This window comes from Pseudomonas sp. NPDC078416 (assembly GCF_050268485.1).
In the GTDB taxonomy this organism is placed as follows: domain Bacteria; phylum Pseudomonadota; class Gammaproteobacteria; order Pseudomonadales; family Pseudomonadaceae; genus Aquipseudomonas.
The window spans coordinates 171,699-229,369 of record NZ_JBNNGV010000004.1 but is presented as its reverse complement, the minus strand read 5'-3'; the positions used below and the strand labels follow the sequence as shown (position 1 = coordinate 229,369).

Sequence of the window (57,671 nt, the reverse complement as noted above, 5' to 3'; positions counted from 1 at the left end):
CGCGGACGTCTTCAAGACCATCAACGGCAAGATGGCTTTCTCGGGTCAGGCCTTCGGCAAACAGGGTGTGCAGCAGGCCAAACAGAAACGCCGCGTCGCCGCCCGGACGGATGAAGAGGTGCTGATCGGCTATAGCAGCGGTTTCACTGCGGCGCGGATCGACCACAACGACTTTGCCGCCACGGGCCTGGATCGCTTTCAGACGCTTCTCGACGTCGGGCACGGTCATGATGCTGCCGTTGGACGCCAGCGGATTACCGCCGAGGATGAGCATGAAATCGGTGTGTTCAATGTCGGCAATGGGCAGCAGCAGGCCGTGGCCGTACATCAAATGACTGGTCAGGTGATGAGGCAACTGGTCCACGGAGGTTGCGGAATAGCGGTTACGGGTTTTCAGCAGCCCGAGAAAATAGTTGCTGTGGGTCATCAGCCCATAGTTGTGCACGCTGGGGTTGCCCTGGTACACCGCCACTGCGTTCTGACCATGACGCTCCTGAATCCCGGCAAGGCGCTCGGCAATCAGCTCAAACGCGGCCTGCCACTCGATCGGCTGCCAGTCATTGCCAATGCGCTGCATGGGCTGCCGGAGGCGATCGGGGTCATTCTGGATGTCCTGCAGCGCGACGGCTTTGGGGCAGATGTGCCCGCGACTGAACGTGTCCTGCGCATCACCCTTGATCGAGGTGATGAGGGTGGTAGCGTCCTCCTGCAGGGTGGTTTCGAGGGTGAGGCCGCAGATCGCCTCGCACAGGTGGCAGGCACGGTGGTGGAGAGTCTTGGTCATCGCCAGTCTCGAGTTTTTATAGGGCGATCAGGCCGATCGCGGATACAAAACTATGGGACCTGTAAGGGCGATGCGCCAGAAATGTCAGCGCCGTGAATCGGGCAGCATCAGGCGAGCCGATAGCTCACCCGATGAAGAAACGTCACTCAGGAAGCGGCACCACCGATGGGCGTAACCACCTTGCGCTGCATCTGCACCTCATGAACGGTTTCGATTTGCTCCTGAGACACCTGGATGCCGGTGAGTTCGCCGATCAGCCGCCAGTGCTCGTCAAGTCCGGCACTAATGGTCGCCATGCGATCGATCATCCGGCGTCCCGCAGAACGTGTGACCTCGTCTTCGCTGCGCATCAGTTCGAACGACATCGACGTCATGGACGCCGTGAGGTGCGTAAGGGTTCGAGCCGTCAGCCCGAGCAGTTCCGTCAGTTGTTGCTCTTTTGAATCCATTCCCCACCTCTTTTGGAGGACATAAGCGGCCTTTATAACCCACGCCGATGGTTTAGGAAACGTCCGGGTTTCCGCGGCGTGAAGCATGTCGCATAAGGCTGCACAGTGGTTTGCGACTGTTACGAATCGGGCAGTAATCGCGGCGACGCCAAAGAGAGTTACAAGCGACCTGTCCGATCAGGACTACTGCGGTGGCGAATGGCCTGCGCAGAATCGTGACTGTAGCACTTCGTTACATGAAAAGCGTCCTGCGAACGGCGCTTTCAGGCTACCGAACGTCCGACGACGATTTTCCGTCACGGCGGGCCTTGGCATCAGGCGACATTTTCTTATACCCTCGCGCCTTCCCTATTCGTCGCCCCGTGCGGCTTTCGCCGCAGGTCTCGCCCGTTTTTCCGAAAAAACCCGGCTTTGAGGATCTGCGGTCTGTTGCAGACAAGGTAGTTAATGATGAGCGCAAGGCACTTTCTCTCGATGATGGACTACACCCCCGCTGAGCTGGTCGGGGTGATTCGTCGCGGCGTTGAGCTGAAGGACCTGCGAAATCGAGGTGTACTCTTCGAGCCATTGAAGGGCCGCATCCTGGCGATGATCTTCGAAAAATCATCCACCCGGACGCGAGTTTCGTTCGAGGCCGGGATGATCCAGCTGGGCGGGCAGGCCATCTTCCTGTCCCCTCGAGACACTCAACTCGGGCGTGGCGAGCCGATTGCCGACGGCGCGCGGGTCATGTCGCGGATGGTCGATGCCGTGATGATCCGGACCTTCGCCCACAGCAACCTCACCGAATTCGCTGCCCATTCCCGCGTGCCGGTGATCAACGGCCTGTCCGATGACCTTCATCCGTGCCAGTTGCTGGCCGACATGCAGACGTTCCTCGAACACCGTGGCTCCATTCAGGGCAAGACCGTGGCGTGGATCGGCGATGGCAACAACATGTGCAACAGCTATATAGAAGCAGCGATTCAGTTCGACTTTCAGCTGCGTGTCGCCTGTCCGGAAGGCTACGAACCCAGCGCGCACTACCTGGCCATGGCGGGCGATCGCGTGACCCTGATCCGTGATCCCCACGAAGCGGTAAAAGGCGCACACCTGGTCTCCACCGATGTGTGGACGTCCATGGGCCAGGAAGAAGAAGCCGCCAAGCGTCTGGCCCTGTTCAAGCCTTTCCAGGTCACCCGTGCAATGCTGGACCGCGCGGCTGACGACGTGATTTTCATGCACTGCCTGCCGGCGCACCGTGGTGAAGAGATCAGCGAAGACCTGCTGGATGACCCGCGTTCGGTGGCGTGGGATCAGGCGGAGAACCGGCTGCACGCGCAGAAAGCCCTGCTCGAATTTCTCGTGGCCCCGGCCTTCACCGCACCATGAGTCAGCCTTTGTTGCTGACCCTGCATAACCTCGCCTGCGGTTATCAGGACCAACGGGTGGTGCAGAACCTCAATCTGCACTTGAATGCCGGTGACATCGGGTGCCTGCTGGGTTCGTCCGGCTGCGGCAAGACCACCACCCTGCGCGCCATCGCCGGTTTCGAGCCGGTCCATGAAGGCGAGATCAGGCTGGCGGGCGAGGTCATTTCCCGGGCCGGGTTTACCCTGGCACCGGAGAAGCGCCGGATCGGCATGGTGTTTCAGGACTACGCCCTGTTTCCGCATCTCACCGTCGCCGACAACATCGCCTTCGGCATCCGCAATCACCCGCGCCAGAAGCAGGTGGTTCAGGAAATGCTGGAGCTGGTCAATCTCGGCGCGCTGGGCACGCGTCATCCCCATGAGCTTTCCGGTGGGCAGCAGCAACGGGTGGCGCTGGCCCGCGCGCTCGCGCCGGAGCCGCAGTTGTTGCTGCTGGATGAGCCGTTTTCAAATCTGGATGGCGAGTTGCGTCGGCGCCTGAGCCACGAGGTGCGCGACATTCTCAAAGCCCGTGGGACCAGCGCGATTCTGGTGACCCACGACCAGGAAGAAGCCTTTGCCGTGAGCGATCACGTCGGCGTGTTCAAGGACGGTCGGCTGGAGCAGTGGGACACGCCCTACAACCTCTATCACGAGCCGGCGACGCCTTATGTCGCCAGTTTCGTCGGTCAGGGTTATTTCATTCGCGGGACAATGATCGATGCCGAATCGGTGCAGACCGAATTGGGTGTGCTGCGAGGTAACCGTGGCTACGCCGGCGCGCGCGGCACCCCGATGGATGTGCTGCTGCGCCCTGACGACATCGTTTATGCGCCCGACAGCCCGATCAAGGCCCGCGTTGCGGGGCTGACGTTCCAGGGCGCGGCTACGTTGTATCGTTTGCAGCTACCGACCGGCACGCACCTCGAAGCGTTATTCCCCAGCCATGTGGATCTACGCGCCGGGGATCAGGTCGGCTTCAACGTGTCAGCCGAGCATCTGGTGCTCTTTCCAGCCTCGGGCAGTGTGCCGGTGCATCGGAGCGTTCCGGTGCATCGGGACGTGACGGTCTGAAGGCCTGTCATTCTCGATCAGGCACTTTCAGCCTCGTATCAACTAGCCGAGTATCAACGCGCCGCTGGCAACCAGCGTCGCGTGGCCGCCAATCTTCACGCGTTCACCCTCCAGCCGGCAGAACAGCTCCCCTCCCCGCGCCGACGCCTGATAACCGGTCAGGCTGAATTTGTTCAGACGGGCCGACCAGTAGGGAATCAGGCTGCAGTGCGTCGAGCCCGTGACCGGGTCTTCATTGATGCCGATGCCCGGCGCGAAGTAGCGCGAGACAAAATCGTAGCGCTCGCCGTCCCCCTTGGCGGTGACGATCACCCCAGGCCACGGCAACCGCGCGATGGCGGCAAAGTCGGGTTTGCAATCGCGAACAGCCTGCTCGGACTCCAGCACCACGAGCAATTCCGCCGCACTCAGCACGTCGACGACGGCAGTCCCGAGAGCACGCTCGATTTCCACCGTCACACCCTGCTCGGCGGGGGGCATCGACGGAAAGTCCAGAACCAGCCGATTGCTCTCACGGCTCACACTCAACGGCCCGGATTTGCCGATGAAGTGAATGACCTCGGCCTTCTCGCCGTACTTCTCGAACAGCACAAAGGCGCTGGCGAGGGTCGCATGACCGCACAACGGCACTTCATGGGTCGGGGTGAACCAGCGTATGTGCCAGCCCGGGGCCTCACGGACCAGAAAGGCGGTCTCCGACAAATTGTGCTCCGAAGCAATTTGCTGCATCAATTGATCGGAAAGCCAGGCGTCAAGGCGGTAGACCATGGCCGGGTTGCCTGAGAACGGGCGGTCGGTGAAGGCATCGACCTGGTGGAATTCAAGCTGCATGGAAGGCATCCCCGAGTGAATGGACGCGGCAACCCGGTTCGGGCGCTGCGGGTCTGCGGCCAGTTTCACCGCTTGAAAGGGTCAGGCATTTCTGACGAACCCGGCGAATCATTCCCGGCCGATCCGGGCAAAGGTCGCACCGGTGTGTTGTGCAAGTACAGCGGCGGGCAGCTCGACTTCAAGCCCGCGCCGACCTGCGCTGACAAAAATCGTCGCGAACGGTTGAGCGGACTCATCGATGAAGGTGCGCAGCCTTTTCTTCTGCCCAAGCGGGCTGATCCCGCCCAGTAAATAGCCGGTGGCACGTTGGGCGGCACCCGGATCAGCCATTTCGGCCTTCTTCGCGCCTGCGGCATGGGCCAGGGCTTTCAGGTCCAGCGAGCCGACGACGGGGACAACGGCCACCAGCAGCTCGCCTTTCTCGGTGCTGGCGAGCAGCGTCTTGAACACCTGGGCGGGGGCCAGATCGAGCTTCTCTGCCGCTTCCAGGCCATACGAAGCGGCTTTGGGATCGTGCTCATAACTGTGGACGCGATGTTCGGCGCGAACCTTTTTCAGTAAATCCAATGCAGGGGTCATGCAGCACTCCAGACAGCCAGATACTTTCTCTTTTGCTGACGATACTTTAGGCCATCGGTTATCGAAATGCCTGCATTCGAGAAGGACTTATCCACTAATATCGGCGTCTTGGAACATTCATCGGTAACGTTCGCTTTCGACCTTTGACAAGGTTCGTTTACGTCTATATTTTTTCGAATACGAATATCCCGCTTGCTTCCTTGACGCCATCCCGGTATTCAGTGCGCAAAGGCACCTCGCACAGGCAAAAAAACGGACGGCCGTTTCCGGAAACTCGCTACATCACCAGGCATTCACCATGACCGACACCGAAAATAAGAATTACATCATCGCTCTGGATCAAGGCACCACCAGCTCCCGCGCCATCATTTTTGACCGCGACGCCAACGTGGTCAGCAGCGCCCAGAGTGAGTTCGTTCAGCACTATCCCCAGCCTGGCTGGGTCGAGCACGATCCGATGGAGATCTTCGCGACCCAGACCGCGTGCATGACCAAGGTGCTCGCCCAAGCCAACCTGCATCACAACCAGATCGCGGCGATCGGTATCACCAACCAGCGTGAAACCACAGTGGTCTGGGAAAAGGACACCGGCCGGCCGATCTACAACGCTGTGGTCTGGCAGTGCCGCCGCAGCACCGAGATCTGCCAGCAACTCAAGCGTGACGGTCTGGAAGACTACATCCGGGACACCACCGGTCTGGTCATCGACCCGTACTTTTCCGGCAGCAAACTGAAGTGGATTCTTGACCACGTTGAAGGCAGCCGCGAGCGCGCCCGCCGTGGCGAGCTGCTGTTCGGCACCGTCGATAGCTGGCTGATCTGGAAATTTACCGGCGGCAAGGTGCACGTCACCGACTACACCAACGCCTCGCGCACGATGATGTTCAACGTCCATACGCTGGAATGGGATCAGCGCATGCTCGATGTACTCGACGTGCCCCGGGAAATGTTGCCGGAGGTCAAGTCGTCGTCCGAAGTCTATGGCCACAGCAAAAGCGGCATTCCCATTGCCGGGATCGCCGGCGATCAGCAATCGGCGTTGTTCGGCCAGATGTGCGTCGAGCCGGGTCAGGCGAAGAACACCTACGGCACGGGTTGCTTCCTGTTGATGAACACGGGCAAGAAGGCCGTCAAATCCAGCCACGGCATGCTCACCACTATTGGCTGCGGTCCACGGGGCGAAGTGGCCTATGCGCTGGAGGGCGCGGTGTTCAACGGCGGTTCCACCGTGCAGTGGCTGCGCGACGAGCTGAAAATCGTCAACGACTCCATGGACACCGAATACTTCGCCACCAAGGTGAAAAACAGCAATGGCGTCTATCTGGTGCCTGCGTTCACCGGTCTGGGCGCGCCCTATTGGGACCCTTATGCACGGGGCGCGCTGTTCGGCCTGACCCGTGGCGTGAAGGTCGACCACATCATCCGTGCGGCGCTGGAGTCCATCGCCTACCAGACCCGCGACGTGCTCGACGCCATGCAACAGGACGCCGGCGAGCCGCTCAAGGCCCTTCGCGTTGACGGCGGCGCAGTGGCCAACAACTTCCTCATGCAGTTCCAGGCCGACATTCTTGGCACGCCGGTGGAGCGCCCGAAAATGCGCGAAACCACCGCACTGGGCGCAGCGTATCTGGCCGGTCTGGCGATCGGTTTCTGGAGCGGGCTGGACGAGCTGAAGGGCAAAGCGGTCATCGAGCGCAAGTTCGAGCCGCAATGCGATGACGCGGAGAAGGAAAAACTCTACGCCGGCTGGCGCAAGGCGGTGGACCGTACGCGCGACTGGGAACCCCACGAAGAGGTCGAATAAGCACGGTTCTGAAAGGAGCGGCAGAGGCATTTTTTCCGGCTGACAGGCCATGGCTGCCTGCGGCATCATGGGCGCCCGTGCCCGAAGGATAAAAAATGAATCTGCCACCCCGTCAACAGCAGATCCTCGAGCTGGTCCGTGAGCGCGGCTACGTCAGCATCGAGGAAATGGCGCAGCTGTTCGTCGTGACCCCGCAAACCATCCGCCGTGACATCAATCAGCTCGCGGAAATGAACCTCCTGCGTCGCTACCACGGTGGCGCGGCCTACGACTCCAGCATTGAAAACACGGCCTACGCCATGCGTGCCGATCAGATGCGCGATGAGAAGCAACGCATCGCCGAGGCCATTGCCGCGCAGATCCCCGATCATGCGTCGCTGTTCATCAACATCGGCACTACCACCGAATCCATCGCCCGCGCGCTGCTCAACCACAACCACTTGAAGATCATTACCAACAACCTGCATGTCGCGTCGATTCTCAGCGGCAAGGACGACTTCGAAGTGCTGCTGGCGGGCGGCAATGTGCGTCGGGACGGTGGCGTGGTCGGTCAGGCGAGCGTGGATTTCATCACGCAGTTCAAGGTCGATTTCGCCCTGGTCGGCATCAGTGGTATCGACGAGGACGGCAGCCTGCTGGATTTCGATTATCAGGAAGTGCGCGTTTCCCAGGCGATCATCGCCAACGCGCGTCAGGTGATCCTGGCCGCGGACTCCAGCAAGTTCGGCCGAAACGCGATGGTTCGACTGGGACCGATCACCCTGATCGATTGCCTGGTGACGGACCAGACGCCGGTGCCCGCGCTGGCGCAACTGCTGACGCAGAACAAGATTCGGCTGGAAGTGGTGTAACCCCCGATCCAGGGGCGAGCGCGATTCCAGCGCTCGCTTCACTTCCGATGTTCGCTTTTGTTCCTTTCCCCTCTCTCCCATCAGTATTTTCAATGAATACTGAGTGGCTGTGTTCGCCTTATTGCGCTACTATTTTCGGAAATGAACATAAATGTTCGAATTCGCCCGCTCTGTGGCGCAACATTCGAACGCGATCGAACACTCAGGAGGCCCCGATGGCCCAGTCCAGTTTGCCCACCCCACCCCTTTCCGAGGTCTATGACGTTGCCGTGATCGGTGGTGGCATCAATGGTGTTGGCATCGCGGCAGACGCATCGGGCCGGGGCCTTTCGGTCTTTCTCTGCGAGAAGGACGACCTCGCCAGCCACACCTCGTCAGCCAGCAGCAAGCTGATTCACGGTGGCCTGCGTTATCTGGAGCACTACGAATTCCGTCTGGTGCGCGAAGCCCTGGCCGAACGCGAAGTGCTGCTGGAAAAAGCGCCGCATATCGTCAAGCCGATGCGTTTCGTGTTGCCTCACCGCCCGCACCTGCGCCCCGCATGGATGATCCGTGCTGGGCTGTTCCTGTATGACCACCTTGGCAAGCGCGAGAAGCTGGCAGCGTCGAAGACCATTCGCTTCGGCGCCAACAGCCCGCTGAACAGTTCGATCACCAAGGGCTTTGAATACTCCGATTGCTGGGTTGACGATGCACGCCTGGTCGTCCTGAACGCCATGGCCGCCCGTGAAAAAGGCGCGCACATTCACACGCAGACCCGCTGCCTGGGCGCCCGTCGCAGCGGCGGTGTGTGGCACATGAACATGGAGCGCGCGGACGGCAGCCTGTTTTCCATTCGCGCCAAAGCGCTGGTTAACGCGGCCGGTCCATGGGTCGCCAAGTTCATTCGTGAGGACTTGAAGCTCGAATCGCAGTACGGCATTCGCCTGATTCAGGGCAGCCACTTGATCGTGCCAAAACTGTACGAAGGCGAAAACGCGTTCATTCTTCAGAACGAAGATCAGCGCATCGTGTTTGCCATTCCGTACCTGGAACGCTTCACCATCATCGGTACCACCGACCGCGAATATTCTGACGACCCGGGCAAGGTCGCGATCACCGAAGGCGAGACCGATTACCTGCTGAAGATCGTCAACGATCACTTCAAGAAGCAACTCAGCCGCGCCGACATTCTGAGCACGTGGTCAGGCGTGCGTCCGCTGTGCAACGACGAGTCGGACAACCCGTCGGCGATCACCCGTGACTACACCCTGTCGCTGTCGGGCAGTGCCCAAGAGGCGCCGATCCTTTCCGTGTTCGGCGGCAAGCTGACGACCTACCGCAAATTGGCGGAATCGGCCATGCAGCAACTTGCGCCGTTTTTCCCGCAGATGAAGCCAAGCTGGACCGCAAAAGCCAGCCTGCCAGGCGGTGAAAGCATGACCACTCCCGATGCATTGGCCGCCGAACTGCAACAGCGTTGCACTTGGCTGCCGGCAGCAATCGCCAAGCGTTGGGCCATTACGTATGGCTCACGCAGCTGGCGCATCGTCGAGGGCGTCCAGGTTCTGAACGAAATGGGCGAGCACTTGGGCGGTGGCCTGTACAGCCGCGAGGTGGATTACCTGTGCAGCGAGGAATGGGCGACCAAGGCCGACGATATCCTGTGGCGCCGGACCAAGCTTGGCTTGTTCACCACTCAGGAAGAGCAACTGAAGGTCCAGGCGTACCTGGATAAAGTGGCGGGCAGCATTAACCCCATCGACCTGATGGTCGTCACCGCGCCCCTCACAGCCTGATTGGGGTGCACTGACCTCCTGTAGGAGCGCGCTTGCCCGCGATGGCATTGGGTCAGTTGATGGAGACGTTGACTGGCACGACGCCTTCGCGGGCAAGCGCGCTCCTACAGGTGACTCAAGCCGCAATATCATTCGGATTCCCGAACACCCTCCCCCTCCCGATTCGGAATCCCGGACGGCCGAACCGCTCCTCGCTCATCCCTCCTCTTTAAATACCCAGCACTTTCATATGCTTAGCGTCGATCACATCTCTGGCATGACTCATGCTCTACACTCTTGCACGATTGCTTCGATGTAGCGTGTCGCCTGACTGGGCCGCCGTTGAAGCGCTCTGAAACGATAGGGCCGTCCAACACCGGCCCAATAAAAAAAACAATGTCGAGGAAAACCAGATGCGCATCGTTCCCCACATCCTGGGCGCAGCCATTGCTGCCGCTTTGATCACCACACCTGTTTTCGCCGCCGAACTCAACGGCACTCTGAAGAAAATCAAAGAGTCGGGCACCATCACACTCGGTCACCGCGACTCCTCCATTCCTTTTTCCTACATCGCTGACGCTTCCGGCGTGCCAGTGGGCTACTCCGCTGACATCCAGCTGAAGATCGTTGAAGCGATCAAGAAAGACCTGGACATGCCCGACCTGAAGGTCAAGTACAACCTGGTCACTTCCCAGACCCGTATCCCGCTGGTGCAGAACGGCACCGTCGACGTTGAATGCGGTTCGACGACCAACAATGCCGAGCGCGCGCAGCAAGTCGACTTCTCCGTCGGCATCTTCGAAATCGGCACCCGTCTGCTGAGCAAGGCTGATTCGTCCTACAAAGACTTTGACGACCTCAAAGGCAAGAACGTCGTGACCACGGCGGGCACCACCTCCGAGCGCATCCTCAAGGCGATGAACGCCGACAAGCAGATGGGCATGAACGTGATTTCGGCCAAGGACCACGGCGAGTCGTTCCAGATGCTGGAATCGGGCCGCGCCGTTGCCTTCATGATGGACGACGCCCTGCTCGCAGGCGAAATGGCCAAGGCCAAGAAGCCGACCGACTGGGCCGTTACCGGCACGCCACAGTCCTACGAAATCTACGGTTGCATGGTTCGCAAGGAAGACCCTGCGTTCAAGAAAGCCGTCGATGACGCCATCGTTGCGACCTACAAATCGGGCGAGATCAACAAGATCTACGACAAGTGGTTCACCCAGCCGATTCCACCAAAAGGCCTGAACCTGATGTTCCCGATGAGCGAACAGCTCAAAGCGCTGATCGCCAACCCGAACGACAAGCCGGCGCCGGACAAGAAGGCCTGAGTCCTTCGCTCCGCCATTCTGAAAACGTGAAAAGCCTGACTTCCGGAGACGCCCTGCGTGTCCGGAAGCCGCTACCTGGCGCGTGCGTGCATAACGATCGATAAGAGGGGAGACCCTGATGAACTACAACTGGGACTGGGGCGTGTTCTTCAAGTCCACGGGCGTCGGCAGCGAGACCTATCTGGACTGGTACATCACCGGGCTGGGCTGGACCATCGCCATTGCCGTCGTTGCCTGGATCATTGCGTTGCTGCTGGGCTCGGTGCTCGGTGTCATGCGCACGGTGCCAAACCGCATCGTTTCTTCAATTGCCGCGATTTACGTGGAAATTTTCCGTAATGTGCCACTGCTGGTGCAGCTGTTCATCTGGTACTTCCTGGTGCCGGATCTGCTGCCCGAGAATCTGCAGGAGTGGTACAAGCAAGACCTTAATCCGACCACCTCGGCGTTCCTGAGCGTTGTCGTGTGCCTGGGCCTGTTCACCGCCGCGCGTGTCTGCGAACAGGTGCGCACCGGGATTCAGGCGTTGCCGGTGGGGCAGGAATCTGCCGCCCGCGCCATGGGTTTCAAACTGCCGCAGATCTACTGGAACGTGCTGTTGCCCCAGGCGTACCGGATCATCATTCCCCCGCTCACCTCCGAATTCCTCAACGTGTTCAAGAACTCGTCCGTGGCGTCGCTGATCGGTCTGATGGAGTTGCTTGCGCAGACCAAACAGACCGCCGAGTTTTCCGCGAACCTGTTCGAAGCCTTCACCCTGGCGACGCTGATCTACTTCACCCTGAACATGAGCCTGATGCTGCTCATGCGTCTGATCGAGAAGAAAGTCGCGGTGCCGGGCCTGATCTCCGTGGGAGGTAAGTAATGGACTTCTCTGGAGTGATTCCCGCCATCCCGGGCATGTGGAACGGCATGCTCATGACCTTGCAGTTGATGGCCATGGGCATTGTGGGCGGCATCATCATCGGCACGATTCTGGCGCTGATGCGATTGTCGTCGAACAAGCTGGCGTCACGGGTTGCCGGCGCCTACGTCAACTACTTCCGCTCGATCCCGCTGCTGCTGGTCATCACCTGGTTCTACCTGGCGGTACCGTTCGTGCTGCGCTGGATCACCGGCGAAGACACACCGATCGGCGCGTTCACCTCCTGCGTCGTGGCGTTCATGATGTTCGAGGCAGCCTACTTCTGTGAAATCGTGCGGGCCGGCGTGCAGTCGATTTCCCGCGGCCAGATGGGCGCGGCTCAAGCGCTGGGCATGACCTACGGCCAGATGATGCGCCTGATCATCCTGCCCCAGGCGTTCCGCAAGATGACCCCGCTGCTGTTGCAGCAGAGCATCATCCTGTTTCAGGACACCTCGCTGGTCTACACGGTCGGTCTGGTCGACTTCCTCAACTCGGCACGCTCCAGCGGCGACATCATCGGGCGCTCCAACGAGTTCCTGATTGTCGCCGGTCTGGTGTACTTCACGATCAGCTTCGCCGCGTCGCGCCTGGTCAAGTTCATGCAAAAAAGGTTAGCCGTATGATTTCCATCAAAAATATCAACAAGTGGTATGGGGACTTCCAGGTGCTGACCGATTGCAGCACTGAGGTCAAAAAAGGCGAAGTGATTGTGGTCTGCGGCCCGTCGGGCTCGGGCAAGTCCACGCTGATCAAGTGCGTCAACGCGCTGGAGCCGTTTCAGAAAGGCGACATCGTGGTCGATGGCACGTCGATCGCTGACCCGAAAACCAATCTGCCGAAACTGCGCTCGCGCGTCGGCATGGTGTTCCAGCATTTCGAGTTGTTCCCGCACCTGACCATCACCGAAAACCTGACCATCGCGCAGATCAAGGTGTTGGGACGCAGCAAGGAAGAAGCCACGAAAAAAGGCCTGCAACTGCTCGAACGTGTCGGCCTCTCGGCCCATGCCCACAAGCACCCGGGGCAACTCTCAGGCGGTCAGCAACAGCGTGTGGCGATTGCCCGCGCATTGGCCATGGACCCGGTGGTGATGCTGTTCGACGAACCGACCTCCGCGCTCGACCCGGAAATGGTCAACGAAGTGCTCGACGTGATGGTGCAGCTGGCCCACGAAGGCATGACCATGATGTGCGTGACCCACGAAATGGGCTTCGCCCGCAAAGTGGCCGATCGCGTGATCTTCATGGACAAGGGCCAGATCGTCGAAGACTGCGAGAAGGAAGAGTTCTTCGGCGACGTCAACGCGCGCTCCGAGCGGGCTCAGCAATTCCTCAACAAAATCCTGCAGCACTAAAAGCATTAGCCCTTCGAGGGCGTAAAACCACCGGCCGCTCGTTCATCAACATGATGAAACGGGCGGCTGGCCGGTCCAGGACGACTGTGATGAAATGCGACCCCCCTCTCTACCGCGCCGCGCCGCCATCACTCGCCGTGAAACCCCGACTGATTCGCCATCTGTTCGTGCCGCCGCTGATCATCCTGCTGATGATTGCGCTGGGTTACGTCACGTATTTGTACAGCGAGAAGAACGCCATCAAGGCGCTGGGTGAAAACGGTCAGCGTCAGCTCGAGCTGCACGCGCGCACCGTCGAGAGCGAGATCAACAAGTACAACTACCTGCCCAGCGTGCTGGAGCTGGAATCCAATGTTTCCGACCTGCTCAACCATCCGTCTGCGGAGTTGCGCGCCAAGGTCAACGATTACCTCGAAGGCCTGAACCGGCGCAGCCGCAGTCGGGCCATCTATGTGCTGGACACCACCGGCCGGGTGCTGGCCACCAGCAACTGGCGCGATGCCGACAGTTACCTCGGTGAAGACCTGTCCTTCCGCGCTTATTACCAGGACGCGATTCGCGGTCTGCCGGGCCGCTTTTACGGCATCGGCAGCACCACAGGCGAGCCGGGTTATTACCTGGCCCACGGGCTGGAAGAGAAAGGCAAGATCATCGGCGTCGCGGTGATCAAGGTCCGGCTTGAAGCCCTGGAAGAACGCTGGCAGCGCGCGCGCCTGGAGGCATTTGTCAGCGACGAGAACGGCATCATCATCCTCTCCAGCGACCCGGCGCGACGGCTGAAATCAGTCCGCCCGCTGACCGCCGAGATCAAGGAGCGGCTGGCCCGCAGCCTGCAATATTACTGGTGGCCGCTCAACGAACTGGTGCCGCTGGAACGTGAATCGATCGCCGACGGCGTGGAGAAGCTGACCTTTCCGGCCAACACCAGCGTTGATCATGAGCACACGGTGGTGAGTTACCTGGCGCAGACCCGCGAACTGGCCGACACGCCCTGGCACCTGACTTTGCTGACGCCGCTGGAAGACCTGCGCCGGGAAGCCGCCAATCAGGGAATGCTGGTCGCCGTCGCCTGTGCGCTGGTGGCGTTTCTGCTGATCGCCTGGAACGAGCGGCGTAAGGTGATTTCCACCCGCCTCGCCGCCCGTGAAGCGCTGGAGCAGGCGAACAACGAACTGGAACGGCGCATCACCGACCGCACCGCCGACCTGCGCGCCAGCAACGAACGCCTGAAGGGCCAGATTCGTGAACGTCGCCAGGCCGAAGAAACCCTGCGCCAGGCCCAGGATGAATTGATTCAGGCCGGCAAACTCGCGGCCATCGGCCAGATGTCCACCAGCATCGCCCATGAACTGAATCAGCCACTGGCGGCGCTGCGCACGTTGTCGGGCAACACCGTTCGGTTTCTCGAACGGGGCGCGCTGGACACGGCGAGTGCGAACCTGCGCACCATCAATGATCTGGTGGATCGCATGGGCCGCATCACCGCCAGCCTGCGCGCCTTCGCCCGGCGCGGAGAAGACAAAGGTCAGGCGTCGCTGAGCAAGGCAGTCGACGCTGCACTGCAGTTGCTCGCGGCCCGCCTGGACAATGCCTCGCTGGAGTTGCATCAGCGCATCGACGACGTTGAGTTGGCGATTGACCAGACCCGGCTTGAGCAGATTCTGGTCAACCTGATCGGCAACGCGCTGGACGCCATGCAAGCGCAGCCGCTGCCGATTCTGTGGCTGGAAGGTGAGGTGTTCGAGGGCCGTTACCGGCTGCGCGTGCGGGACAACGGCCACGGCATCGACGCCGAAGCGCGCAAGCACCTGTTCGAGCCGTTCTTCACCACCAAGCCTGGTGAACAGGGCCTCGGGCTCGGCCTGACGCTGTCCGCCAGCCTCGCCGCAGCGGCAGGCGGCACACTCAACGCTGAAGACCCGGCCGAGGGCGGCACAATGTTTGTGCTGGTGTTGCCTCTGGTTGATCGCGGAGCGGCGGGTGTATGAGAGATCAAACCATTCCCGGTCTCTGGGGGAGCGAGCTTGCTCGCGAAAGCAGAGGGGCAGTCACCTTGTTCACACCTGACACATCGCTTTCGCGGGCAAGCGCGCTCCTACACGATTGCGCACTTCGGCCACGGGAACCCCTCGCGATGAACGCAACGCTGTCGTACTGGAATACACCATGAACACTGATCTGACGGTCCTCATCGTCGAAGACGACCCGCATGTCCTGCTCGGCTGCCAACAGGCGCTGGCGCTGGAAGACATTCACAGCCAGGGCGTGGGCAGCGCCGAGGAAGCGCTGGCCTTGGTGAATGAGAACTTCGCCGGCATCGTCATCAGTGACATTCGCCTGCCGGGCATGGACGGGCTTGAGCTGCTCAAGCGCCTCAAAGAACGCGATCGGACCCTCCCCGTGGTGCTGATCACCGGTCACGGCGACGTGTCGATGGCGGTCGGCGCGATGCGCGATGGCGCCTACGATTTCATGGAAAAGCCCTTCTCTCCCGAGCGGCTGGTCGACGCCGCTCGCCGCGCGCTGGAGCAACGCGGGCTGGCCCGTGAAGTCTGGTCACTGCGTCGGCAACTGGCCGAGCGCGACTCCCTGGAGGGCAAGATCATTGGTCGCTCCCAGGCGATGCAAACCCTGCGCGCGCTGATCGCCAATGTCGCGGACACCTCGGCCAACGTATTGATCGAAGGTGAAACCGGCACCGGTAAAGAACTCGTCGCCCGCTGCCTGCATGACTTCAGCCGCCGCCATGACCATCAGTTCGTTGCGCTGAACTGCGGCGGTCTGCCGGAAAGCCTGTTCGAGAGCGAGATATTCGGTCACGAGGCCAACGCCTTCACTGGCGCCGGCAAACGCCGCATCGGCAAGATCGAACACGCCCACAACGGCACGCTGTTCCTCGACGAAGTGGAAAGCATGCCGATCAACCTGCAGATCAAACTGCTGCGGGTATTGCAGGAGCGCACGCTGGAGCGACTGGGTTCAAACCAAAGTGTCGCGGTGGATTGCCGGGTGATCGCCGCGACCAAGTCGGAGCTCAATGCGCTGAGCAAAGCGGGCCAGTTCCGCAGCGACCTGTATTACCGGTTGAACGTGGTGACCCTCGAACTGCCGCCCTTGCGCGAGCGGCGCGAAGACATCCTGCAGTTGTTCGAACACTTTCTGCAGCAGTCTTCGCTACGCTTCGACCGTGAGGCGCCACAGCTGGATGCACAGACCCGCTCGGCGCTGCTGGCCCACGACTGGCCAGGCAATGTGCGCGAGCTTCGCAACGTTGCCGAGCGCTACGCATTGGGCCTGCCGGCGTTCAAGACCGCCGGTGCGGAAGTCGCCACTCAACGCCTGGATTTCGCCGAAGCCGTGGAAGCGTTCGAGAAGAACCTGCTCGGCGAAGCGTTGCAACGCAGCGGCGGGAATCTCAGCCAGGCCAGCCAGGAACTGGGCATGGCCAAGACCACGTTGTTCGACAAGGTGAAGAAATACGGGTTGGGGTGAGCAAGTTCGCTGTTTGATTCTGGCCGCAGGCCGCAGGAGCGTGGCTTGTCCCGCGATCGGCTGCGCAGCAGTCGTAAAACCGGACGACTCGGTCCTTCCTGAGGAACCGCAGTCAGCGGATTGGCTGCCGCTTCGCGCCAGATCGCGGGACAAGCCACGCTCCTACAGGTCTTGTGATGGCGGAGATTATCAGTGTGTCGCAGGAAATTCGCTGCTGCCGACCAGCTCATCCACTTCTGCCGCCGTCGGCGCAGTCGCCGGGCCCCAGCGGGTGACGGCGATGGCTGCGGCCGCATTGGCGCGCAATGCCGCTTCTGCAGCCGACAGCCCTGACGCCAGCCCGGCCAGCAACACGCCCGCATGGGCATCGCCGGCGCCGTTGGTGTCGATGGCCGTGACCGGGAAGCCACGCACGTGTCGGGGCTCGGAACCCTGACGAATCCAGCAGCCGTCCGGTCCATCACGCACCACCAATAACGCGTCGTCGCGCAGCCAGTGCGCCAGCCTTTCGAGGGCCCCATCGATCGCCTCGCACCCGGTGAAGCGCAGCGCCTCTTCCGCATTGCTCGTCCACAGCGTGATCAATGGCAACACCGCCTGCATGTCGGACGCCTCCGGCGAATCGATCAGCGGCCCCGGATCAAACACCACGCCCGCCCCTGCCGGCAACTGCGCGAGCCAGTCCAGCAGCGTCGAAACCTTATTCTCGTGCAGCAAGCTGTAGCCGCTGACGAACACGTAATCCTCAGGCTGCACATCGACGCCACTTAGATCGTCAGCCGACAAACCGCCCTCGGCACCGACATAGGAAATGAACGAGCGCTCGGCCGAAGGCTCGATGAGCGCCACCGACAGGCCCGTGTCCTGACCCGTCGACGCCGCCGCCGCAATGTCGATGCCTTCTGCCGCCATGGCCTGTCGCGCCAGATCGCCAAAACGCCCCGCGCCGTGGCGACCGAGATACAGCGTTGGCATGCCACTGCGTCGTGCGGCGGCCATCACGTTGAATCCTCCGCCCGTTTCAAAGGCCGCCGAGCGGGCGAGCACATCGCCGCCCGAACGAGGCAAAGCGTCCAGGGCCATGACCAGATCGACCACGACCTGGCCGGTGTAGAGCAATCTAGCGGGCATGAACAACCTCTTCGGCAACAACGCGACGGTCACGGGCGCCGCCAAGCAGAGCATATACACCGCCCGCCACCAGGAAGGTGACGATCCAGCCCAGCCCGTTATGGCCGAACCATGAGTCCGACAGCAAACCTTTGAATATCACGTTCTCCGGCGTGGTCGCGACGGTGGTGAAACTGTACCCAAGCACGATGGCCAGCGCCCATGCACCCAGCGCACGCCACTCGATGCCGCCGCGATACCAATAGGCGCTGCGCGGCGAGACGTCCATCAAGTCAGCCGGTGAGTAGTAGTGGCGATGCATCAGGTCGACGATGAAGATCCCCACCCACGCGGTGATCGGCACGGCGAGCATCGAAATGAAGGTAATGAACGGGCCGTAAAAGCTGTCGGCGATCAGCATGAAGTAAATCGAGCCGGCGAAGATCGCCACGATGTCGACGATCACCGCGTGCACGCGCTTGATCTTCAGGCCCAGCGTCAGCGTGGTCAGCCCCGCCGAGTACACCGACAGATTATTGGAGAGCAGCAGCCCGCCGAACGCCGTGATCAGGTACGGCACGGCCATCCAGGTCGGCAGCAGTTCGCGAATCGCGATGATCGGATCGGTGGCCGACGCCAGGTGGTCATTGCCCACCGACAGCAGCCCGCCCAGAGTGATCAGCAACACCAACGGGATGCCGGCGCCGAAAGCGGCCGACGCCACCAGCCGCGTGGCCTTGACGCTGCGATGCTGATAGCGCGACATGTCGGCCCCCGCATTGGCCCAGCCGATGCCGGTGCCCGCCGCCATGGTACCGATGCCGATGATCATTGCGCTCACCGGTGCAGGCGCCGCATTAAACACGGCGGCCCAGTCGATGTGCGCGATCAGAAACCCGCCGACGATGACGTTCAACGCGCCAAAGATGTATGTCGCCCATTTCTGAATGACCAGCAAGGTGGCGTGGCCGAGGCCGGAAACGGTCAGCGTCATCAGCACGAAAATGGCGATGAACACGAGGGTCAGGCCCGGCGCACTCTTGGCCTCCACCGGCGTAGCGAAGAGGATCGAGCACAGCGACAGCAGTACGAATGCGGCGGTCGTGGTGTTCACGGTTTCCCAACCCAGACGCGACATCAGCGAGACGATGGTCGGACCGATATTCCCGCGCATGCCGAAAATCGCCCGCGACAGCGTCAGACTCGGCGCCCTGCCCCGCCGGCCGGCAATTGAAATGACCCCGACTACGGCAAACGAACCGGCCGCGCCGAGGATGGCGACGATGATCGCCTGCCCGATCGACAACCCGCGAAAGGCCACCAGCGTCGCTCCCAGCGGCAGACCGAGGATGCTGATATTGGCCGCGAACCACACCCAGAAAAGCTGCAACGGATGGCCGTTGCACTCGTTTTCCGGAACCGGTTCGATACCGCGTGTTTCAAGCTGACCTGCGCCTTGAGCGGCGTTGGATGACGTCATGTGAATGCTCCTGTGCCATTTGTTCTGGTTGTGGGCAGTGCGCAAAGCAAACGACGTCCATGTCAGCGTGGGCTTTTGCAGGCTGCAAAAACCCTGACTCGCCGCTGCATAGAGCCGCGAGGTAGGTCTTGTTCTTTATACGGGCTGGCGTCGGTCGGGTCAGACCGCGCGCAGGGACAGCAACTGCTCGACCACGGGGTGAAGGTCGAGCGCATTGACGCTCTGGATCTGTTTGATCAGCGGCCCGGGCCAGGCGCCCATGCCTTCGCAGGCACCGAGCATTGCCCCGAGCATGGCAGCGATGGTATCGGTGTCGCCGCCCAGGCTGGCGGCCATGCACAGCGCATCGATTGCCGATAACCGCCCGCGAGCCACTTGATGCGCCATGGCGAATGCAGCGACCACCGATTCCTGGGAGGCGACCGACGTGCCGATCACGTCATAAATCAATTCGGGCAGTTGTTCGTTACTGCATTCTGCGCACAGCTGTTTAGCCCAAAGGATCCGGGCGGCAATTCGGCCGCCGGCTATCCAGTATCCGTGGCGCTCCGCCTCATGGGCCACGCGCGCGCCGACATCGAGGGCTTCGGCGAGACTGGCACCGCTGATGCCCGCCGAGACAACCGCCGCAACCGCTGCTGCGCTGGAGATGCCGAGATTGGTGTTGTGTGTAACCTGGCAGGCCTGCTTGACCGCCTCGCTGAAGGGCGCCTCTTCGCGTACATCGAAGGCAATGCCGACCGGTGTAATGCGCATGGCGGCGCCATTGGTGGTGCCAAACCGCCCGGATTCTTCAGGACTGTGCCCGGCCAGAATCATCTCGATGGCGCGCTTGGTCGAGGGACCCAGCAGGTCCTGCGAACCCTTGGCCTGCATCACCGCTTCCCAGTCGATCAGGCTCTGGGCCAGATCCGAGGGTTCGATGCGCCCGCCTCCGGCCACCAGCAATTCGGCCACCAGCACCGCCTGCTCGGTGTCATCGGTGATCGACCCGGCGGCCATGTTCGGCGCAATCGGCTGATCGGCACCAGCGGCTTGTAAGGTGGTAATGCGGTCGAATCGCTGCCTGATCTGCTCGCGACTGAGGGACTGCGTGGGCATCCCCAATGCATCGCCCAGCGCCAGTCCGTAGAAAGCGCCGAGGCCTCGGTCGCGCATGTCGATCAGTGCAGTCATGTGGGTGATCCAAAAGCCAGATGCAGACGAAAATGCACGGGGTCCAGAAGGCTTTCCACGTGCTCCATGAAACGTTCGCGGCGATCAAAGGTGGTGCGCGTCGCCTTGAGAAACACCGAGCCCGGCTGGCGCAACATCAGCGCCGCGTCATCGTTGCTCAGAGGCTCGGCTCCGATCCACTGATCGCCGCGATCGCCGACATAACCGTGGGCGGCCAGTGTGACGGTCAGCGAATCTTCGATCAGCCCGTCGCGGGGCAGATTTTCCAGGCCATCACAGGCCGGAATCAGCACACGCTCCAGGGAAACCACGCTGCCATCGCCTGCCGTTCGACGGCGATCCAACGCGATGAACTCGGCCGTGCCAAACCGGCCCGCCAGATCAGGCCGTTGCACCGCCACCAGACGCAGAATCTCGGTGCTGACCTTGGCGCCTGTATCGGCCAGGGCCTGGGCCCAACCGGCGCGCTGATCCAGCGAGATGCCGTCGTAGGTCACAATCGAACCCACGCCGGTTTGCGTCGCGATGTAATTTCGTCGCTTGAGCTCGGACAATGCCTCGCGCAGCGTGCCACGGCTGACATTGAATTCCTGTGCGAGCAGATTCTCGCCGGGTAACAATTCGCCCGAGCCCATCTGACCGGTCTCGATACGTCGAGCCAGCTCATCCACCACACGTTTTTTCTTGTCGAATCGAACCTGTCTAATCATGTACAAATTGATATCCGAAAGTGGCTGGGAGTAGCAAGTGTTTTTTGAAATGCAACGAACGACGCGTCACAGCGGATGACGGGTAGCATCGGAAGCGATCGGGGCCTCCCAAAGGTGGAGAGGCCCGGATACTCAACTGCGCTCTACCCGTCAGGGTCGATTACAGGTTTCAGTCGACCGGGTTAACCACACTCGATTCTTCGCCCACGATCTGACGAATGGCGCTGACGAACACGTCGACGGGCTGCCCACCGGAAACGGCGTACTGGTCATTGAAGACGATCGTCGGCACCGAACTCACGCCCCGCGACACCCACAACTGTTCCAGTTCGCGAACGTCGCTGGCGTACTGGTCGCTGCCCAACAAGGCCTCGGCGCGCACTCGGTCCAGACCCACTTTTAGCGCAACATCGGCCAGCACCTGGTGGCTGGAAACGTTAGCGTGCTGGCTGAAATAGGCGGTGAACAGCGCCTCTTTCAGCGCGTGTTGCTTGCCTTCCAGTCCGGCCCAGTGCAGCAGTCGATGGGCGTCGAAGGTGTTGAAGATGCGTCGATCGCCCGGCTTGAAGACGAACCCTAGCTCAGCGCCGCGCTCGCGGATGTTTTCGGCATTGGCCTGGAATTGCTCGCGGGTCGAGCCGTACTTCTCGGCGATGTGCTCAAAGATGTCCTGGCCTTCCGGCGGCATCTGCGGGTTGAGTTCGAAGGGCTGGAAGTGGATGTCGGCTTGGACTTCATCGCCCAGATGTTCGAGCGCCTGGTCCAGCGCGCGCAGGCCGACGATGCACCAGGGGCAGGACACGTCGGAGATGAAGTCGATTTTCAGCGGAGTGCTCATGGCAGCCTCGTGCAAGAGAGGAAAAGCACCACGATACGCCGATCACGGTGGCGCTCAAACCCTACACCGGCACGCCCGTCCTCAAAGGGCGGGTCAACCCCGCCGTCTCATTAGAGCTGCGCGACGTGGGATGCGTCTTCACGATGCTCTCGCAAATAAGGCAACACGGCCGCCAGCAATGGGGCCTTGAAGGCTTCCTGGAAACGGTGGGCCAGGCCGGGAATCAGCTTCAACTGGCTGCCCTGAATATGCGCCGCCACATGAATTCCGTGCATGACCGGCAACAGCGGATCGGCCGTGCCGTGAACGACCAGCGTCGGCACGCGCAGACGATTCAACAGCTCCACTCGGCTAGGTTCTGACAGGATCGCCAGAATCTGCCTTTTCACGCCTTCAGGATTGAACGCTCGGTCATAGGAAACCGCCGCCTGATGCAGCAGCATCTGCCGATCATCCTTGACCTCCGGACTGCCCAGCGCAGCCAGCAAATCAGCCTGTTGCTCAAGGGCGGTCTGCCGGTCCGGCGCGCCGCGACGGGCCAGCAATTGCAGCAATGCAGGGCTGGGCATCGGCAGGCCGGGGGCGCCGGAGCTGGTCATGATCAGCGTGAGGCTCTCCACGCGCTTGGGCGCCATGTCCGCCAGATGCTGGGCAATCATGCCGCCCATGCTCGCCCCCAGCACATGGAATTGCTGAACGTGCAGCGCGTCCATCAAGCCCAGCGCATCCTGAGCCATGTCAGTCAGCGAATACGGCGCCGACACCGGCAGGCCGATTTTGTAGCGCAGCACTTCGTAAGTGAGGTTGGGGCTCGGCGGCGCCTGGACCCAGGTCGACAAGCCGACATCCCGGTTGTCGTAGCGAATGACGCGAAAGCCCTGCTGACACAGCGCGACGACCACTTCGTCCGGCCAGTGGATCAACTGCCCGCCGAGGCCCATGACCAACAGCAGCGCAGGATCGGAATCACGGCCGATGCTCTGATACGCCAGGTGCACGTCATCGAGCTCGGCCACCTGCGTGGGAACGTCAACATCGCATCGAGAGGCCGCAAAAGACGGCAGGCTGCACAAGAGCGCAGCCAGAAAAAGTAAAACCCGCATGGAAAAACACCGACACACAGAACCCCAGTAGGCCGCGAGTCTGATGAAGTTTGCTCAAGCGCGCTGCCACAGTTGCGTGACAGTTTGATGAAGAGGGCTGAGCGGTAGCAAAACGGTCATCTGGGGCTGTGTTTACGCTGCTGCTGTTGTCGGTGTGCTGATCGAATCGGAGACCCATAGGTTGTCGGCGAAGCGCAGTTGAGCTTCCTTCACAACTTCCAGCGCGGCTTCACCGTCAGCGCAAGCGGGATCAAGCTCGCCAGCTACACCCAGTGAAAGCACCTTGTAGATGGGCAGGCGGTCCAGCACCAGAGGCATTTGCTCCGGCGCACTGAGCACATCGACATGCAGGCCTTGCACTGGCAAACACACCGCAAGGCCAAGGTTGCTGCCCAGTCCAAGCCCCCCGCAGGAGACCGCCAGCAATTTTTTCAGCGGCGAATACTGCAGGGCGTGGTAGGCGCGCTCGAAAGCGTTCTTCCAGTCCTGCGGCAGGTCGAGGGTCAGAATCGGCTCGTCGATCTGTACCCACTCGACGCCCTTGCCCGCCAGCCGACCGAGGATCTCGCCATAAACCGGCAGCAGACGGTCCAGCAGGTCGAGCCTGTCGAAGCCCTCGCCTTCAGCTTGCCCCAGCCACAGGTACGTCAGCGGGCCGATGATTTCGGGCCGGATGGTGTTGCCCAAAGCGCGGGCCTGGTCGACCTCATCGAACAGCGGCGCCCAGCTCAGGTTGAAGCGCTGGTCCGGGGTGAACGTCGGCACCGAATCCACATCAATGCCGTCACCCAGGGTTTCGAGGATGTGCTTGAAGTCCTTGGCGACGCCGGTGTGAGGAAAATTCGAGTTGTTGACCTGGCCCATGCTGACTGCTTCCTTCAAAAGATGGCGCCATTGTCGACACTTCTCCTTACATGAGACAAACTCATTAAATTCGTGTTGATCACAAAATTTACTCATGGAGCGCCGTCGGTGCTGGAAATTCGCCACCTGAAAACCCTGCATGCGTTACGCGAAGCAGACAGCCTCGTTGACGCCGCTGACCGCCTGCATCTGACGCAGTCGGCACTGTCGCACCAGTTCAAGGAGCTGGAAGAGCGCATGGGCATGCCGCTGTTCGTGCGCAAGACCAAACCGGTGCGGTTCACCAGCGCGGGCTTGCGTCTGCTGCAACTGGCCGACTCGGTGCTGCCGCAACTGCGCCATGCCGAGCGCGATATCTCGCGGCTCGCCGGCGGTGTCGCCGGGCGCCTGCACATGGCGATCGAATGCCACAGTTGCTTTCAGTGGCTGATGCCGACGATCGACCAATTCCGCGATGCGTGGCCGGAGGTGGAACTTGATCTAGCGTCGGGCTTCGCTTTCGCGCCCCTGCCCGCGCTGGCCCGTGGCGATCTGGATCTGGTGGTGACCTCGGACCCTCTCGAGCTGGCAGGCATTACCTATGTGCCGCTGTTCACCTACGAGGCCATGCTCGCGGTCGCCAATCAGCATCCGCTGGCGGCCAGGCCTTATGTGGTGCCAGAAGACCTGATCAATGAAACCCTGATCACCTACCCCGTCGAGCGCGACCGGCTGGACATCTTCACGCGTTTCCTTGAGCCAGCCGACATCGAACCGGCGCAGGTGCGCACGTCCGAGCTGACAGTAATGATGATGCAACTGGTCGCCAGCGGCCGCGGCGTCTGCGGGATGCCGCACTGGGCGCTGCATGAATACAGCTCACGCGGGTACGTGAAGGGCAAGCGACTGGGGGAAAAAGGATTGTTCGCTACGCTGTACGCGGCGATTCGTGCAGACATGCTGGACGCGCCCTACATGCGCGACTTCCTGCTGACGGCAAAAGACACGTCATTTTCGACACTGGATGGGGTGAGCGCGGTTCGTTAATGGCCGTGCAATCGGCAAATTGTAGGAGCGCGCTTGCCCGCGAAAGATTGTGCCTGTGACACATCGGTCGCCTGAGCCACCGCCTTCGCGGGCAAGCGCTTTTACAGTTGATGGTGTCGAACTCAGGCTGTCGCCAGGCTTCGATACAGCGGCAGTATCGAATCCCGGGTCAGCGGCGCCAGGTGCAACTGGTCGATATTCCCGCCGTCGACCCAGATCGCTTCCTCGATCTCGGCCGCGGGATTGACCGGGTCTTCAAGCTGAACGCCATACAACTGGCAGTTCACTTCGAAGCCCGGTTCGTTCGCCGCCACCGCCGAAAATTCACCCAGGAATTGCGCTTGCTCAGGCGCGATGACCAGCCCCAGTTCCTCGTTCAACTCACGGGCCAGCGCATCGAGCGCCGACTCCCCTGCGTCGATCTTGCCGCCCGGCTGCATGAACGCTTCAGTCCCGCGCTTGCGCACCAGCAGTGTCTTGCCATCGGCACGGGTCAAAAGGGCCGCAGCGATACGGAGTGTTTTCACCGTCACAGCACCACCTCGGTTTTCAGCGCTCGGGTTTCTTCAGCGCGTTCAAGCGCCAGCGCGATCAACCGGTCGATCAGCTCGGCGTAGCTCAATCCGCTGGCCTGCCAGAGTTTCGGGTACATGCTGATGGAGGTGAAACCGGGCAGCGTGTTGACCTCGTTGATGATGATTTCCCGTGCCTCGGTGACAAAGAAATCCACCCGCGCCAGGCCGGCGCAGCCCAGCACGCGATAGGCCTGCAGCGCCACTTCACGCACGGCCTCGCTCATATCCTCGGACATTTGCGCAGGGATGGCGATGCGGGCCTGACCGTCATTCAGGTACTTGGTGTCGTAGGCGTAGAACTCGTCATTGGCGACGACCTCACCACACACGCTGACCTTCGGTTCGTGGTTGCCCAGCACGGCGCATTCCACTTCACGACCGACGATGCCCTGCTCGATCAGCACCTTGTTGTCGTAGTCGAAGGCCAGTTTCAGCGCAGCAGCATAACCGGCTTCGTCGACGACTTTGCTCACGCCGACCGACGATCCCTGGCACGCCGGCTTGACGAAAAGCGGCAGCCCCAGCTGCGCAGAGATGCTGACAAAATCCACCGTCTCGCCACGCTGAAGGACCACGAAGGGCGCGACCGAAATACCCGCATCGCGCAGCAGCCGTTTGGTCACGTCCTTGTCCATGCACGCCGCGGAGCTCAGCACATCCGGGCCCACGAACGGAATGTCCAGCAAGCGCAACATGCCTTGTAGGCAGCCGTCCTCCCCGAAACTGCCGTGGATCAGCGGGAACACCACGTCGATGCGCGGCACCTCTGCGCCGGTCTGCACTTCCACGAACTGCGGCCCGCTGGCGCCCGGCATCAGCGAAAGCAGGCGGCCGGATTCACTGAGTTTGATGTGCGCAGGATCGGTGGGGTTCTGCAGGTAATCCTGCTCGTCGAAGCGCAACCAATGCCCACGCTTGTCGACGCCAATGAGGGTGACGGAAAAGGTGTTGCGATCAATCGCGTTGATCACGTTGCGCGCCGATTGCAACGACACTTCATGCTCGGAGGATTGCCCACCGAAAACGATGGCGACTGACTTTTTCAAAGGGGGATGCTCCTGAATTTCAGGCCGCAGAGCTAAAAGCAATTTGGCCCGATAGTCCAGTGCCAAGGTGGCTTGCGAGACGGAATACAGGAAAAAAACGGCAAAAAAATCCCGCGCCCGGGTGATCGACTGTCGATACCCGGAGCGCGGGACGTGCCGCTGTCATTCCTCTTTCTTGGCGCCGGAGCCAAAGGTAGCGAAGCGCTTATTGAAGCCGGCGATACGGCCTTCGGTGGTGGTCTTGCGCTGTTGGCCGGTGTACATGGGATGCGACGCGCTGGACACGTCGAGGGCAACGTAGGGATAGGTGTTGCCATCGGTGTGAGCATACGTGCGGTCAGTATCAACCGTGGAGCCGATCAGGAAAAACACATCGGCAGCGGTGTCGTGGAACAGCACCTGACGGTAGTCGGGATGGATGTCGGCTTTCATCGTCTTTCTCCAGAATGTAAGCAATCATCTAATACGTTATACAGTATCAATTCAACAAAGTTCAATCGCAACCGATTTTGTAACGGTTACAACTTTCGGCTTTTCCGACGCCTCCCCTGCCGCTAACGTTCGCGCCCTGACGACCCAGCCCGGTCCTCAACGGGAACGGAATGAACAACAACACCAGGAGGTAGTGCCATGCACTTGATCGATCGTTACGAAATGAGCGTCCCCGCACACATGAAGCTGATCGACGCCCGCAGCGCGTTGAATCATCTGCAGCGTCTGGTCCAGGCGACCGACGGCAAGCCTGAATCCAAGGAGCTCGTCAGCCTGATCGAAACGATCGTGGAGGCTTTTCATGAAGCCGCTGACGACGTCATGCCGGTCAACGACCACGACGTGTTCATGCGCCAGGCCTGCGAGTGGAACTACATCGGGCTGTCTCCCAAAGAGCGCGAAGTGCTTCACGAGATCCGTTGCTGCAGCTACGATGGCAAGGAAGACATCTATCGAATGATCAGCGAGACACTGGACCGCAAGCCGATGCTGATGCCGGAAGCTCTGTAATCTGCGGTTGAGTTGGGGATCTGCGCGTAAAAAAGGGGCGCGTGTTATTAGCAACCTGATGTGCCGCTCGTCGTATCGCTATGCCGCTTCTTGAAAAATTCGTTTCCGGCGGCTGCTTACCTAAGCCGATACGGAAAAATGCCTTTCGAGGGAGCCTGGCATCGAGCCTGCACGTGGGATTAGCTAACGGTCAGACAGGACGAAGGTCGTCCGTCAGATACTGATCCCATGGAGGACAAGGCGACCAAGTCTCCACAAGCTTATCGATAAAGAGACGGATTTTCGGAGAGAGGTGACGTTTGCTCGGATAGATCACCCGAATAGGCTCCGCCGCCTCTGCGTAATTCGCCAGCAGTTGGACAAGCTTGCCGTTGCGTAAATCGTCGTTAACCACGTACGAAGGCAGGGTCGCAATACCCAAGCCAGCGACAGCTGACTGGTGCAGTGACTCAGCACTGTCCATCTGCAGCCTTCCACCATGGGTAACGGACAGAGAGCGATCATTGACTCGAAAACTCCAGGGAAGCAGTCTTCCACCGCTCACAAAATGCAGACACTGGTGCTCTGAAAGGTCGTCGGGCCTTTGGGGCTGTGGATGCTCAGCCAGATACTTTGGTGAAGCACAGGTGATCATTTGTTGGTAGGCCACTGTACGTGTGAGTAACCGAGAGTCCTCCTTGGGCGGCCCGATACGCATGGCCAGATCAAATCCTTCATCGATCAGGTCGACCAACCTGTCCGAAAAAGTGATATCCACGCTCAACGAGGGCCAATCTTTCAGGCAGCATTCGATGTGCTGGAGAACATGGAGCCTGCCCAATGCAACCGGCAGGCTCATCCGCAGCCGTCCACTGGGTGTCGAGCGACGAAACGCCAAGGCGTCCTCCACATCGTCCAGATCCTGGAGAACACCCACACACCGCTCATAAAGAACCTGGCCGTCGTCCGTCATGCTCAAGCTACGAGTAGTGCGATTGAGCAGGCGTACTTGCAAACGAGCCTCAAGCCTAACTATCGACTTCCCCACCGCCGAACGAGTGAGCCCCAGCTGCTTCGCCGCCGCAGTGAAGCTGCCAGCATTTACGGAGCTTACAAAGGCGGCAATGTCGTTCAGGTTATGGAGTTCCATGGAGACCTCTGAGCGTCAACGTTCGGGCGGCTTAGCACCTGTTATGGGGAACCCTATTCCCCAATACTAAGCATAGTATCTCAATTAGCTAATCCACTCCCAGCGATCAATTGAGGTCATTATGAACACTAAAGTACAAGCAGCCGTCCAAACCTGGGCCAACAGCCTGAGCGATCTAGTACCCGTTCTTAAGGGAATCGATACCACTACGAAAATGAGCGACATCCGCGACTCTTACGCAAAAATGCTCGCACAAAATCCTGCGCCTGCTGGCGTCAAATTCGAAGCAGTCGACATGGGTGGCGTACCGGGCACACTGGTTACCCCTGATGAGATCAAAACCGACGCAGTCGTCATGTACATCCACGGTGGTGCGTACATTGTTGGCCGTCCAGACGGCTACCGCGGCATCGGCGGCAACTACGCAAAAATGCTCGGCGCTCGTGTGTACATGCCGGACTACCGCCTTGCCCCTGAGCACAAGTTCCCAGCCTCTATTGACGACACACTGCGCGCCTACGAGTGGCTGCTTGAGCAGAAGATCCCAGCTAACAAGATCGCGTTCTCTGGCGAGTCAGCCGGTGGCGCGATGGTTGTCAGCGTGATGGTGGCTGCGAAATCGAAAGGGCTTCCACTGCCTGCGGTTGGCTCCTCCATCTCGCCTTGGGCGAACCTTGAACACACCGGGGCTTCCATGAGCAATCGGGAAGGTCTGGATCCGCTGAACTCCAAGCCTGTCCTGGATATCCTCGCTAGAGCGTTCCTGGGAGATACGCTGGCCAATCATCCTCTGGCTTCTCCTGTGTTTGCAGACGTCACCGGTCTCCCACCCATTTTGGTGCAGATCGGGGAGAACGAGTTGATGTTGAGCGATGCGATGCGACTTGCAACTCACCTCGCGGATAACCGCGTTCGCGTCAGCCTGGAGGTATGGCCCGCGATGTTCCACGCCTGGCACTTCTACGCCACCATGCTGCCGGAAGGTCAGCAGGCAATGGAAAGCTCCGTGCGCTTCATTGAGGATGGCCTGGCCGACGCTAGTCGCTGAAACGCACACCCAGCGCGACGGCTTTCTCGCTGTCGCGTCTCTGTTCACGCTCTAAAGAATCTGCTTCCGCTGTCCAAACCTTTGAACATGCGCCCGCCCACCCAGAGATACCTTCACCAGACGCCCCTTCCGTAAAATCATGTCCACGGAACTCAGAGGATGCACTGGTGATGAAAAATCAAACGCGAAGAGGCAAGCAAGCGAGACATCCTGCAACATCCACCCTTTGCTTTTACCCCGCAAACCCGCCACCCTGCGCGCCGCCGATCAGACCCTGCTGACGGCAAGGAACCACGGCCCCACTGGCCCCTCTTCTATAAACACCTTTGCAAGGCCCACCGTCATGACGAACGGACGCGACCATCGCATCGACTTCTTTCGGGGTCTGGCGCTGATTTTCATTTTTTGGGATCACGTGCCGGCCAACCCGTTCGCGCAACTGACGCTGCGCAATTTTGGTTTCAGCGACGCCGCCGAGGTGTTCGTGTTTCTCGCCGGCTACGCCGCCGTACTCGCTTATGGCCGGGTGGCGCAGCGTGACGGCTATGTCGTGGCTTGCGTGCGTATCCTGCGGCGCACATGGGTGCTGTACGTCGCGCACATCTTTTTGCTGACGCTGCTGATGGGCATCGTTTTCGTCGCCAACAACCACGTCGAAACCCGCGACATGGTGCGGGAGATGGGGCTGGAGTATTTCGTTGGCAACCCGCAGCAGGCGCTGGCCGATGAATTGTTGCTGAGGTTCAAGCCCAACCTCACCGACCCGCTGCCGCTGTACATTCTGCTGATGGGTGCTCTTCCGATCATTCTGCCGATCATGCTGCGCAACACGGCGCTGGCGATCGGCCTGTCGATTGCGCTGTACATGATGGTGCCGCTGCTTGGCTGGAACCTGCGCGCCTACGAAGGCGGCGGTTACTGGTATTTCAATCCAGTCGCCTGGCAGTTGATCTTCGTGCTCGGCGGGGCCTTTGCCTTGCACACTCAACGCGAGCTGACCGCTAAACCCAGCGCTCGCCCGCTTTGGCAACAGCCGCTGTTTCTCATGGCGGCGACCTACCTGCTGATGGCCGGCGTCATCACCGTGCTGTGGAAATTTCCTGACGTGCATGACGCGCTCCTGCCTTCAGCGTTGACCCAACTGATCTATCCGATCAGCAAGACCGATCTGTCGCCGGTGCGCTTGCTGCATTTCCTTGCGCTGGTGTATGTCGTCGCCAAGGTGCTGCCGACGTCGGTAACCTGGCTCGACAACTGGCCCGTCCAGCAGACTTGCCGGATGGGCCGCTATTCGCTGGAGATCTTCTGCCTGGGCGTCCTCCTCGCCCCGCTCGCCGATATGGCAAACGCGCTGGCGGACGATGCCTGGCAAATGCGCGTGATCACCGCGCTGCTAGGCCTGGGGTTGATGCTGCTGTTGTCGAACTGGCTGGAGTTGAACAAGCGATTGGGCAGCCCGAAGGCGACGCGGGTGGTGAAGGTTTGATGGGGGCATCACCACCGTTTTGAGGACCGGCATCTCATCACGCTTCAAACCGTTCAAAGCCCCCAAACTTTTCGGTCGGCGGGTCCATCATGATGGGGACTCAGGTTGCACATCGGAAAAGTCTTACGCCCCAGCGCACAAAATCCCCTCCGCGCCCACCAGCGTCTACGCTTGTATCAAGTGCGATGTGCAGGCTGGACCGGGCTTACGATATGGGCGCTTTTTGGCATTCCGATACGAAGAAGGCTGCGGTCAAGGCTGACAGTCAGGGGAACGGATCAGTGCCAGGCCATGCTCGCCCACGACGTTACGTGTGGCGTTTTTTGCTGGCGGCGGTGCTGGTCGCTGCGGTGATTCTGGGATTTGTGGTCTCGACCGAAGTGCGCAGCTCGCGTTTGCAGGCCCAGGAATTCAGCCAACTGGCCCAAGGCCTGAGCTACACCATCGAGGCCGGCCCCAGTGACGCCATTGTGTACCCTGGTGACGGGCCTTTTGACAAACGCCTGGGCTATTCTGCCCTCGACGAATTCCTGCCGCGCTTGCTCAAGCGTGACTACCTGATCAGCGCACAGGCGCGTTTCTCTCCCGATCTAATGTCCTACGCCAAGCGCGGTTTCTTCGTGCCGTATCAGGAGAAGATTCAATCCGGCCTGACCATTTCTGACTGTCGCGCCGAGCCTCTCTATCAATACACCTACCCGCAGCAGCTGTACCCGACCTTCGCCGCCATCCCGCCCGTGCTGGTCAACAGCCTGCTGTTCATCGAGAACCGCGACCTGCTGGATGAACAGCGCCCGCTGGCCAATCCGGCGGTGGATTGGCCAAGGTTCTTCAAGGCGGCGCTTTCCCAGGTGGCAAAAATGGTGGGGTTGCCGGGGCAGTCTGCCGGTGGCAGTACACTGGCGACTCAATTGGAGAAGTACCGGCACTCGCCGGACGGCCTGACGCTGTCGGGCAGCGAGAAGATTCGTCAGATGGTGTCCGCCAGCGTTCGCGCCTATCAGCCGGGCCAGCAGACCCTCGAGGCGCGGCAGCGGGTGGTGCGCGATTACCTCAACAGCGTGCCGCTGTCAGCGGTCCCCGGTCATGGCGAAGTCCACGGCATGGCCGAAGGGTTGCGGGTCTGGTACGGCGCGGACTTCGACCGCACCAACCAGTTGCTGGCTTCGACGGCCAACGACGATAAAACCCTGGCGGCGAAGGGTTTGGCGCTGCGCGAAGTGCTGTCGTTGGTGATCGCGCAGCGCAGGCCCTCACATTTTCTGGCGAAGGGACGCCAGGAACTCGCGGATTTGACTGACAGCCATCTGCGCGTGCTCGCACAGAATAAAGTCATCGATCAACCGCTGGCCGACGCCGCTCTGGCGGCCAGCGTGACCTATCGCGACTGGGTGCAGCAGCCGACGGTGCAGCCGATTGAGAGCAACAAAGGCATCACCGTCGCCCGCACGCGGCTGTCGAATATGCTCAATCGTTCGCTGTACGACCTCGACCGTCTGGATCTGTCAGCCACCAGCACGCTGCAGAACGACCTGCAGGTCAGCGTCGGTCAGTACCTGCGGGACCTCGCCAAACCCGAATTTGCCGGTCAGATGGGCTTGATCGGCGAGCGCCTGCTGACACCCACCAGCACCCAGGCGGTGCGTTACAGCTTCACGCTGTTCGAGCGCGACACCGATGGCTCGCGGGTGCGGGTGCAGACGGACAGCACGGATCAGCCCTTTGACATCAACGAGGGCAGCAAGCTGGAGCTGGGTTCGACGGCCAAGATGCGCGTGCTGACGACCTACTTGCAGATCGTCGCCGAGCTGCACGACAAGTACGCCGACCTGCCCAACAGCGCCCTGAAAAAAGTCGCGGTGGAGGAGTCCGACCGTCTCAGCCGCTGGGCGGTGGATTACCTGATCCAGAACAACGATCGCGACCTGTCGAAGATGCTCACTGCCGCCCTCGATCGGCAGTATTCGGCCAGCCCCGGCGAGAGCTTTTTCACCGGGGGCGGCCTGCACCATTTCAACAATTTTCGCCGGGAGGACAATGCGCGCAACCCCACTCTTCGCGAGGCGCTGCGCGAGTCGATCAACCTGCCGTTCATTCGCCTGATGCGCGATCTGGTGCGCTACACCACCTATCAGGGGCCCAACAACAGCGCCGTGTTGCTCAAGGACGACAGCGATCCGAGGCGTCAGGAATACCTGGCCGATTTCGCCGACCGTGAGGGCAAGTCGTTCCTGCTGCGCTTCTGGAAGCGTTACAAAAGCAAATCCACCCAGGACCGGCTCGATACCTTTCTCGACGGCGTGCATCCTGCGGCAAGCCGTCTCGCTGCGGTCCATCGCTATCTCCTGCCGGACGCCTCGCAGAGCGCGTTTAATGCGTTCATGCGGGCGCACATGGCAGGGGAAAAGGGCAAGACGGCACTGACCGAAAAGCGCTTGGACGAACTCTATTTCGCCTACGGCCCCGGCAAGTTCGACCTGCCGGATCAGGGCTACGTCGCCCGCGTTCATCCGTTGGATCTGTGGCTGGTGGGGTATCTGCTGCAGAACCCGGACGCCACGTTCAAGGACGCCGTCGCCGCCAGCCGTTTCGAGCGTCAGGAAGTCTACAGCTGGCTGTTCAAGAGCCAGCACAAGAGCGCGCGCGACAGCCGTATTCGCACCATGCTGGAGATCGAAGCGTTTCTCGATATTCATCAGCGCTGGCAGCGGCTGGGCTATCCGTTCGATCATCTGGTGCCATCGCTGGCGACCGCGATTGGCAGTTCTGGTGATCGACCCGCCGCGCTCGCCGAACTCATCGGCATCATTCAAAACGATGGCATTCGCCTGCCGGTGCTGCGCATCGACAGCCTGCATTTCGCCGCGCAGACGCCGTACGAAACCCAGCTGATCAACAACCCCGAGCTGGGCAAACGGGTGCTGCCATCGGAAGTCGCTGCGGCCATGCGCGAGGCCCTTTCGCAAGTAGTCGATGCCGGCACGGCAAGGCGGGTGTCCGGCAGTTTCAAAACTCAGGATGGCAGCGTGCTGGCCATGGGCGGCAAAACCGGCACGGGCGACAACCGTATCGAGAGCATCGGTGCAGGGGGGCGAATCCTGGCGTCCAAGGCCATCAACCGCACCGCGACCTTCGTGTTTTTCATCGGTGACAATCATTACGGCACCCTGACGGCGTACGTCCCGGGACGCGCCGCCGAGAGCTTCAAATTCACCTCCGCCCTCCCGGTGCAAGTGCTCAAAGGCATGGCGCCGATTCTCAATCCCTACCTGGAGCCGGGCACTTTCACGCAGTGCAAGGCGCCCGTCCCTACGCAGGTCGCATCGCGTCTGTAGCCGGTTTTTCATTGAAGTTATCGAGTTCATCCCCCAGAAACCGGACAACAGCCGTTCGTCTTAACGCGTCTTGCGGAAACAATAAGATATATCTTAAGGTATATCTAACTTGTACCCAGAGATGAAAAACATGAAAGACCATTCACACGATCACCCCCACCACCACCGTCCTCACTTTGGCGAACACGGCGACGGCCGCGATGGTTTCGAGAAACGTACCGGCCGTGAACGCGGCGGCCGTGGGCCTCGGGTATTTGCCCCGGGCGACCTGAAATTGATGCTGCTGGCGCTGATCGCCGATCAGCCGTGCCACGGTTATGACTTGATTCGCCAGATCGAAGCGCTGTTCGACGGCGCCTACAGCCCGAGCCCGGGCGTGATCTACCCGACGCTGACCTTTCTGGAAGAGAGCGAGTTGATTCAGGGCGATGCCGACGGCGGCAAGAAACGCTATCGCATCACCGAGGCCGGTCAGCAGTCTTTGACTGAACAGGCCGTCGCGCTGGATGGCGTGAAAATGCGCATTGACGTCAGCAAGCGCTCGCTGCGCGGCCACGATCGTCCGCCGGAAATTCACGAGGCCGTGCACAACCTGCGTCATGCCTTGCAGATGCACCACGGCCGCTGGAACCCTGAGGAAATCCTGCGGGTTCGCGACCTGCTGAACGACACCGCGAAAGCCATCGTCGACGGCCAACAAACTGCTTCGGAGACATCGGAATGAATGCACCTCAGGGGATTCACCGCGTCAGCCACGAGATCAAACGTCGCAAGCTGGAAGTGTTGAGGGTGACCGACATCACCCCGCGCATGCGCCGCATCACCTTGCACGGGCCGGAGCTGGCAGGGTTCATCAGTCTGGGCACGGACGACCACGTCAAACTGTTGTTCGCCACCACGCCCGAAGAGCAGGCGGCGCTGGACAGCGAGGCGCCGTTGCAAAACGCTGAAGGCCCGCGTCCGGCGATGCGCGATTACACCCCGCGGCGCTACGACCCGCAGACCGGCGAGCTGGACATCGACTTCGTGCTGCATGGCGACGGTCCAGCGGCGACCTGGGCGGCCCAGGCTGAGGTCGGACAAACGCTGAATATCGCCGGGCCCCGGGGTTCGATGATCGTGCCGGATATGTTCGACAGCTACCTGCTGATCGGCGACGAGACCGCCCTCCCCGCCATCGGTCGTCGGCTGGAAGCGCTGCCGGCGGGTCGGCGTGCGCTGGTGGTGGTCGAAATCGATGACGTAACGGAGCGCCAGACGCTGACCAGCGAGGCGCAGATCGAGGTCATCTGGGTGGTGCGTGGCGAGCAGGATCTGCTTGATGTAACGCGCCAATTGACCCTGCCCCCAGGCAGCCTGTATGCCTGGGTAGCGACCGAATCGTCCCTGTCACGCAAGGTGCGGCGCGTGCTGCTGGATGACTTCAAGCTGGATGAGGCGTTGGTAAAAGCGGCGGGATACTGGCGTGCGGACGGTTCGGACGAGGAATGAGAGGTCGTCGGAAATGATCGAATACCGCCGGCGCGCCAGCTTTGAGGCGCGTCAGTTTTATTGAAGATTACGACTGCCCTCTACGGCCCAAAACCTTGTCTATCCCATAAACGACTGACCCAATGACCACAAAACCTGCCAGCACGCCCAGCGCATTGGTCAGCGCCTTGGCCACTCCCAACGTGCCGATATCGAGAAATGGATAGAGGTAGTCGCCGAAGGCATTTCCGCGTAACAGCAAATAGCCGAAGTAAACCACGGGATACAGCATCCACATCAGCACATGCCGGGGTTTCAACAGGCCTTTGGGGACGAAGAACAACCAGTAGGCGAGGAACAGCAACGGCATGATGTCGTGCAGCAATTCATCGGCGATCCACTGCCAGCCTTCGGGTGTCCACAGATGCCGCAGCAGCAGGTTGTAGGCAAGGCTCACCAGAACAATGCTGGTGGTGATCCCCGCGCAGACCACAGGGGAACGGAAAAACCGATACCCCGCTGAATGCCGGTCGATGACCGCACAGCTGAGTGCCACTGCCACCAGCGTGTTGGTCACCACGGTGAAGAAGCTGCAAAACCGCACCAGCCCGCCGAGAAGACTGGCGTGGTCGATCCATCGCCCCCAGAGAATCAGATAGAGCTGCACCGCAAGCCCAAGCCAGCCGAGCATGGCGGCCGTGATGACAAAGCGGCGCCCGCCTGGGGACATCTGCAACGTGGGGCTGGGCATTTGGATCAGTCCTTGGCAATCGGCGATTCAGGTCAAGTCAGGGCCGCTTGGTGCGCGCCAGCTTGATGTACAACCCTTCGACCTTCTCCCGCGCCCAGGGCGTCTTGCGCAAAAACGTCAGGCTGGACTTGATGCTCGGATCGCTCTTGAAGCAGCGAATGTCGATCCGTTCGGCCAGGCCCGACCACTCGTAATGCTCGACCAGCGCGATGAGGATCTGCTCTAGCGTCACGCCGTGCAGCGGGTTGTTGTTGGGTGTGGTCATGGCGGGCCTATGGACGCTGAGGGGACGGGCTGGTTGGACAAGAGGTTTCGCGAGCTGCGCACCTTAACGGACGCCGTAGTCAGTGTGAAGACTGCAAGCAGCCGACGGGGGCGACCGATTTCAAAATGATTGCTTTTTCGGTGTTATGTTATAACACTTACAAATCGCATCTTTTGAATCGTTGTTCAAGGAAACGTCGCATGTCCCGTCCCTCACAAATCCGACCGTGGCGCCTGACGCCGCTTGCTGCCGCATTGCTGATCACCTCACCTGCGTACGCCATCGAGGTGGAGCCGCAAATCATCACTGCCAACCCGCTGGGCAGCGATCAACTTGCCTCGCCAAGCACAGTACTGACCGGCGATGCGCTGACCCTGCAACAGAAAGGCAGCCTGGGCGAGACGCTGAATAAACAGCCCGGCGTCTCATCCTCCTATTTCGGACCGGGCGCGAGCAGGCCGATCATCCGGGGGCTGGACGGCGATCGCATCCGGCTTCTGCGAAACGGAGTCGGCGCGCTGGACGCCTCCTCGTTGTCTTACGATCACGCGGTGCCGCTGGATCCGGTCAACGTCGACCGCATTGAAATCGTGCGCGGCCCTGCAGCGCTGCTTTACGGGGGCAGCGCCATCGGCGGCGTGGTCAACACGTTCGACAACCGCATCCCCACCGAAGCCATCGAGGGCATTCAGGGCGCGGGTGAGTTGCGTTATGGCGGTGCCGACACAACCCGCAGCAGCGCGGGCAAGCTGGAAGCGGGCAATGGCACTTTTGCGTTGCACCTGGACGCCAACGCCCGGGAGTTCAACGACCTGAAGATCCCGGGCTATGCCCGCACCGCCGATGAGCGCGCGCGGGATCCGCAAGACAGCGACAAAAAACACCGCCTCGGTAACAGCGATGGGAGACAGGACGGAGGCGCGGTCGGAGGCTCCTACACCTGGGACGACGGTTACGCCGGGCTTTCCTACAGCAATTACGACGCCAATTACGGATCGCCCGCCGAGCAAGGCGTGCGCATCCGCATGAAGCAGGACCACTACGCATTCGCCTCCGAGATCCGCAATCTCTCCGGCCCGTTCAGCTCGGTCAAACTCGACGCCGGTTATACCGATTACAAGCACATGGAGATCGAAGACGGCGAAGTCGGCACCACGTTCAAGAACAAGGGCTATGAAGCCCGCGTCGAGGCCCGGCATCAGCCCATCGGCCCGGTTGAAGGCATCGTCGGCGCCCAAGTGACGCGCAGCGAGTTTTCAGCCCTTGGCGAAGAGGCCTTCGTCCCGCAGACCGATACTGACGTCGGTGCCTTGTTCATTCTGGAAGAGCTGCAGGCCACTGATCGCTTGAAGCTCAGCCTGGGTGGCCGCATTGAACACACCACCGTGGACCCGGACGGAGGGGGCAACGAGCGATTCGCCAACGCCAACAGCTCAAGCAGCTTTACTGCAGGGAGCGTTTCGTCCGGTGCCGTTTACACGCTGACGCCGATCTGGTCGCTGGCGGCGACCCTTGGCTACACCGAGCGGGCGCCGACGTTCTATGAGCTCTATGCCAATGGCGCTCACGTCGCCACCGGCACGTACGAAGTCGGGGATGCCGACCTATCCAAAGAGAAAGCCGTTTCCAGCGATCTGGCGCTGCGCTTTGACAACGGTACCCATAAAGGAAGTGTCGGCGTCTTTTACAGCCACTTCTCCAACTACATCGGACTGCTGGGCAGCGGCCGTACCTTGAACGATGAAGGCGCTGAAGACCCTGACGGCATCCCCGAGTACACCTACTCAGGCGTGCGCGCTCGGTTTGCCGGTTTCGAGGCCAAGGATCACTGGAAGCTCGGCGAAACCCGGTATGGCAATTTCGCCCTGGAGCTGTCCGGCGATTACACCCGTGCCAAGAACCTGGATACCGGAGAAGCCCTGCCGCGCATCGCCCCTTTGCGGCTCAACAGCGGATTGTTGTGGGAACTGGACAAGTGGCAAGCGAGGATCGACCTCGAACACGCTGCTTCGCAACGGCGGGTGCCGGATAACGAAACCGGCACCGACGGGTACACCACGCTGGGCGCCAGTGCCGGCTACACGTTCAAGGTGGGTGGCAGTCAGTGGCTGGCGTTCGTCAGCGGCGAGAACCTCACCAATCAGACCGTGCGTTACGCCAGCTCCATTCTGCGCGACATCGCGCCGGCTGAAGGCCGTAGTGTCGAGGTCGGGCTCCGGACGACATTTTAGAGCGGCCACCTGAACGGTGACGCCGCAACTTGAGCGGCCCCAACGGGCCCCTCACTGGGTAGGACCGGCTTCAGCCGGGAAAGCGCCAGCCGCCATGCCGTAAATCTACGGTGTTCGAACCGGCCTCTTCCCGGCTGAAGCCGGTCCCACAATTAGATCGCATGCATTCAGCCACTCTTGCTGGCACGACGCAGGGTCTTAGTGGGACCGGCTTCAGCCGGGAAAGCGTCATCCGCCACGCCGTACATCTACGGTGTTTGAACCCGTCTCTTCCCGGCTAAAGCCAGTCCTACATTTGGGTCGCGCGAGCCGCCAAGCCGCAGAATCCTACAATCTGGAGACCCCGTCTAAACGCCCATCCACGCTCCCTCTGTAAGGGTCGGCGGGACATCAACCTGCTCTCTTACAAAGCAGACACCCGGGCCAGACGATGGACAGCGCTACCCGGACTCCCCGCCACTGTTACGCCGATCGCAACGATCCATATCGCAATTTTGACTTTTTAAAAAATCGTTAGCGTCCTATCATCGCCGCCCTAAACGCTGAAACGGTTAATTCGTCATTTGTTAAGACCTTGCAATGCGCCTCCAAAGCGTTGCGAGCGGCATCGCCTTTTGCTCTCGAATAACTCAGAAAAGACCTCACGCCCAATGCCCAGTCATCTGAAACGCCCGATCTGCACCCCGACCTGCACATTGTCCCGAGCTCTTCGTCATGCCAGCGCGCTGAGCCTTGCCGCGCTGGGGTTTGCGAGCTGCGCCCATGCCGCGCCGGCGTTCGATAGCACGTCACCGTGGATGCTGGGTGACTGGGGCGGCAAGCGCAGCGAGCTCTCCGAACGGGGCTACGACTTCAAGCTCGATTCCGTGGTCGAGGTGGGCTCGAATCTGCACGGCGGTTACAACCATGACAAGGCGACCCGTTACAGCGACCAGTTCGCCCTCGGTGCGCACATGGACCTGCAGAAGATCCTCGGCTGGCACGACGCCGAATTTCAGCTGACCCTGACTAATCGCAACGGCGATAACATCAGCAATGACCGTGTGGGCGATCCCCGCACCGGCACCATTTCGTCGTCCCAGGAAGTCTGGGGCCGAGGCAGCGTCACGCGCCTGACCGACCTCTGGTACCAGCAGAAATTTCTCGACCGAACGCTCAGCGTCAAGGTCGGCCGGTTCAACGAAGGCGAAGATTTCAACACCTTTCCGTGCGACTTCCAGAACCTGGCGCTGTGCGGCTCCCAGGTCGGCAATTGGGACGGCGGGATCTGGTACAACTGGCCGGTCAGCCAGTGGGCAATGCGCGTCAAATATCAGCTGAGCCCTGAACTGTTCGTGCAGGTTGGTGCGTTCGAACAGAACCCGTCGAATCTTGAAAACGACAACGCCTTCAAACTCAGCGGCAGCGGCACCAAGGGCGCCGTGTTGCCGGTCGAGGTGGTCTGGTCGCCGAAGGTCAACGGCCTGCCGGGCGAATACCGCGCCGGTTACTACTACAGCACTGCCGACAGCAGCGACGTCTACAAGGACAGCAACGGCGGATACGCCGCCCGGAGCGGCGATGACTACGCCCCGTCGTCCAGCAAACACGGCATGTGGCTGACCCTGCGCCAGCAAGTCACCAGCGAGGCCAGCGACAACAGCCGCGGCCTGAGCCTGTTCGCCAACGGCACGCTGCACGACAAGAAAACCAACATGATCGACAACTTCGTTGCCCTCGGCGCGACGTACAAGGGCCCGTTCGACGCGCGCCCCGAGGATGACATCGGCGTCGGCATCAGCCGCATCCACGTCAACCCGGCGTACCGCAAGAACATCAACCTGCGCAATCAGACCGAAGGCGTCTCGGACTACAACGATCCGGCGTTCCTGCCTGTGCAGGACACCGAATACAACGCCGAGATCTACTACGGCGTGCACGTCGCCAACTGGCTGACCGTGCGCCCGAACCTGCAATTCATCCGTCATCCGGGCGGCGTGAATCAGGTTGATGACGCACTGGTCGCGGGGTTGAAAATCCAGTCCTCGTTCTGATCTGCCTCGCTCGTCCGACTGCATCCAGGCATCGGCATTGAAGGCATGGCTTACCCGCCGCGCCTTCACGCCAACACGCGTTAACCACCACATCGTTACGGAGTACAACACTTATGAGCACTGAGGGTGCTTTCGGTAAGGGTCGCCTGCTTCCGAGCTTGCTCGGGCTGGTGATTCTGATAATGGGTCTGGCCTTGCTGGTCGGCGGCATCAAACTGCTGACGCTGGGCGGGTCGCTTTACTACCTCCTGGCCGGCATCGGCTTCGCCATCACCGGCGTCCTGCTGATGATGGGTCGCAGCGCGGCATTCGGTCTGTACGCACTGGTGTTGTTCGCCAGTACCGTGTGGGCATTGTGGGAAGTGGGCCTGGATTGGTGGCAGCTGGTGCCGCGCCTGGCACTCTGGTTTGCCTTGGGCATCGTGATGCTGCTGCCATGGTTCCGTCGTCCGGTCCTGCGTGGCCAGGTCGGCGATGCCGGTACGCGCGCATTGGGCGCCGCCGTGATTGTCGCGGGCATCGCCGCACTGGCCAGCCAGTTCACCAACCCGGGTGAAATCAAAGGCCAGCTGGACCGCGAAACCGCCGGCACCACCAGCGCCGCCCCGGCCATGCCTGACGGCGACTGGCAGTCCTACGGCCGCACCGCCTTCGGTGATCGCTACTCGCCGCTGTCGCAGATCACTCCGGACAACGTCAGCAAGCTGGTCCCGGCGTGGACCTATCGCACGGGCGACATTCCGGGTCCGAACGATCCGGGTGAAACCACGGCCGAAAACACCCCGCTGAAAGTCAACGGCATGCTCTACGTCTGCACGCCGCACAGCCAGGTCATCGCACTGGACCCGGACACCGGCAAGGAAATCTGGCGCTTCGATCCGAAGATCAGCAGCGGCAAGGCGGCCAACTTCAAGGGTTGGGCGCACATGACCTGCCGTGGCGTGTCGTATCACGATGACGCCGCCTACGCTGCCACCGCGCCGACCGACGCTGCAGCACCTGCGCAAAGCCCTGCTGCTCCAGCGGTTGCCGGCGCAGCCAATGCCTGCCCGCGTCGTATCTTCCTGCCGACCGCCGACACCCGTCTGATCGCCCTGAACGCCGACACCGGCAAGATGTGTGAAGACTTCGGCACCAACGGCTCCATCGACCTGAGCGCCAACATCGGCACTTACGCACCGGGCGGTTACTACTCGACGTCGCCACCGGCAGTGACTAAAGACCTCGTGGTCATTGGCGGTCACGTCACCGATAACCTTTCCACCGACGAGCCTTCGGGCGTGATCCGTGCGTTCGACGTGCACACAGGCCGTTTGGTCTGGAACTGGGACAGCGGCAATCCGGACGACACCACGCCGCTTGCCGAAGGCAAGACCTACACCCGCAACTCGCCCAACATGTGGTCGATGTTCAGCGTCGACGAAAAGCTGGGCATGCTCTACCTGCCGATGGGCAACCAGATGCCTGACCAGTGGGGCGGCAACCGCACCGAGGCGTCCGAGAAATTCAGCGCAGGTCTGGTCGCACTGGACATCGCCACCGGTCACGTGAAATGGCATTTCCAGTTCACTCACCACGACCTGTGGGACATGGACGTCGGCGGTCAGCCAACGCTCATGGACATGAAGACCGCTGACGGCGTGAAGCCTGCTGTTCTGGCCTCGACCAAGCAAGGCAGCATCTATGTGCTGGACCGCAGCAACGGTCAGCCCATCGTGCCAATCAACGAAATCCCTGTACCCCAGGGCGCTGTTGCCGGCGATCACACGTCGCCTACCCAGCCGAAGTCCGATCTGAACTTCATGCCGCCGCCGCTGAAAGAGCGCGACATGTGGGGCGTGACGCCGTTTGATCAAATGCTCTGCCGCATCGACTTCAAATCCCTGCGTTATGAAGGCCCGTTCACTCCACCGTCGCTGCAAGGCACGTTGGTCTATCCGGGTAACTTCGGCGTGTTCGACTGGGGCGGCATTTCGGTCGACCCGGTGCGTCAGATTGCTTTCGTGAACCCGAGCTACATGGCGTTCCGTTCCAAACTGGTACCGGCGGCCGAAGTCGAAGGCGGCCCGGGTCGCAAGAGCGAAACCGAAGGCGTGCAGCCGAACAAGGGCGCCCCTTACGGTGTCATCCTCGAAGCGCTGTTGTCGCCAATGGGCCTGCCTTGCCAGGCGCCAGCATGGGGCTACGTGGCAGCGGTCGATCTGACCAACCACCAGACCATCTGGAAGCACAAGAACGGCACCGTGCGTGACAGCGCGCCGGTTCCGATCCCGCTGACCATGGGCGTTCCAAGCCTGGGCGGCACGTTCATCACCGCCAGCGGTGTGTCGTTCCTCAGCGCAACGCTCGACCAATACCTGCGCGCCTACGACGTTCGTAACGGCAAGCAGCTGTGGGAAGGCCGTCTGCCAGCAGGCGCCCAGACCACGCCGATGACCTACACCGGCAAGGACGGCAAGCAATACGTGCTGGTCGTTGCAGGCGGTCATGGTTCGCTGGGCACCAAACAGGGCGATTACGTGATCGCCTACAAACTGCCGGACTGATCCGCTTCACTGATTAGCGTCGTGCAGTAACAGAAAAGGCGGTCCCGAAAGGTGACCGCCTTTTTTTCTGCGCATTGAAAAGTGGTTTAGCGTGAAGGGGACTCGAGAGACGCGCTAAAGGGGACCTCTAAAGGGGACTCGCTAAAGGGGACTGATTTATTTACGACGCTTCACCGTAAATTAATCTGTCCCCTTTGACTCCTACTTCTCGATCACCTCACCACGCTGGGGCGCCAGCCGGGCAATGAAGCGGTTCTGCGTCGTGACCGGAATGTGCTGCTCGTTCATCGCATCAATGAGGTTCTCGACCAGCGCATTGAAATCGCTGCGGCTGAGGTTCATGCCCTTGTGCACTTCTTCGAGGGAGTCACCTGTATACGTGCACGGCCCGCCTGCCTCGACACAGAACCGCTCCACCAGTTTGTCGCGCACCCGGACGATGTCGACCTTGGCGAAGTATTTATAGATGCGGTCATCCTTCGCGATGTGCAGCAGCATGCCTTCGACGATTTTCTGAATCCCGGCGCGCTGTCCCAGGTCCTGATAAAGGCTGTCATCCCTGGCGGGCTGTTGGGCGCAACCCACCAGCAGCGACAGACTGAGCCCGACGATCAGCCACAACGACCGCCCCATCAGAAACTCCCCTGCACGGAAAGGTAGGTGCCGTTCTGGTTGTCCAGCGTGGCGATTTCACCGAGCCGGGTGTAGGCCAGCACCACGGAAACATGCTTGTTGGGGAACCAGCCGACGAAGAAATCCGCCCAGTCGCTTTCTCCGGCGAATGAGAGGTTATCGGGCTTCTCGCGGTAGTCCATGCCCACCGCCCAGTGCGGGTTGAACAAGATGGCTGCGCCGCCCTCTTTCAGCACGCTGCGGGTATCCCGCCGGTCGCCACCGAAGCCCATCAATCCGGTTTCATTGGCGCGGCTGTAACGCAGGCCGGCGTTGACCACCACGTTGTAGCCAAAGGCCGCGCCCATGAACAGACGGCTCGCCGTGACGTAGCCCTCGACATCCGAATCCCGCTTGGCGCCCACCAGGCTGGGGATGAGGAAATCGTTCTGGTGTTTGTATTCCAGCCCCGCCGAGACCTGTGGCAACTGATCGTAAATCAGGTCGCCAAACAGGCGAACCTTCACGCCAAAAATGTCCTGGGTGAGGTTGTCTTCCGGAAGATTGAGCTTGCTGACCAGTGAGCCCAGATCGAAGCGCTGGTGGGCGTAGGAAATCTCCACGCGATTACCATAGGACGCGGCAGCGCCGACCACATCCAGGGTGTAGTCCGGCAAGTCGACGTGGGTGGCGAACGCGTTGCCGCCCCACTCGCCTTGCTCGTCATACCCGGCCAGCATGGCCCAGGGAATGATCCCGCCGCCTGCGCCGCCTTCGATGCTGCTGGCGCCACCCGTGGCAATCAGTCGCCCCTGTTCGGCTTCAGCCGCTGGCGCCAACCACGTCGCGCAGGCTCCAACCACGCTCGCCAGGACCACGGGGTTCAAATACGTCGAAAGGCCTCGTGCCATAGATCGTTGTTCCATCAATGCACCGTCATGCGTGGGGGGAGCTGGGACTGCGCGATCCAGGCTTCGAATGCGATCGCACTCAGCGGCCGGCTGATCAGGTAGCCCTGGGCGGTGTCGCACTGCCAGCGCTCCAGCAAGCGCAGGCTATGGTCGTATTCGACCCCCTCGGCGACCACCTTCAGACCGAGGTTGTGGCTCATCTCGATGGTCGAGCGCACGATCACGGCGTCTTCACTGGTTTCATCCAGATCGCGCACGAAGGACTGATCGATCTTCAGTTCCTGCACCGGTAGCCGCTTAAGGTGCGCCAGCGAGGAATAACCGGTACCGAAATCATCCACCGACAGGCTGATGCCGAATTCGCGCAGGCGATTGAGCACTTTCAGCGATTGCTCGGGCTCGCGCATGATCGCGCTTTCGGTGATCTCGAAAATCAGCTGTTCGGCCGGCACGCGGTACAGCTTGAGCAGCGCAGATACGCGGTCAGCCAGATTGCGGTCCAACAGGTCGTCCGCCGAGATATTCACCGAGACCTGCAGAATCAGACCGCGCTGGGCCCATTCGGCCAATTGGCGCAGCGCTTCTTCGATCACCCAGTTGGTGAGAATCTGAATGCTGCCGGTGCGTTCTGCGAGCACGATGAACTCAGCCGGCGATACCGAGCCGAATTGCGGGTGATGCCAGCGCAGCAAGGCTTCAGCCTGGGTGACCCGGCCGTTGCGAATGTCCAGTTTGGGCTGGTAATGCAGTGAAAGTTCGCCGTTGCGCGCCGCCAGACGCAGGTCGCGGATCAGGCTAATCTGGCGCAAGTGAGCCACATCCCGACCGTCCACATAGACCTGCAGACGTCCCGGCAACTGCGCCGCATCCTGCCGGGCGATGGACGCACGTCTGAGCAGCTCGGTTGCCGAATCGCCGTTGGCCGGATAGGCCGCGATGCCGATGCAGGCATCCATCGCGATGTCCTGCTCGCCGATGCGCTGCGGCTTGATCAGCAAACCCTGCAGCCGGTCAGCCACCGCGACGGCGCTGTCGGTCTCGGCGTTTTGCACCAGCAGCAGAAATTCGTTGTCGGAGAGTCGCGCCACCGTATCGCCGGGTCGCAGCGGCTCTTGCAGTTGCTCGCTGATGATCCGCAGCAGTTGCTCGACCCCCTCGAGACCGACGTTGGTGCTGATCGCACGGAAGTTATCGATGCCCAGATAAAGCAGGGCCACTGGGCGTTGAGCAATCACCGCGCTGCCAAGGCGTTCCATGACCAGCGCGCGATTGGGCAGCCCGGTGAGCGGGTCATGCAGGGCGTTGTGCGCCAGCTGCAGCTCACGCTCGGCGATCCCGCTCTGCATCGAATTGATGGCGCTGGCGAGCAGGCCCAGTTCGTCCCTGCGATCCAGCACCACCGGTGTGGCGTAATCACCTTCGCCGATGCGCCGGGCGGCCTGAGCCAGAGCGCTCACCGGCCGCGACAGGCCGCGCGCCAGTAACAGCGCGCCGACCAGGGAACCGGCCAGGGCCACGACGGTGATCCAGAACAGCGTCTTATCCAGCGGCGCGAATGCCTGCATGGCTTGATCCAGCGGGCTCTGCAGCAGGGCCACAACTTCGCTATCGCTGTTGCTCCCCAGGCGCAGGGTTTTGCTCAGAAAACTCTGACTCTGATGCTCGGTCATCTGCATCTCGTCGCTGGGCGGATTCATCATCACCCCACGCAGGCTGTCAAACAGCGGCGCCGGCTGGGTGCTGATCATCTGACCCGGCTGCTTTTGCACGATCGACAGAAACGACACCTGCAAACCGCTCAACGAGCGCAGTTCCTGAGCCAGATCACCGTCCATGCTGAAGCCCATCACCACGCGCGCAATCGGCAGCGGTGCGAGGACGGTGCTTTCCACCAGCAAGTGCGGCTGGCCCTGCAACGGCACGATCAGCATCGACTGATTCTTGCCTTTGAGCTCGCGCAACGCCTGAATGTAGGGGAACGGCGAGCCTTCGGGGATCTGCGCGACGGTGCTGGCCATGACCGTGCCGTCCATGCCCAGCAGGAACATGTCATTGGCGTTGATTCTGGCGCCGTGGTTGAGCAGCACCGAGCGGATGGTTGCCGAGTCCGCGGACGCCACGGCGTCACGGAAACCGAAATCGGTGGACAGCAATTGCACGGCATCGCGCAGCCGCTTGCCGCGCATTTCCAGCAAGCCTTCGAACACCCGGGTGCCGACTTCGAGCTGTGCCTGAGCCTGTTTGCGCACCGCGTCCTGGGTCGCCGCTCTCACCGCAATAAAGACGGCGAAGACCACGATCAGCAGCAGCATGATCAACACGCCGGCAATCCGCGCCTGAAAGCTGATGCGCACCTTCATTCGTGGGCCGCTTTATGAAAGGCATCGCCGAACGCACCGGACGGCGGCGCGGCGGGGGTGTTGTCGGCGTTGGGCTGCACGGCGATGCTGAACCGCTGCTTGAGGCCACCGACCGGAATGTCGATGTCGCCACCGGACACCGGCAGCATGTCCGCAGCCTGGGGGTGCCAGAGGGTGACGGCGTAATGACCGGCGGGCACTTGATCCAGGGTCAGCGCGCCCTTGTCGTTGCTCACGCCGAACCAGCCATCGTCGGTGACGTACACGTAGCCAAGCATGTTGTCGTGGACGTTGCAGCCGAGCACGACCACGCCCGGCTTGTCGAATAACACGGGAGCCGACGGGGTACCGCCATACAACCGCAGTTCGAAACGCTTGGGCGTCGAGAACGAATACACCTGATGGCGGATTTGATCGCTGTTGGGGAAACTGATTTCCGTACCGGTTCGCACCGCCAGCACGTGGGGGGCAAATTGCACATCGCGCTGGTCCATGTCGGCTTTCAGCGTCCCGGCCGCCGGCGCAGTTGCGCCGCGCAGGGTGAGCACCGCGTCGGGGAGCGGCTTGCCCTGAGCATCGACAAACTCGGCGGTCAGGCTGGCTGCACAGACGACGGTGCCCTGCAGCGCGGTTACAACCAGCAACAATGAAATAAACACGTGGCGCATGACAGATGTTCCAGACAGCGAGGCCCGCAAAGAGAGCCTACTTGGCGATGATTTCCAGCGTAGCCCACAGATCGGCGGTCGGCGATATCAGACGGACTTCCAGCGAGGCACATGGCCGTTGTTAATGGGATGCCACGGCCTGGCGCAACGCCTTACATGCTTTGAAACGATCCCCTCAGTCATTGCTATCGACCGCCGCTATTGAAACCTGAGCCCATCCGCCCCATCTAAGGCTCATCTCCATTTATGCAGGTGCCCCATGAGCGACCAGCAATCCGACGCCAACCAGCCGCACCCGGACGACGATCACGAGCACGAAATCCTCGGCTCCGACAGTAAGCGTCTTGCCCTTCCCGGCCAGAACCTGCCGGATCAGGTGTACATCATCCCGATCCACAACCGTCCTTTCTTCCCCGCGCAAGTGTTGCCGGTCATCGTCAATGAGGAGCCTTGGGCCGAAACGCTGGAGCTGGTCAGCAAGTCTGATCACCACTCGCTGGCGCTGTTTTTCATGGACACCCCGCCCGACGACCCGCGGCACTTCGACACCAAGGCGTTGCCGGAGTACGGCACGCTGGTCAAGGTGCACCACGCCAGCCGTGAAAACGGCAAGCTGCAGTTCGTCGCCCAGGGCCTGAGCCGCGTGCGCATCAAGACCTGGCTCAAGCACCATCGCCCGCCGTTTCTGGTAGAAGTGGAATACCCGCACCAGCCCAACGAGCCGACCGACGAGGTCAAGGCTTACGGCATGGCGCTGATCAACGCGATCAAGGAACTGCTGCCGCTCAACCCGCTGTACAGCGAAGAGTTGAAGAACTACCTCAACCGCTTCAGCCCCAACGATCCTTCCCCGCTCACGGATTTCGCCGCCGCCCTGACCTCCGCCACGGGCGTCGAGCTGCAGCAGGTGCTCGATTGCGTGCCCGTGCTCAAGCGCATGGAAAAAGTCCTGCCGATGCTGCGCAAGGAAGTCGAAGTCGCGCGTCTGCAGAAAGAAATCTCCGCCGAAGTGAACCGCAAGATCGGCGAGCATCAGCGTGAGTTCTTCCTCAAGGAACAGCTCAAGGTCATCCAGCAGGAACTGGGGCTGACCAAGGACGACCGCAGCGCTGACATCGAACAGTTCGAAGAGCGTCTAGTGGGCAAGACCTTGCCGCCCCAGGCGCGCAAGCGCATCGACGAAGAGATCAACAAGCTGTCGGTGCTGGAAACCGGCTCGCCGGAGTACGCCGTCACGCGCAACTACCTGGACTGGGCAAGCTCGGTGCCGTGGGGTGTATTTGGCGACGACAAGCTCGACCTGAAACACGCACGCAAGGTGCTCGACCAGCACCACGCCGGCCTTGATGACATCAAGAGCCGTATTCTCGAATTCCTCGCCGTGGGCGCCTACAAGGGTGAAATCTCCGGCTCCATCGTGCTGCTGGTCGGCCCGCCGGGCGTGGGTAAAACCAGCGTCGGCAAATCGATCGCGGAATCCCTGGGTCGGCCGTTCTACCGTTTCAGTGTCGGCGGCATGCGCGACGAGGCCGAGATCAAGGGCCACCGTCGCACTTACATCGGCGCCCAACCGGGCAAGCTGGTGCAGGCGCTGAAAGACGTGGAAGTGATGAACCCGGTCATCATGCTCGACGAGATCGACAAGATGGGCCAGAGCTTCCAGGGCGACCCGGCCTCAGCGCTGCTCGAAACCCTGGACCCTGAACAGAACGTCGAATTCCTCGACCACTATCTGGACCTGCGTCTGGACCTGTCGAAGGTGCTGTTCATATGCACCGCGAACACCCTGGACTCGATCCCCGGCCCGTTGCTGGACCGGATGGAAGTGATTCGGCTGTCGGGCTATATCACCGAAGAAAAGCTCGCCATCGCCAAGCGCCATCTGTGGCCCAAGCAACTGGCCAAAGCTGGCGTTTCAAAAAACAGCCTGATGATCAGCGACAGTGCGTTGCGCGCGGTGATTGAAGGCTATGCCCGCGAAGCCGGTGTGCGGCAGCTGGAAAAACAGCTGGGCAAACTGGTGCGCAAGGCCGTGGTCAAGCTGCTGGACAACCCGGACACCGTGGTCAAGATCGGCCCGAAAGAGCTGGAAGCCTCCCTGGGCATGGCGGTCTTCCGCAATGAACAAGTGCTGTCGGGCACCGGCGTGATCACCGGCCTGGCCTGGACCAGCATGGGCGGCGCGACATTGCCCATCGAAGCGACGCGTATTCATACGCTCAACCGCGGCTTCAAGCTCACCGGTCAACTGGGCGATGTGATGAAGGAATCTGCCGAAATCGCCTACAGCTACGTCAGCTCCAATCTGGCGAAGTTTGGCGGCGATAAAAGCTTCTTCGACGAAGCCTTCGTTCACCTTCACGTGCCAGAAGGTGCGACGCCGAAAGACGGACCAAGTGCCGGTGTGACCATGGCCAGCGCGCTGCTGTCGCTGGCGCGTAACCAGGCGCCGAAAAAAGGCGTGGCCATGACCGGCGAACTGACCCTGACCGGGCACGTACTGCCCATCGGCGGCGTGCGGGAGAAGGTGATCGCGGCGCGTCGGCAGAAGATCTACGAGCTGATCCTGCCGGAAGCCAACCGCGGCAACTTCGAAGAACTGCCGGATTACCTGAAAGAAGGCATCACCGCGCACTTCGCCAAGCGCTTTGCGGATGTGGCGAAGATATTGTTTTAAGCACAGCCTTCGCGCCTCCGCGACTGCGCAGCGGCAACGACCGGCCAACGCCGAACGTCAGCGCTGCGCTAGCGCAGAACTTGTAGGAGCGCGCTTGCCCGCGAAGAGGCCGGCTGATCCGACGCATATTCGTCGTTCGTGCCTACGTCTTCGCGGGCAAGCGCGCTCCTACAATTCGATCCGCGCCACATGCCAGCTTGGTACCCATCCGGGTGAGCACCTGCAGGGTTTCAGCATCTTCGGTTATCCTCCCCTCATGTTGCCTATGACCGGAGCCCTCATGACCCCTGCCCGCCTGCTCGTCCCGCTCAGCCTCACCCTGCTTGCCGCCTGCGCCCAGACGCCCAAACAAATCGTTTCCCTGGACGATCAGCAAGACTGCCCCCTCACCCTGAAAACCGGCCAGACGCTCATGCTGATGCTGCCCAGCAATCCCACCACAGGTAACCGCTGGCTGGTGCAAAATCCCGCGCCGTCGATACTCGGCAGCCTCGGGCCGGAGGTGTTCAATGCCTCCAAAGACGTCGGATTGGTCGGTGAAGGCGGTCAGTCGGTCTGGCGCTACCGAGCCGCCAACCCGGGCACGGGCCACCTCATGATGGTCTATCGACAGCCTTGGGCGCCGGAGGTGACGCCAGAACGCACCTTCGATTGCGTCATCACGGTGAACTGATCGCTCGCTCATCCCACGGCCGAGCGCGCAGAAACGCCCTTGCCGGGGAAGGCTAATCAGTCGCTGAGCACCGGCGTGGGCCTCTGTCATTCAGCCAGTAACTGCGCCGCATCGAAGCCCATGCGCAAGTTGCCCCAGTGACGACCGTCGAAGAAGAACGGCACGTCGATCTCGGTCATGATTTCGCCGGTGTCGCGCAGGTAGGTTTGCAGTAGAAAACGCTGTTTGTTAGCCGCTGCGCGCAGGCCGATGGGGTCAGCGAACATGCGCTTGTTCCGGCACACCGGCAGGTCAATAGCCCGATCGCCCGTAGGTTTTTTCGACACCCAGCTGTTGTTCACCGGGCAGTAACCCTTGCTGTCGACGATGAAAGTGACCTTGCCCCCCAGCGTGCCTTTGGTCAACGCGTCGCACTCCTCCTGACAGATCTGCGCGAAGCGCTCGGAGTAGCTGGTCGTGTATTGCTTGGGATCGGTACCGGGAATCAGTTTGTAGTTCTGATCAAACAGGTTGACCCCCTCACGTTGCAGCGCGGCCAGGCGCACCTGGAGCCGGTCGCGGCAATGACTGGCGCGGGTAATGCCAGCGTCCAGCGCGCCATGCCCGAGGACAAAGCGGCCCAGCAGCGCCTGGACCTTTTCCGCCACACCCGACAGATCGCGGGTGGCGGTGGCCGAATGCTGCATGCGCTGGTCGATGGACTGGCTGTCCGCATGGATCTGCGTGACGCGGTCGTTGATGCCGGTGTTGCTATCGGCGAACTGCTGGATGTGCGAGGCGATGTCTTCCAGCTTGGTGTGGGTGGATTCGAAGTCGCCGATCATGCTCTCGAAATGCCCTGACGCGCGCTCGACCACTTTCTGGGTCTCCCGGGCGCTGTGGCTGATCTGAGTGGTTTGCTCGTGGGTCGAGCTCACTTCCAGCAACATGGCGTCGATGTTCTGGGAAATGTCCTCGGTGGCGCGGCTGACGTTCTGGGCCAGGGTCCGGACTTCGTCGGCCACCACCGCGAAACCACGCCCGCTCTCCCCCGCACGCGCCGCCTCGATCGCTGCGTTGAGCGCCAGAAGGTTGGTCTGGGACGAAATCTGCTGAATCAATCCGACGATGGATTTGATGCTCGATGAGCGTTGGTTCAACGCCGAAACCAGAGTGCCGAACTCATTCAGGCTGGTGGAAATCTCACTGATGTTGCCGGTCACTTCCAGCAATTCGGTGTAGGAGTCGCGGGCCATGCTGAGGTTCTGCGCGGTGGTCCCGGAAATGCCCTGAGTCTGCCGGGACACCTCGGCAATCCGCCCCACTGCGTCGTTGCTCTGCTCCATGACTTCCTTGGCGAAGCGCGCCTGATGGGTCGCGCTGTCACTGGAATCGCTGATGTTTTTCAGCGAGCGCGCGGACTCCACGGCAATGTGCACGGTCAACGCCTGAACGCTGCTGATGATCTCCCGCTGCTTGGCCAGGAACCGGTTGCAGGTGCTCGCCAGCACGCGAATTTCATCGTGGGTCAGCAGCGGCAAGTCCTTGGACAGGTCGCCCTCGCCATTGGCAATGCCTTCCAATGCCAGGGTCATCTGGGTCACCGGCCGCACGATCAAGTGCCGGAAATACCAGACCATGAAGCTGACCAGACACAGGGTAAACAGCGTGCTGCCCAGAATGGCATTGCTCAGCACATCGAGTTTGCCCTCGATAACGCTGAGCGTCCCCGCCGGCAACTGCGCGCTGCGCAACTGCAGAAGAATGTCCGCGCGCAGGCTCACGGCCACCCAGTACACCACGGCACTCACCACCACCATCAGAAAAAGGCTCGACAGCTTCTTGGTCAAAGAATCGAAAAACTGCCGCTCGATGGACTCGTACACCGCCTTGAACGCATGCATGCCACGGTTCCCTGTGCCAGGTAATGAAATGGGTTGCGAATTATGGTGTTTCGACTGACGGGGCCAAAGCTTTAATGCTGTGGGGTGAACATTAACAAATGACATTGATTCTCAATTACAACTTGACGATAATTGAGAACCATCATCATTTGTTACATTCGCCGGAGCTTTGCCCGCCATGCGTCACTCGATCTCCTTTTGCCCAAAGGCCCTTTCGTTAATTGCCCTGAGCGTGCTCAACACAGCGAATGCAGAAGAGACAGCGCTCAGCCTGCCAGCTACTGACGTGACGTCAACCGCCACCTACGGCGACACCGGCAACCCGCAGGGATACCAGGGCAAACCCAGCAGCACTACCACTCGGCTGGACCTGACCAACCAAGAAACACCGCAGGGTGTGACCAACATCAAGCGCGAGCAAATGGATGACTTCAAGCTAAACAGCATCCGCGACGTATTGACCAGCACCCCCGGCGTCAATGTGCAGAAAGTCGAAACAGACCGCACCTACTTCACCGCCCGCGGTTTCGACATCAACAACTTCCAGTACGACGGCACGGCCATGCCCATGACCAATGGGTTGCTGGTGGGCGACATCGACCTGGCGCCCTACGAACAGGTGGATATCGTTCACGGCGCCAACGGCTTGATGTCCGGGGCCGGCAACCCCTCGGCCACGGTCAACTTCATCCGTAAACGCCCGACTTACGACCCTCAGGCAAAGATCGATGTGACCGCCGGTTCCTGGGACAAACGCCGGGTGGACATCGACGTCTCCGGCCCCCTGACCGACTCGGGCAACGTGCGCGGGCGCGTCATCTACGCCAACGAAAACGGCAACTCATACCTCGATCGTTACTCCCGCGAGAAGAACATCTTCAGCGGTCTGCTGGCGTTCGACCTGAGCGACAGCGACACGCTGACCCTTGGTTACGAAGACCAGAAAACCAACGCCAATGGCTCAAGCTGGGGCGCACTGCCGCTGGTCGACGGCAATGGCAACGCTATTCATTACAGCAGCACCCACGCCAATATTTCCCAGCCGTGGGTGCATTGGGACGTTCACACGCAACGTGCGTTTGCCGAGTGGGAGCACACCTTCGCCAACGACTGGAAGTCGAAGCTGACCGTCGCCGGCGCCGAGCACCGCGAAGACACCGAGATGTTCTACATGTACGGCGACAGCACCTCACCCACCGGTTACACCGGGCTGGGCTCCAAATACAAAGACAAGAACCTCGAACTCAGTGGCGACTACTCGCTGAGCGGGCCGTTCACGCTGGGCGGTCAAGAACATCAACTCACGCTGGGGGCGAACGCTGCACGCCAGCGCAATCGCGAATCCTCGCAGTACGGTGACGTCCTCAACTACTCGCCTGTGAGCCTTGAAGATGCCCTGCACGGCTACCTGCCGCGGCCGACCTACGCCGCCGCGTTACCCGCTGCGACGTCGAACTACACCGATCGCCAGAAGAGCGTTTACGCCGGCGCGCGTTTCAGCCTGACTGACGACCTGCATGTGATCACGGGCGCACGCATGCTCAGCGCGGACAGCAATGGCGACAACTACGGTTCGGCGCGGGAGGTACGCATTCACGGCAAAGTCACGCCGTATGCCGGTATCGTCTACGACCTGACCCCCGAATACGCGCTGTACGCCAGTTACACCGAAGTCTTCAATCCGCAGTATTACCTCGACGGCCAAGGCCGGGTGCTCGACCCGCTTGAAGGCAAAAGCTACGAAGCGGGCATCAAAGGTCAGTTGCTGGACAAGAAGCTCAACGTCAGCGCAGCGGTGTTCCATGCCAAGCAGGACAACGTGCCGGGCAGTTCGACCTATGACGCCAGCCTGGGCGGCTATGTGTACGAGGCGATGTCCTACGACAGCAGCGGCCTGGAGCTGGAAGCGTCGGGCGAAGTGGCGCCAGGCCTGCAAGTCAACGGCGGCTACACCTACGTGTACATCACGGACGACAACGACAGTCGTGCGCGCAAATTCATCCCCCGCCACGCCCTGACGTCGTCGATGACCTACCAGTTGCCGATGGCACCGAAGGTCAAGGTCGGCGGCAGCCTGAGCTGGCAGAGCAAGACTCAGAACGACGACTCGCCGGCCGCCCGCCAGGACGCCTACGCGCTCATCGGCCTGATGACCCGCTACGACATCGATCAGCACTGGAGCACCCAGCTCAACCTCAACAACCTCACCAACGAGAAATACCAACAGAGCCTGCGCTACAACCAGAGCAACTTCGGCGATCCACGCAACCTCACCGCATCGGTAAGCTGGAAGTACTGATTGCATGGCTTGAGTCCTGGCAGCGCACCCGTAACCGGGCGCGGCTTTTCAGCGGCGGGGGCACGGTCGGCACACGAGCGATGAGATGAGGTTCCAGCCAAGGGCTGGAATTGGCTAAAATGCCGCACTTTTCGCCTTGTCCCCCCGGAATCGCCGTGAGCCCAGAACCCGACCGCCTATTCGCCCAGCCGCTGCCCCAGGTGCCCGACTTCGCCTTCAACGAAGACGTGGTGCGGGTGTTCCCGGACATGATCAAGCGCTCGGTGCCGGGCTACCCGACCATCGTCGAAAACCTCGGAGTCCTCGCGGCGCAGTTCGCCCAGCCCCACAGCGTACTCTATGACCTGGGCAGTTCGCTGGGCGCCGTCACTCAGGCGTTGCGCAGACACGTGCGCACTGAAGACTGCCGGGTGATTGCCATCGACAACTCATCGGCCATGGTCGAGCGCTGCCGGGAATACCTGAACGCTCAGGACTCGATGTACCAGGAGCTGCTGCCGGTGGAGGTCATCGAAAGCGATATCTTGAATCTAGCGTTTGAGCCGGCTTCGGTGGTCGCCCTGAACTTCACCCTGCAATTCATCGCCCCCGAACAACGCGTGACCCTGTTGACTCGAATCCGCCAGTCGCTGCTGCCCGGCGGTGCGCTGATCCTGTCGGAGAAACTGCGCTTTGATGACACCGAAGAGCACGCGCTGCTCACCGATCTGCACGTCGCCTTCAAGCGCGCCAACGGTTACAGCGAACTGGAGATCGCGCAGAAACGCAGCGCGATCGAAAACGTAATGAAGCCCGACAGCCTTGAGCAGCACCGCGAACGCTTGCTTGCCGCTGGTTTCAGCAAAGTCGTGCCTTGGTTCCAGTGCCTTAATTTCGCCTCGTTGATTGCCCTACCATGATTGATCTCGCTCCTCTGGTTCGCCGTCTGGCGGGCACGCCACTGTATGCCTGGGCCCAAGGCCTGCAGGCACAACTCGACGCGAAGATGGAAAAGGGCCACGGCGACCTCGAACGCTGGCAAGGCGCGCTGAATGCCTTGCCTGGCCTGACGCCCAGCCGCATCGAGCTCAAGGACGACTTCATCCTCGACGCCGACTGCGACGACGCCACCCGCGAGCAGACCCGCGCCGCACTAATGGGCCTGTCGCCGTGGCGTAAGGGGCCGTTTGAGGTGTTCGGCGTGCATGTCGACACCGAATGGCGCTCGGACTGGAAATGGTCGCGGGTCTCGCCGCACCTTGATCTGAAAGGCAAGCGCGTTCTGGATGTGGGCTGCGGCAACGGTTATTACCAGTGGCGCATGTTGGGCGCTGGGGCCGACAGCGTCATTGGCGTTGACCCCAACTGGCTGTTCTTCTGCCAGTTCCAGGCCATGCACCGTTACCTGCCGGATCTGCCGGCGTGGCATCTGCCGTTCACGCTGGAAGATTTGCCGGCGCGGCTGGAAGGATTCGACACAGTGTTTTCCATGGGCGTGCTCTATCACCGCAAGTCGCCGATCGACCACCTTCTGGCGCTGAAGGATTGCCTGGTCAAAGGTGGCGAGCTGGTACTGGAAACCATGGTAGTTGAAGGCGACGCCAATCAGGTGCTGGTGCCGGAAGACCGCTACTCACAGATGCGCAACGTGTGGTTTCTGCCGTCAGTGCCGGCACTGGAGCTGTGGCTGCGCCGCGCGGGTTTCGTGGATGTACGCTGCGTCGACGTCAGCACCACCACGGTTGAAGAACAACGCGGCACCGACTGGATGCGCTTTCAGTCGT

At 61.0% G+C, this 57,671-nt stretch carries 47 protein-coding genes and 1 pseudogene (2 of these 48 cut by a window edge); 26 read left to right on the top strand and 22 right to left on the bottom strand.

The window, feature by feature from the left end:
• Positions 1 to 784, bottom strand: the 5' portion of a protein-coding gene (locus ACQKEN_RS07745; RefSeq protein WP_427684853.1) for a molybdopterin oxidoreductase family protein. The gene continues 1,325 nt to the left of window position 1, outside the view; the window shows 784 of its 2,109 coding nt (coding positions 1–784); the start codon lies at positions 782 to 784; the stop codon falls past the left edge of the window.
• A gap of 146 nt (positions 785 to 930) precedes the next feature.
• Positions 931 to 1,233 (bottom strand): hypothetical protein, encoded by a 303-nt coding sequence (locus tag ACQKEN_RS07740; RefSeq protein ID WP_192171588.1) that lies wholly within the window; start codon positions 1,231 to 1,233, stop codon positions 931 to 933.
• Positions 1,234 to 1,683: 450 nt separating this feature from the next.
• On the opposite strand from ACQKEN_RS07740, the gene argF reads away from it, so the two are divergent.
• Positions 1,684 to 2,604: an ornithine carbamoyltransferase gene (gene argF / locus ACQKEN_RS07735; RefSeq protein ID WP_427684851.1), complete on the top strand. Its 921-nt coding sequence runs from the start codon at positions 1,684 to 1,686 to the stop codon at positions 2,602 to 2,604.
• Entirely contained in the window at positions 2,601 to 3,698 is a 1,098-nt protein-coding gene (locus tag ACQKEN_RS07730) for an ABC transporter ATP-binding protein (protein ID WP_427684849.1), read from the top strand. The genes argF and ACQKEN_RS07730 overlap by 4 nt, the downstream gene beginning before the upstream one ends.
• Before the next feature lie 42 nt (positions 3,699 to 3,740).
• On the opposite strand, the gene ACQKEN_RS07725 is transcribed toward ACQKEN_RS07730, so the two are convergent.
• Together ACQKEN_RS07725 and ybaK are read right to left on the bottom strand one after the other, a co-directional pair.
• Positions 3,741 to 4,529, bottom strand: a complete 789-nt coding sequence (locus tag ACQKEN_RS07725; protein ID WP_133772530.1) for a PhzF family phenazine biosynthesis protein — start codon at positions 4,527 to 4,529, stop codon at positions 3,741 to 3,743.
• Positions 4,530 to 4,637: 108 nt separating this feature from the next.
• A complete protein-coding gene (gene ybaK / locus ACQKEN_RS07720) occupies positions 4,638 to 5,108 on the bottom strand; it encodes a Cys-tRNA(Pro) deacylase (RefSeq protein ID WP_133772528.1) in 471 nt (156 codons plus the stop codon).
• A 298-nt stretch (positions 5,109 to 5,406) separates the two neighbouring features.
• Here ybaK and glpK point away from each other — a divergent pair, with 298 nt between their 5' ends.
• The 9 genes from glpK (at position 5,407) to ACQKEN_RS07675 (ending at position 16,601) form a co-directional block, all read left to right on the top strand.
• The gene (gene glpK, locus ACQKEN_RS07715) at positions 5,407 to 6,912 is read left to right on the top strand and encodes a glycerol kinase GlpK (protein WP_427684847.1); all 1,506 of its coding nucleotides are present in this window, start codon (positions 5,407 to 5,409) and stop codon (positions 6,910 to 6,912) included.
• Positions 6,913 to 7,007: 95 nt separating this feature from the next.
• On the top strand, positions 7,008 to 7,763 hold the full coding sequence (locus tag ACQKEN_RS07710) for a DeoR/GlpR family transcriptional regulator (protein ID WP_074888955.1): 756 nt from the start codon (positions 7,008 to 7,010) through the stop codon (positions 7,761 to 7,763).
• Between the two features lie 215 nt (positions 7,764 to 7,978).
• The gene (glpD, locus tag ACQKEN_RS07705) at positions 7,979 to 9,541 is read left to right on the top strand and encodes a glycerol-3-phosphate dehydrogenase (protein WP_427684845.1); all 1,563 of its coding nucleotides are present in this window, start codon (positions 7,979 to 7,981) and stop codon (positions 9,539 to 9,541) included.
• 392 nt (positions 9,542 to 9,933) lie between these two features.
• A complete protein-coding gene (locus ACQKEN_RS07700) occupies positions 9,934 to 10,848 on the top strand; it encodes a glutamate/aspartate ABC transporter substrate-binding protein (protein WP_427684844.1) in 915 nt (304 codons plus the stop codon).
• A 118-nt stretch (positions 10,849 to 10,966) separates the two neighbouring features.
• The gene (locus ACQKEN_RS07695) at positions 10,967 to 11,713 is read left to right on the top strand and encodes an amino acid ABC transporter permease (protein WP_133772523.1); all 747 of its coding nucleotides are present in this window, start codon (positions 10,967 to 10,969) and stop codon (positions 11,711 to 11,713) included.
• Positions 11,713 to 12,378 (top strand): amino acid ABC transporter permease, encoded by a 666-nt coding sequence (locus tag ACQKEN_RS07690; RefSeq protein ID WP_074888945.1) that lies wholly within the window; start codon positions 11,713 to 11,715, stop codon positions 12,376 to 12,378. The genes ACQKEN_RS07695 and ACQKEN_RS07690 overlap by 1 nt, the downstream gene beginning before the upstream one ends.
• On the top strand, positions 12,375 to 13,109 hold the full coding sequence (locus ACQKEN_RS07685; protein WP_037012313.1) for an amino acid ABC transporter ATP-binding protein: 735 nt from the start codon (positions 12,375 to 12,377) through the stop codon (positions 13,107 to 13,109). Before ACQKEN_RS07690 ends, ACQKEN_RS07685 begins: the two co-directional genes overlap by 4 nt.
• Before the next feature lie 89 nt (positions 13,110 to 13,198).
• A complete protein-coding gene (locus tag ACQKEN_RS07680; RefSeq protein ID WP_427684841.1) occupies positions 13,199 to 15,097 on the top strand; it encodes a sensor histidine kinase in 1,899 nt (632 codons plus the stop codon).
• 178 nt (positions 15,098 to 15,275) lie between these two features.
• On the top strand, positions 15,276 to 16,601 hold the full coding sequence (locus tag ACQKEN_RS07675; protein ID WP_427684839.1) for a sigma-54-dependent transcriptional regulator: 1,326 nt from the start codon (positions 15,276 to 15,278) through the stop codon (positions 16,599 to 16,601).
• Between the two features lie 189 nt (positions 16,602 to 16,790).
• On the opposite strand, the gene ACQKEN_RS07670 is transcribed toward ACQKEN_RS07675, so the two are convergent.
• The 7 genes and pseudogenes from ACQKEN_RS07670 to ACQKEN_RS07640 all read right to left on the bottom strand — a co-directional run.
• Complete coding sequence (locus ACQKEN_RS07670; RefSeq protein WP_427684837.1) at positions 16,791 to 17,732, bottom strand: PfkB family carbohydrate kinase; 942 nt, start codon at positions 17,730 to 17,732, stop codon at positions 16,791 to 16,793.
• Positions 17,722 to 19,191, bottom strand: a complete 1,470-nt coding sequence (locus ACQKEN_RS07665) for a purine-cytosine permease family protein (RefSeq protein WP_427684836.1) — start codon at positions 19,189 to 19,191, stop codon at positions 17,722 to 17,724. Before ACQKEN_RS07665 ends, ACQKEN_RS07670 begins: the two co-directional genes overlap by 11 nt.
• Before the next feature lie 159 nt (positions 19,192 to 19,350).
• Complete coding sequence (locus ACQKEN_RS07660) at positions 19,351 to 20,367, bottom strand: ADP-ribosylglycohydrolase family protein (RefSeq protein WP_427684835.1); 1,017 nt, start codon at positions 20,365 to 20,367, stop codon at positions 19,351 to 19,353.
• Positions 20,364 to 21,077 (bottom strand): GntR family transcriptional regulator, encoded by a 714-nt coding sequence (locus ACQKEN_RS07655; RefSeq protein ID WP_427684834.1) that lies wholly within the window; start codon positions 21,075 to 21,077, stop codon positions 20,364 to 20,366. Before ACQKEN_RS07655 ends, ACQKEN_RS07660 begins: the two co-directional genes overlap by 4 nt.
• A gap of 169 nt (positions 21,078 to 21,246) precedes the next feature.
• Entirely contained in the window at positions 21,247 to 21,915 is a 669-nt protein-coding gene (locus ACQKEN_RS07650) for a DsbA family oxidoreductase (protein ID WP_427684832.1), read from the bottom strand.
• A 110-nt stretch (positions 21,916 to 22,025) separates the two neighbouring features.
• The gene (locus ACQKEN_RS07645; RefSeq protein WP_074888922.1) at positions 22,026 to 23,018 is read right to left on the bottom strand and encodes an alpha/beta fold hydrolase; all 993 of its coding nucleotides are present in this window, start codon (positions 23,016 to 23,018) and stop codon (positions 22,026 to 22,028) included.
• Positions 23,019 to 23,174: 156 nt separating this feature from the next.
• Positions 23,175 to 23,783: pseudogene (locus tag ACQKEN_RS07640) on the bottom strand (5-methyltetrahydropteroyltriglutamate--homocysteine S-methyltransferase); the annotation flags it as partial.
• Between the two features lie 207 nt (positions 23,784 to 23,990).
• Between ACQKEN_RS07640 and metR the strand changes: the two are divergent.
• On the top strand, positions 23,991 to 24,908 hold the full coding sequence (gene metR / locus ACQKEN_RS07635; RefSeq protein WP_065992512.1) for a transcriptional regulator MetR: 918 nt from the start codon (positions 23,991 to 23,993) through the stop codon (positions 24,906 to 24,908).
• Between the two features lie 122 nt (positions 24,909 to 25,030).
• Here metR and ACQKEN_RS07630 read toward each other — a convergent pair whose 3' ends face one another.
• The 3 genes from ACQKEN_RS07630 to ACQKEN_RS07620 all read right to left on the bottom strand — a co-directional run bounded on the left by ACQKEN_RS07630 (position 25,031) and on the right by ACQKEN_RS07620 (position 26,961).
• Entirely contained in the window at positions 25,031 to 25,435 is a 405-nt protein-coding gene (locus tag ACQKEN_RS07630; RefSeq protein ID WP_427684830.1) for an NUDIX hydrolase, read from the bottom strand.
• Positions 25,436 to 25,437: 2 nt separating this feature from the next.
• Entirely contained in the window at positions 25,438 to 26,529 is a 1,092-nt protein-coding gene (gene ddlA / locus ACQKEN_RS07625) for a D-alanine--D-alanine ligase (RefSeq protein WP_427684828.1), read from the bottom strand.
• A 162-nt stretch (positions 26,530 to 26,691) separates the two neighbouring features.
• Positions 26,692 to 26,961 (bottom strand): type B 50S ribosomal protein L31, encoded by a 270-nt coding sequence (locus ACQKEN_RS07620; RefSeq protein ID WP_427684826.1) that lies wholly within the window; start codon positions 26,959 to 26,961, stop codon positions 26,692 to 26,694.
• Positions 26,962 to 27,159: 198 nt separating this feature from the next.
• On the opposite strand from ACQKEN_RS07620, the gene ACQKEN_RS07615 reads away from it, so the two are divergent.
• Positions 27,160 to 27,531, top strand: coding sequence for a hypothetical protein (locus ACQKEN_RS07615; protein WP_427684824.1), 372 nt, complete (start codon positions 27,160 to 27,162; stop codon positions 27,529 to 27,531).
• Positions 27,532 to 27,721: 190 nt separating this feature from the next.
• On the opposite strand, the gene ACQKEN_RS07610 is transcribed toward ACQKEN_RS07615, so the two are convergent.
• Positions 27,722 to 28,660 (bottom strand): LysR family transcriptional regulator, encoded by a 939-nt coding sequence (locus ACQKEN_RS07610; protein WP_427684822.1) that lies wholly within the window; start codon positions 28,658 to 28,660, stop codon positions 27,722 to 27,724.
• Between the two features lie 121 nt (positions 28,661 to 28,781).
• On the opposite strand from ACQKEN_RS07610, the gene ACQKEN_RS07605 reads away from it, so the two are divergent.
• The 5 genes from ACQKEN_RS07605 (at position 28,782) to ACQKEN_RS07585 (ending at position 36,020) form a co-directional block, all read left to right on the top strand.
• Complete coding sequence (locus tag ACQKEN_RS07605) at positions 28,782 to 29,708, top strand: alpha/beta hydrolase (protein ID WP_427684821.1); 927 nt, start codon at positions 28,782 to 28,784, stop codon at positions 29,706 to 29,708.
• Between the two features lie 343 nt (positions 29,709 to 30,051).
• Entirely contained in the window at positions 30,052 to 31,194 is a 1,143-nt protein-coding gene (locus tag ACQKEN_RS07600) for an OpgC domain-containing protein (protein WP_427684820.1), read from the top strand.
• A 212-nt stretch (positions 31,195 to 31,406) separates the two neighbouring features.
• Positions 31,407 to 34,529, top strand: coding sequence for a transglycosylase domain-containing protein (locus tag ACQKEN_RS07595; RefSeq protein WP_427684818.1), 3,123 nt, complete (start codon positions 31,407 to 31,409; stop codon positions 34,527 to 34,529).
• A 130-nt stretch (positions 34,530 to 34,659) separates the two neighbouring features.
• Positions 34,660 to 35,253: a PadR family transcriptional regulator gene (locus ACQKEN_RS07590; protein WP_427684816.1), complete on the top strand. Its 594-nt coding sequence runs from the start codon at positions 34,660 to 34,662 to the stop codon at positions 35,251 to 35,253.
• Positions 35,250 to 36,020, top strand: coding sequence for a siderophore-interacting protein (locus ACQKEN_RS07585; RefSeq protein WP_427684814.1), 771 nt, complete (start codon positions 35,250 to 35,252; stop codon positions 36,018 to 36,020). Before ACQKEN_RS07590 ends, ACQKEN_RS07585 begins: the two co-directional genes overlap by 4 nt.
• A gap of 67 nt (positions 36,021 to 36,087) precedes the next feature.
• On the opposite strand, the gene ACQKEN_RS07580 is transcribed toward ACQKEN_RS07585, so the two are convergent.
• Entirely contained in the window at positions 36,088 to 36,750 is a 663-nt protein-coding gene (locus ACQKEN_RS07580) for a Pr6Pr family membrane protein (protein ID WP_427684812.1), read from the bottom strand.
• 37 nt (positions 36,751 to 36,787) lie between these two features.
• Positions 36,788 to 37,015 (bottom strand): VF530 family DNA-binding protein, encoded by a 228-nt coding sequence (locus ACQKEN_RS07575; protein ID WP_074888901.1) that lies wholly within the window; start codon positions 37,013 to 37,015, stop codon positions 36,788 to 36,790.
• Between the two features lie 200 nt (positions 37,016 to 37,215).
• Here ACQKEN_RS07575 and ACQKEN_RS07570 point away from each other — a divergent pair, with 200 nt between their 5' ends.
• From ACQKEN_RS07570 to ACQKEN_RS07560, 3 genes are all read left to right on the top strand, one after another.
• Entirely contained in the window at positions 37,216 to 39,246 is a 2,031-nt protein-coding gene (locus tag ACQKEN_RS07570) for a TonB-dependent receptor (protein ID WP_427684810.1), read from the top strand.
• Between the two features lie 650 nt (positions 39,247 to 39,896).
• Positions 39,897 to 41,279: a carbohydrate porin gene (locus ACQKEN_RS07565; RefSeq protein WP_427684808.1), complete on the top strand. Its 1,383-nt coding sequence runs from the start codon at positions 39,897 to 39,899 to the stop codon at positions 41,277 to 41,279.
• Between the two features lie 113 nt (positions 41,280 to 41,392).
• The gene (locus ACQKEN_RS07560) at positions 41,393 to 43,825 is read left to right on the top strand and encodes a glucose/quinate/shikimate family membrane-bound PQQ-dependent dehydrogenase (RefSeq protein ID WP_108122225.1); all 2,433 of its coding nucleotides are present in this window, start codon (positions 41,393 to 41,395) and stop codon (positions 43,823 to 43,825) included.
• Between the two features lie 201 nt (positions 43,826 to 44,026).
• On the opposite strand, the gene ACQKEN_RS07555 is transcribed toward ACQKEN_RS07560, so the two are convergent.
• From ACQKEN_RS07555 to ACQKEN_RS07540, 4 genes are read right to left on the bottom strand one after another with little or no spacing between them, the layout of a single operon-like run.
• The gene (locus ACQKEN_RS07555; RefSeq protein ID WP_427684805.1) at positions 44,027 to 44,458 is read right to left on the bottom strand and encodes a group I truncated hemoglobin; all 432 of its coding nucleotides are present in this window, start codon (positions 44,456 to 44,458) and stop codon (positions 44,027 to 44,029) included.
• Positions 44,458 to 45,348: a DUF3034 family protein gene (locus ACQKEN_RS07550; protein WP_427684803.1), complete on the bottom strand. Its 891-nt coding sequence runs from the start codon at positions 45,346 to 45,348 to the stop codon at positions 44,458 to 44,460. Before ACQKEN_RS07550 ends, ACQKEN_RS07555 begins: the two co-directional genes overlap by 1 nt.
• A gap of 14 nt (positions 45,349 to 45,362) precedes the next feature.
• Positions 45,363 to 47,708: an EAL domain-containing protein gene (locus ACQKEN_RS07545; RefSeq protein WP_427684802.1), complete on the bottom strand. Its 2,346-nt coding sequence runs from the start codon at positions 47,706 to 47,708 to the stop codon at positions 45,363 to 45,365.
• Positions 47,705 to 48,376 (bottom strand): methylamine utilization protein, encoded by a 672-nt coding sequence (locus tag ACQKEN_RS07540; protein WP_427684800.1) that lies wholly within the window; start codon positions 48,374 to 48,376, stop codon positions 47,705 to 47,707. Before ACQKEN_RS07540 ends, ACQKEN_RS07545 begins: the two co-directional genes overlap by 4 nt.
• A 259-nt stretch (positions 48,377 to 48,635) precedes the next feature.
• Between ACQKEN_RS07540 and lon the strand changes: the two genes are divergently transcribed.
• Positions 48,636 to 51,053 (top strand): endopeptidase La, encoded by a 2,418-nt coding sequence (gene lon, locus ACQKEN_RS07535; protein ID WP_074888879.1) that lies wholly within the window; start codon positions 48,636 to 48,638, stop codon positions 51,051 to 51,053.
• A 280-nt stretch (positions 51,054 to 51,333) separates the two neighbouring features.
• Entirely contained in the window at positions 51,334 to 51,726 is a 393-nt protein-coding gene (locus ACQKEN_RS07530; protein WP_427684799.1) for a protease inhibitor I42 family protein, read from the top strand.
• An 86-nt stretch (positions 51,727 to 51,812) separates the two neighbouring features.
• On the opposite strand, the gene ACQKEN_RS07525 is transcribed toward ACQKEN_RS07530, so the two are convergent.
• On the bottom strand, positions 51,813 to 53,609 hold the full coding sequence (locus tag ACQKEN_RS07525; protein WP_427684797.1) for a methyl-accepting chemotaxis protein: 1,797 nt from the start codon (positions 53,607 to 53,609) through the stop codon (positions 51,813 to 51,815).
• A gap of 178 nt (positions 53,610 to 53,787) precedes the next feature.
• On the opposite strand from ACQKEN_RS07525, the gene ACQKEN_RS07520 reads away from it, so the two are divergent.
• From ACQKEN_RS07520 to cmoB, 3 genes are all read left to right on the top strand, one after another.
• The gene (locus ACQKEN_RS07520) at positions 53,788 to 55,908 is read left to right on the top strand and encodes a TonB-dependent siderophore receptor (protein ID WP_427684795.1); all 2,121 of its coding nucleotides are present in this window, start codon (positions 53,788 to 53,790) and stop codon (positions 55,906 to 55,908) included.
• Between the two features lie 119 nt (positions 55,909 to 56,027).
• Positions 56,028 to 56,807, top strand: a complete 780-nt coding sequence (gene cmoA, locus ACQKEN_RS07515) for a carboxy-S-adenosyl-L-methionine synthase CmoA (RefSeq protein ID WP_427684793.1) — start codon at positions 56,028 to 56,030, stop codon at positions 56,805 to 56,807.
• Positions 56,804 to 57,671, top strand: the 5' portion of a protein-coding gene (cmoB, locus tag ACQKEN_RS07510) for a tRNA 5-methoxyuridine(34)/uridine 5-oxyacetic acid(34) synthase CmoB (RefSeq protein WP_427684792.1). It continues 92 nt past the right edge of the window; the window shows 868 of its 960 coding nt (coding positions 1–868); it begins with the start codon at positions 56,804 to 56,806; its stop codon lies beyond the right edge, outside the window. The genes cmoA and cmoB overlap by 4 nt, the downstream gene beginning before the upstream one ends.

Bases quoted from the DNA above. Each gene is read 5' to 3' on its own strand.
- ACQKEN_RS07740 (WP_192171588.1), bottom strand. From the start codon at position 1,233: ATGGATTCAAAAGAGCAACAACTGACGGAACTGCTCGGGCTGACGGCT.
- argF (WP_427684851.1), top strand. From the start codon at position 1,684: ATGAGCGCAAGGCACTTTCTCTCGATGATGGACTACACCCCCGCTGAG.
- ACQKEN_RS07730 (WP_427684849.1), top strand. From the start codon at position 2,601: ATGAGTCAGCCTTTGTTGCTGACCCTGCATAACCTCGCCTGCGGTTAT.
- ACQKEN_RS07725 (WP_133772530.1), bottom strand. From the start codon at position 4,529: ATGCAGCTTGAATTCCACCAGGTCGATGCCTTCACCGACCGCCCGTTC.
- ybaK (WP_133772528.1), bottom strand. From the start codon at position 5,108: ATGACCCCTGCATTGGATTTACTGAAAAAGGTTCGCGCCGAACATCGC.
- glpK (WP_427684847.1), top strand. From the start codon at position 5,407: ATGACCGACACCGAAAATAAGAATTACATCATCGCTCTGGATCAAGGC.
- ACQKEN_RS07710 (WP_074888955.1), top strand. From the start codon at position 7,008: ATGAATCTGCCACCCCGTCAACAGCAGATCCTCGAGCTGGTCCGTGAG.
- glpD (WP_427684845.1), top strand. From the start codon at position 7,979: ATGGCCCAGTCCAGTTTGCCCACCCCACCCCTTTCCGAGGTCTATGAC.
- ACQKEN_RS07700 (WP_427684844.1), top strand. From the start codon at position 9,934: ATGCGCATCGTTCCCCACATCCTGGGCGCAGCCATTGCTGCCGCTTTG.
- ACQKEN_RS07695 (WP_133772523.1), top strand. From the start codon at position 10,967: ATGAACTACAACTGGGACTGGGGCGTGTTCTTCAAGTCCACGGGCGTC.
- ACQKEN_RS07690 (WP_074888945.1), top strand. From the start codon at position 11,713: ATGGACTTCTCTGGAGTGATTCCCGCCATCCCGGGCATGTGGAACGGC.
- ACQKEN_RS07685 (WP_037012313.1), top strand. From the start codon at position 12,375: ATGATTTCCATCAAAAATATCAACAAGTGGTATGGGGACTTCCAGGTG.
- ACQKEN_RS07680 (WP_427684841.1), top strand. From the start codon at position 13,199: ATGAAATGCGACCCCCCTCTCTACCGCGCCGCGCCGCCATCACTCGCC.
- ACQKEN_RS07675 (WP_427684839.1), top strand. From the start codon at position 15,276: ATGAACACTGATCTGACGGTCCTCATCGTCGAAGACGACCCGCATGTC.
- ACQKEN_RS07670 (WP_427684837.1), bottom strand. From the start codon at position 17,732: ATGCCCGCTAGATTGCTCTACACCGGCCAGGTCGTGGTCGATCTGGTC.
- ACQKEN_RS07665 (WP_427684836.1), bottom strand. From the start codon at position 19,191: ATGACGTCATCCAACGCCGCTCAAGGCGCAGGTCAGCTTGAAACACGC.
- ACQKEN_RS07660 (WP_427684835.1), bottom strand. From the start codon at position 20,367: ATGACTGCACTGATCGACATGCGCGACCGAGGCCTCGGCGCTTTCTAC.
- ACQKEN_RS07655 (WP_427684834.1), bottom strand. From the start codon at position 21,077: ATGATTAGACAGGTTCGATTCGACAAGAAAAAACGTGTGGTGGATGAG.
- ACQKEN_RS07650 (WP_427684832.1), bottom strand. From the start codon at position 21,915: ATGAGCACTCCGCTGAAAATCGACTTCATCTCCGACGTGTCCTGCCCC.
- ACQKEN_RS07645 (WP_074888922.1), bottom strand. From the start codon at position 23,018: ATGCGGGTTTTACTTTTTCTGGCTGCGCTCTTGTGCAGCCTGCCGTCT.
- ACQKEN_RS07620 (WP_427684826.1), bottom strand. From the start codon at position 26,961: ATGAAAGCCGACATCCATCCCGACTACCGTCAGGTGCTGTTCCACGAC.
- ACQKEN_RS07615 (WP_427684824.1), top strand. From the start codon at position 27,160: ATGCACTTGATCGATCGTTACGAAATGAGCGTCCCCGCACACATGAAG.
- ACQKEN_RS07610 (WP_427684822.1), bottom strand. From the start codon at position 28,660: ATGGAACTCCATAACCTGAACGACATTGCCGCCTTTGTAAGCTCCGTA.
- ACQKEN_RS07605 (WP_427684821.1), top strand. From the start codon at position 28,782: ATGAACACTAAAGTACAAGCAGCCGTCCAAACCTGGGCCAACAGCCTG.
- ACQKEN_RS07600 (WP_427684820.1), top strand. From the start codon at position 30,052: ATGACGAACGGACGCGACCATCGCATCGACTTCTTTCGGGGTCTGGCG.
- ACQKEN_RS07595 (WP_427684818.1), top strand. From the start codon at position 31,407: ATGGGCGCTTTTTGGCATTCCGATACGAAGAAGGCTGCGGTCAAGGCT.
- ACQKEN_RS07590 (WP_427684816.1), top strand. From the start codon at position 34,660: ATGAAAGACCATTCACACGATCACCCCCACCACCACCGTCCTCACTTT.
- ACQKEN_RS07585 (WP_427684814.1), top strand. From the start codon at position 35,250: ATGAATGCACCTCAGGGGATTCACCGCGTCAGCCACGAGATCAAACGT.
- ACQKEN_RS07580 (WP_427684812.1), bottom strand. From the start codon at position 36,750: ATGCCCAGCCCCACGTTGCAGATGTCCCCAGGCGGGCGCCGCTTTGTC.
- ACQKEN_RS07575 (WP_074888901.1), bottom strand. From the start codon at position 37,015: ATGACCACACCCAACAACAACCCGCTGCACGGCGTGACGCTAGAGCAG.
- ACQKEN_RS07570 (WP_427684810.1), top strand. From the start codon at position 37,216: ATGTCCCGTCCCTCACAAATCCGACCGTGGCGCCTGACGCCGCTTGCT.
- ACQKEN_RS07565 (WP_427684808.1), top strand. From the start codon at position 39,897: ATGCCCAGTCATCTGAAACGCCCGATCTGCACCCCGACCTGCACATTG.
- ACQKEN_RS07560 (WP_108122225.1), top strand. From the start codon at position 41,393: ATGAGCACTGAGGGTGCTTTCGGTAAGGGTCGCCTGCTTCCGAGCTTG.
- ACQKEN_RS07555 (WP_427684805.1), bottom strand. From the start codon at position 44,458: ATGGGGCGGTCGTTGTGGCTGATCGTCGGGCTCAGTCTGTCGCTGCTG.
- ACQKEN_RS07550 (WP_427684803.1), bottom strand. From the start codon at position 45,348: ATGGCACGAGGCCTTTCGACGTATTTGAACCCCGTGGTCCTGGCGAGC.
- ACQKEN_RS07545 (WP_427684802.1), bottom strand. From the start codon at position 47,708: ATGAAGGTGCGCATCAGCTTTCAGGCGCGGATTGCCGGCGTGTTGATC.
- ACQKEN_RS07540 (WP_427684800.1), bottom strand. From the start codon at position 48,376: ATGCGCCACGTGTTTATTTCATTGTTGCTGGTTGTAACCGCGCTGCAG.
- lon (WP_074888879.1), top strand. From the start codon at position 48,636: ATGAGCGACCAGCAATCCGACGCCAACCAGCCGCACCCGGACGACGAT.
- ACQKEN_RS07530 (WP_427684799.1), top strand. From the start codon at position 51,334: ATGACCCCTGCCCGCCTGCTCGTCCCGCTCAGCCTCACCCTGCTTGCC.
- ACQKEN_RS07525 (WP_427684797.1), bottom strand. From the start codon at position 53,609: ATGCATGCGTTCAAGGCGGTGTACGAGTCCATCGAGCGGCAGTTTTTC.
- ACQKEN_RS07520 (WP_427684795.1), top strand. From the start codon at position 53,788: ATGCGTCACTCGATCTCCTTTTGCCCAAAGGCCCTTTCGTTAATTGCC.
- cmoA (WP_427684793.1), top strand. From the start codon at position 56,028: ATGCCGCACTTTTCGCCTTGTCCCCCCGGAATCGCCGTGAGCCCAGAA.